The sequence below is a fragment of the Streptomyces sp. NPDC102437 genome, from assembly GCF_044765565.1.
GTDB lineage: Bacteria > Actinomycetota > Actinomycetes > Streptomycetales > Streptomycetaceae > Streptomyces.
On the sequence record NZ_JBIWKI010000027.1, the window covers coordinates 1 to 56321 of the forward strand.

Genomic DNA, 56321 nt, shown 5'->3' on the forward strand with positions numbered 1-56321 from the left:
TTTCCCTTTCCGGCGAGTCCGACTCTATCAGATCCTTTCGGGCCTGATTCCCAGTCAGCGGGGTTTGTCTTCCCGGCCGTTGGGCCGTTCCGACGAGTGAGACTTTAGCGGAATCCTGGGCCCCGACGCTAATCGGGGCTCACGCTCCTTCGAACGTGGATTCCTCATTCCGCAAATGCGCACAGAAAGTCCGGCGACAGATGTCGCTGGTCAGATGTGGTTACTGCGGGATGGCTGTCCGGGGACCGACCGGAGTCGGCGCTCACGTCGGACAACTCGGAGCACACTACGGATGCGGGCAAGGCGTGTCAACCCCGGGCCGGGTCCGGTTGCCGGTGGAAGGCCAGGCGGTAGTCGCGGGGGCTGGTGGATACGTGGGTGGCGAAGTGCTGGCGCATGGTGATCTCGCTGCCGAAGCCGGTGCGGCGGGCCACCTCGGGGAGGGGGAGGTCGGTGCGTTCCAGGAGCTTCTGGGCTGCGGCGATGCGTTGGGTGATCAGCCAGCGCAGGGGGGTGGTGCCGGTGGTGGCCTGGAAGTGGCGGGCGAAGGAGCGGGGGGACATTCCGGCGCGGGCGGCGAGGGAGGCGACCGTGTGCGGTTCGGCCAGATGGGCCAGGGCGAAGGCGCGTACCGCGGCAAGGGTGTCGGCGTCGCGGTCGGCGTGGGGGGTGGGGTGCTCGATGAACTGGGCTTGGGTGCCGGTTCGGAACGGGGCCGTGACCATCGAACGGGCGACCGTGGCCGCTGTCTCGGCCCCGTGCATCGTGCGTACGAGGTGGAGGCAGAGGTCGATGCCGGCCGCGGTGCCCGCTGACGTCCAGATGTTGTCGTCGTGGAGGAAGAGGGCGTCCTGGGTCACCTTCACATGGGGGTAGGTGGCGCGGAGGTCGTCGGTGAGGCGCCAGTGGGTGACCGCTCGGCGGCCGTCCAGGAGGCCGGCCTGGGCGAGCGGGAAGGCTCCGCCGCACAGGGACGCGATCGGGGTGGCTCGGGCGTGGGCGCGGCGGAGGGCCTCCAGGACCGCGGCGGGGGCCGGGATCAGGTGGTCGTCGAGGCCGGGGACGACGATCAGGTCGGCGCGGGCGAGCCAGGCGAGGGTGCGGTCCGGGGTGAGGGAGAGTCCGCCGCGCAGGGCGATGGGGGCCGGTTCGGCGGCGGTGCGGCGCAGCTCGAAGGGCGGGACGCCGCGGTCGGTGCGGTCGACGCCCCAGACCTCCGTGATGACCGAGACGTCGAAGGCGCGGACGCCGGGGAAGGAGACGAGCGCGATGCGGGTGGGCTCGGAAGGGGTCGCCATCGTGGCAGTAAACCATCGGTCGATGGCTTTTTGACCTCTGGGGCATGGCGATGCCGGGCGGCAGGATCGTTCGCATGGAAATCGCAGAGAACGCGGCACTGATCGTGATCGACGTACAGAACGGCTTCGAGGAGGAGTCGTACTGGGGGCCTCGGAACAACCCGGAGGCGGACCGGAACATCGCGGGGCTGATCGATGCCTGGCAGTCGAGCGGGCGGCCGGTGGTGTTCGTACGGCATGACTCGCTCAAGCCGGATTCGCCGTTGCGGGTGGGGCAGTCGGGGAACGAGTTCAAGGGGTACGTGCAGGAGCGGCGCGGGAAGGGCGGTGGGCCCGAGCTGTTGCTGACGAAGAGCGTGAACTCCGCCTTCTACGGGACGCCCGATCTCGCCGAGTGGCTGGAGCGGAGCGGGATCCGGCAGCTCGTGGTGGTCGGGATCCAGACCAACATGTGCGTCGAGACCACGGCGCGGATGGGCGGGAACCTGGGGTACGAGGTGTTCGTACCGCTGGACGCGACGCACACCTTCGATCTGACCGGGCCGTGGGGGTGGACGCAGAGCGCGGACCAGCTGGCGCGGGCCACCGCCGTGTCGTTGCACGGCGGTGGCTTCGCGAAGGTGGTGCGCAGCGCGGAGCTGATCGCTGCCGCGGTCTAGGTCAGCCGTTGCCGGAGGCCAGTTCGCGGCTGCGGTCGCGGGCGGCTTCGAGGGCGGCGATGAGGGCGGCTCGTACGCCGTGGTTCTCCAGTTCACGGATGGCGCTGATGGTGGTGCCGGCCGGGCTGGTGACGGCTTCGCGCAGCTTGACGGGGTGTTCGCCGCTGTCGCGGAGCATCACGGCGGCGCCGATCGCGGCCTGGACGATCAGGTCGTGGGCCTGGGCGCGGGGCAGGCCGAGCAGGATGCCGGCGTCGGTCATCGCCTCGACGAGGAAGTAGAAGTACGCGGGGCCCGATCCGGACAGGGCGGTTGCCGCGTCCTGCTGGGACTCGGGGACGCGGAGGGTCTTGCCGACGCCGCCGAAGATCGCCTCGGCGGCGGCGAGGTGGTCGGTGGTGGCGTGGCTGCCGGCCGAGATGACGGACATGCCCTCGTCGACGAGGACGGGGGTGTTCGGCATGACGCGCACGACCGGGGTGCCCGCGGCGAGGCGGTCCTCGATGAAGGCGGTCGTGATGCCCGCTGCGGCGCTGATGACCAGGCGGTCGGGGGTGATGTGCCCGGAGAGCTCGTCGAGGAGCCGGCCCATGTCCTGGGGCTTGACCGCGAGGATGAGGATGTCGGCGCGCTTGGCGGCCTCGGCGTTGCTGACGGAGTCGACGCCGTAGCGGTTGTGGAGTTCCTCGGCGCGCTCGGAGCGGCGCGTGGTGACCAGCAGGTTCGCCGGGCGCCAGCCCGCCCGGATCATGCCGCTGAGCAGGGCCTCGCCGATCTTGCCGGTGCCGAGTACTGCGACTGTCTGGGTCATGTGGTTCACCCTCCGGGCTGTGCTGACGGATCTCGGTGCTCGTGTCCGTCATCCTCGCACCGGCCCGTCAGGCGGTGCGGCGGCGGAGGGTGGCGGCGCCGAGGGCGAGTACGAGAAGGGCGCAGCCCGCCACGACCAGTACGTCGCGGACGAAGTCACCGGTGACGTCGGTGTGGCCGAGGACCTGGTTCATGCCGTCGACCGCGTACGACATGGGCAGCACGTTCGAGATCGCTTCGAGGAATGGGGCCATCCGGTCGCGGGCGATGAACAGTCCGCAGAGCAGGAGCTGCGGGAAGATCACGGCGGGCATGAACTGGACGGCCTGGAACTCGGAAGCGGCGAAGGCGGAGACGAACAGGCCCAGTGCCGTGCCGAGCAGCGCGTCGAGCAGGGCGACCAGGAGCAGCAGCCACGGGGATCCGATGACGTCCAGGCCCAGCGCCCAGACCGAGACGGCGGTGGCCAGGAGCGACTGGACGATCGCCACGGCGCCGAACGCGAGGGCGTAGCCGGCGATCAGGTCGCCCTTGCCGAGCGGCATCGCGAGGAGGCGTTCGAGGGTGCCCGAGGTGCGTTCGCGCAGGGTGGCGATCGAGGTCACCAGGAACATCGTGATCAGCGGGAAGATGCCGAGGAGCGAAGCGCCGATGGCGTCGAAGGTGCGGGGGCTGCCGTCGAACACGTAGCGGAGCAGGGTGATCAGCACTACCGGGACCAGGAGCAGCAGAGCGACGGTGCGGGCGTCGTGGCTGAGCTGGCGCAGGACCCGGGCGGCGGTGGCGAGGGCACGGGCCGGGCTCAGGAGCGGGGTGCCGGTCGCCGGGGTGGGTGCCGGGGTCGGTGTCGTACTCATCGGGCGGGCTCCTGACGGGTGGCGGCCTGGTCGACCAGGTGGAGGAACGCCGCTTCGACGGTGTCCGCGCGGGCGGCGGTGCGCAGCGCCTCGGGGGTGCCGTCGGCGAGGATCTCGCCCTCGCGCATGAGGAGCAGGCGATGGCAGCGTTCGGCCTCGTCCATGACGTGCGAGGAGACGAGGAGCGTGGTGCCGCGGTCGGCGGCGAGGCGGTGGAAGAGGTTCCACAGGTCGCGGCGGAGTACGGGGTCCAGGCCCACGGTGGGTTCGTCGAGGACCAGGAGTTCCGGGGTGCCGAGCAGGGCAACGGCGAGGGAGGCGCGGGCGAGCTGGCCGCCGGAGAGTGTGCCGGCGAGGGCGTCGGCGTGGCTGGTCAGGTCGACCTCGGTGATGGCACGGGTGACGGCGGCGCGGCGGGCGTCGCGGTGTCGGCGGCCCGGCCGGAGGATCGCCGCGAAGTAGTCCAGGTTCTGCCGGACGGTCAGGTCGGCGTAGACGGACGGGTCCTGGGTGACGTATCCGATGCGTGGGCGGAGCGTGGGGTGGCCGGCGGGGCTGCCGAGCACGTCGAGGGTGCCGGTGACCTTGGCCTGGGTGCCCACGACGGACCGCATCAGGGTCGATTTCCCGCAGCCGGAGGGGCCGAGGAGGCCGGTGACCCTGCCGGGTTCGACGGTGAAGTCGATGGAGTGCAGGACCGTGCGGTCGCCTCGTACGACCGTGAGGCCGTGGGCCTCGATGGCGGCCCCCCGGTTATTCATCATGTGATGAATATGGTCCCGGGGTGCCTGCCCGTCAAGAGGTGGTGCCGGGGCCGAAAGGGGGTGAAGCGGGGACGACGGCCACGCTCAGGTCGGCCGCGTAGCTCTCCTCGACCATGCCGTCCGGGAAGAGTTCCGCCAGCCGGGCGCCCTCCTCGGCGAGGAAGCGTCGCGTGGGTTCCGCGCCGAGGGCGAGGAAGGCGGAGTGGCTGCCGAGGTTGGCGAGGTGGGTGTCGAGGGGCACCCACCGCGTCCGGGGCACCCGGCGGTGCGCGAAGTCGAGCCCGGACGGCAGGTCGCGGGGGCGGACGGCCGAACCGTGGGCGGAGTCGCCGGCGCCGAAGAAGCGGCGCAGCCGGGCGTCCTGCTCGGCGATCCACGGGACGGAGTGGTCGGAGACGTTCCACCAGAGGGCGAGGGCGCCGCCGGGCGAAGGACGCGCAGCGCCTCGGAAGCGGCGAGGGCCGGGTCCGTCCAGTGCCAGGACTGGGCGTACGTGATCAGGTCGGCCGATGCGGTGGCGAGGGCCTGGCCGGCGGATCAGGGTCGGACAGGGCGCGGCGTCTGGTGCGGTGCATCGCAAGGCGCCGGAGCGTCCTGATAGCGGAGCTGTCCGGACGTTTCGGCAACGCCGCGAGGTGCCGTGCCAGACGCCGCGACCCCGGCCATGATCCGCCGGCCGGGCCCTGGGGGAGGTGGTTGCCGTCGCCGCGTACGACGGGCAGGTGCGGGAGCGAGCGGTGGAGTTCCGCCGCCATGCCGGCGCCCGGTTCGACGGCGGTGACCCGGGCGCCGCGTTCGTGGAGGAGCCGGGTGGAGATGCCCGTGCCGGCGCCGATGTCGGCGGTGCGGGCGCCGCGCAGGGGGCGGTGGGCCAGTTCCTCGACCGCGTCGAAGAGCGCGGGCGGGTAGCCGGGGCGGGCCGCGGCGTACTGGGCGGCGGCGCGGTCGAAGGAGAGCGCGCGGGGCGGGGCCGGGGTGCCGGCGGTGAGGAGGTGGGGGCGGATTCGGGTGCGGGGCGGTGGGAATCGGCGGGAACCATGGGTTCATCGTGGCTCGCGCCGGGGGCGTGCGCCGGTGCTTCTACCGGGTCGGCGAGCGGGCGCGGGCTCACGCGCCGTCGGGGCGGAGCCGGGGAGCCTACTTGCGCTTGGGGCGCTTGCCCTTGGTGTTCTTGCGGGCCGCCGGGTTCCCGGTGCGCGCCGTGCGGCGCTTCTCGTAGCGGGCCAGGGCCGTCTCGTACTCCGTGCGGTGCAGCTGCTCGCCCGGCGCCTCGCGGAAGGTACGGAGGAAGTACGCGATCAGCGAGCCGACGAAGCCGATCGTCTTGAGACCGCGCAGATTGGCCTCGCGCGCCGGGTCGGCGGGGCGGCGGCTGAACCCTTCCCAGGTCTTGCGGAAGGCGATGGCGCTGCAGATGGCGAACATCAGCACGACCAGGATGCCGACGAAGCTGCCGACGTCGGCGATCTCGAGCCCCTGGTAGGCGAACCGGAGCACGAAGCAGGCGGCGACCGCGGCGGCCAGCGAGCCGACCGCCGCCCCGACGCGTCGCAGCCCGTAGCCCCCGCTGTGGTCGACCCAGGTCGTACCGAAGAAGCGCAGGGGCTCGGGCTGCGGGCCGGGCGTGCTGGAGCCGGGGGCTTCACTGTTCTCGCTCACGAAGCCGATTATCCCCGGGCGGTCGCGGGCCCGGACCCGCCGGGCACCGCCCCGGTCAGTCGCAGCGCGGTGCGATGTAGCCGTCGCTGCCCGTGTGGACGTAGGCGTCCGCCACGAACTGGCCGTTGGCGATGTTGTCCCAGAGGTTCGAGGTGCCGTACGGGCCGGTGACCCGCTCCCCCGGCTTCTGGCAGTAGACCGGGACCTTCATCCCGTACGGGAGGGTCCTGACGATCCCGTACTTGGTGCCCGGTCCGGTGCGGACGTTGACGCGGTAGCCGGGCGCGATCGGGTACCTGGTGACGTCGTCGGAACCGGCGAGCGCCGCCACGTCCTCGGTGGCTTCGGCGGTGGCGTCGGTCGTGATGTCGGTGTGCTCGTCCATGGCCATGAGGCCCTCCCCCGTCGAGAGTCGATGCGTACGACGCGCAGGCTACTAAGCCCCGACCTGATCGCACGCACCATCGACTAGGCTCCGTGCGTCGCGCTTGCGGACGAACACACGGGGGTGGGCGATGCCGCCGCTGCGAGGTACCGGAGCCAATCCGGAAGCGGAGCATCCGGAGTACGCCGGGCAGTACCGTCTTGAGGCGCGTCTCGGCGCCGGCGGCATGGGGGTCGTGCACCTGGCCCGCTCCGCCTCCGGACTGCAGCTCGCCGTCAAGGTGGTGCACGAGCAGTACGCGGCGAACCCGGAGTTCAGGGCGCGTTTCCGGCAGGAGGTCGGGGCGGCCCGGCGGGTCAGCGGCGCCTTCACCGCGCCGGTCGTCGATGCCGATCCGGACGCCGAACGGCCCTGGATGGCCACTCTGTACGTGCCCGGCCCCACGCTCGCCGACCAGGTGAAGCGGAACGGGCCGATGGCCCCGGCCGCGCTGCGCAGGCTGACGGCCGGGCTCGCCGAGGCGCTGCGGGACATCCACCGGGCCGGTGTCATCCACCGTGATCTCAAGCCGAGCAACGTACTGCTCTCCGACTCCGGGCCCAAGGTCATCGACTTCGGGATCTCCCGCCCGTACGACAGCGATCTGCGCACCGAGACGGGCAAGCTGATCGGCTCGCCGCCCTACATGGCGCCCGAGCAGTTCCAGCGGCCGCGTGAGGTCGGGCCCGCCGCCGATGTGTTCGCTCTGGGGGCCGTGCTCGTCCACGCGGCGACCGGCCGGGGGCCCTTCGACTCGGACAGCCCGTACATCGTGGCCTACCAGGTGGTGCACGACGAGGCAGATCTGGCGGGGGTGCCGGCGGACCTGGCTCCGCTGATCGGGCAGTGCCTGACGAAGGACCCCGCCGGGCGGCCCACCCCGGACGAGATCATGACGACGCTGCGTCCGCCCTCGTACGAGGCCGCCGCGTTCATACCGTCGCAGCGGCGGCCGGCCACCGGTCCGGCGCCCGTACCGCAGACCGGGTCCGACGCCTCTTCCGGCGCGGAAGCGGACACGCACGGGGGCGAGGGCGCGGCGGAGCGGGCCGGGAAGCCTGCGGCCAAAAGCGGCAAGCGGCGGTGGCTGGCGGCCACCGCGGCGCTGCTGGTCATGGGGGCCGGCGGGGTGTGGGCCGTCGGCACGGGCGCCGATTCCGGCCGGGCCGGTGAGTCGGCCGGCGCGGGCGGGACGAAGGACTCGGCGCAGGAGTTCGCCCCGTGGCGGGCGGCCCTGCGGACCACCGGCAAGGCGACCCCGGCCTGTTCCCCGGCGGACGGCGCCGGGGCGGAGGCGTCCGGTCCGCCCGCACTGTACTGCGCGGCGGACGGCATCGGTGTCTCCCGGCTGGATCCCTCGGACGGCCGGGTGCTGTGGTCGCGCGGCCCCGAGACCGACGCACCGGCGGTCGGCGTGGTGTCGGTCTCCGGCGGTCTGGTGCACACGGCGGTGCCGGGCGGGAAGCTCCGGGCGTACGACCCCGCCGAGGGCGAACAGGTCTGGGCCGCCGACCTCTCCCCGTACCCGGGCACCCCCTTCGACGCGGGTGACGCGCTGCTGCTGGTCGCCGAGGACGGCACCACCGAGGCACTCGACTCCGCGACCGGGGTGTCCCTCTGGCGGCATCGGCTCGGCGGGCACCAGCGCCCGGACTACGCGCTGTACGACGCCCGCACCGGGCTGGCCTACGCGTTCGAGCACTCGGCCTACGGATCGACCACGCTGGTCTCCGCCGTCCACGCCACGACGGGGCGCACGGAATGGCAGCGGCGGCTGGACGGGATGCTGACACCGGTGGGGACCTCTGACGGTGCGCTCGTCATGACGGCCATGAACGGGGACGCCCAGACCGTCGGGCTCGTCCGCTACGAACCGGGGGCGCGCAGCGCCGTACGGATGGCGCTGCCGTTCCGGATGAACGAACCGGAGGTCGTACTGGGCGGGGACACCGCCTATCTGCTGGCGCACGGCGGGACGCTGGTCGCCGTCGACACCCGCCCGGCCGAGGGCGGAAGAACGGTGCGCTGGCAGCTGGAGACCGGTGCCGGGCGGACCTCCGCTCCCGTCCTCGCCGCCGGGGACCGTCTGTACTTCTCGGCGGCGGACGGACGGCTGCTGGCCGTGGACACCGAGCACGGGAAGCTGCTGGGCCAGACGGGCCCACGGCTGCGGAACGGGAGGCTCACGTACTCCTCGGCGCTGCCCGCCCCGGTCGCCGCCGGGCGGACCGTCTTCGGGACCGCGCCCGACGGGTCCGTGTTCGCCGTGGACGGGCAGGACCCCGCCCGCTGGTGAGAGCGGGCGGGGTCCTGATCGATCGGTGTGCCGGTCAGCCCAGCTTGGACACGTCGCGCACCGCGCCCCGGTCCGCGCTCGTCGCCATCGCCGCGTAGGCACGCAGCGCGGCCGAGACCTTGCGCTCGCGGTTCTTCGGCGCGTACACGCCGTTCAGCGCCTCGCGGCGGGTGGCCAGCTCGGTCTCGGGGACGAGGAGCTCGATCGAACGGTTCGGGATGTCGATCCTGATCCGGTCGCCGTCCTCGACCAGCGCGATCGTGCCGCCCGACGCGGCCTCCGGCGACGCGTGGCCGATGGACAGACCCGACGTACCGCCGGAGAAGCGGCCGTCGGTAACCAGGGCGCAGCTCTTGCCCAGGCCGCGGCCCTTGAGGAAGGAGGTCGGGTAGAGCATCTCCTGCATGCCGGGGCCGCCGCGCGGACCCTCGTAACGGATGACGACGACGTCGCCCTCCTTGATCTCCTTGCGGAGGATCTTTTCGACGGCCTCGTCCTGCGACTCGCAGACGACCGCCGGGCCCTCGAAGGTCCAGATCGACTCGTCGACGCCCGCCGTCTTCACGACACAGCCGTCCTCGGCGAGGTTCCCCTTGAGGACCGCGAGGCCGCCGTCCTTGGAGTAGGCGTGGGCCAGGTCGCGGATGCAGCCGCCGGCCGCGTCCAGGTCGAGGGTCTCCCAGCGCTCCGACTGCGAGAAGGCGGTCGCGGAACGGACGCATCCGGGTGCCGCGTGCCAGAGCTCGACGGCCTCCGGGGACGGGGAGCCGCCGCGGATGTCCCAGTCCTTCAGCCACTGGGCGAGGGAGTCGGAGTGGACCGAGTGCACGTCCTCGTCGAGCAGGCCGGCGCGGTGCAGCTCGCCGAGGAGGGCGGGGATGCCGCCGGCCCGGTGGACGTCCTCCATGTAGTACGTGCCGCCGGGGGCCACGTTGGGGGCGACCTTCGACAGGCAGGGGACGCGGCGCGAGACCGCGTCGATGTCGGCGAGGTCGTAGGACAGCTCGGCCTCCTGCGCCGCGGCGAGCAGGTGCAGGATCGTGTTGGTGGAGCCGCCCATCGCGATGTCCAGCGCCATCGCGTTGTCGAACGCGGCGCGGGTGCCGATGGAGCGGGGCAGGACCGTCGCGTCGTCCTGCTCGTAGTAGCGCCTGGTGATCTCGACGACCGTGCGGCCAGCCTCCTCGTACAGCGCCTTGCGGGCGGTGTGCGTGGCGAGGACGGAGCCGTTGCCGGGGAGGGAGAGGCCGAGGGCCTCGGTCAGGCAGTTCATCGAGTTGGCGGTGAACATGCCGGAACAGCTGCCGCAGGTGGGACAGGCGTTCTCCTCGATACGGAGGATGTCCTCGTCCGAGATGCTCTCGTCGACGGCGTCACTGATCGCGTTGACCAGGTCGAGCTTGCGGACCGTGCCGTCGACCAGGGTGGCCTTGCCGGCCTCCATCGGGCCGCCGGAGACGAAGACCGTCGGGATGTTGAGGCGCATCGCGGCCATCAGCATGCCGGGGGTGATCTTGTCGCAGTTGGAGATGCAGATCAGCGCGTCCGCGCAGTGCGCCTCGACCATGTACTCGACGGAGTCGGCGATCAGGTCGCGGGAGGGCAGGCTGTAGAGCATCCCGCCATGGCCCATCGCGATGCCGTCGTCGACGGCGATGGTGTTGAACTCGCGCGGCACGGCGCCCGCGGCCTTGATGGCGTCGGAGACGATCCGGCCGACCGGGGCCAGGTGGGTGTGGCCGGGGACGAACTCGGTGAAGGAGTTGGCGACCGCGATGATCGGCTTGCCGATGTCCTCGCTCGCTACGCCCGAGGCCCGCATAAGGGCGCGGGCGCCCGCCATGTTGCGGCCGTGGGTGACAGTGCGGGACCTCAGCTGGGGCATCGTCTCTCGCTCCTTCGACGTTTAAGACTGCCTCCGAGCGTACGCCTCCGGCTCCAAGATCTGGACACAGTGTCCGAAATGCGGGACGAAGTGCTCGGTGGGTGGGCGGGGTGCCCGTGCGGGTTCAGGACTCCGTCAGATAGCGCTGGAGCGTGGGGGCGACCATCTCGATGATCTCCTCGGGGTCGGCCGAAGCCAGCGGTTCCGCCCGGATCACATAGCGGAGCATCACGATGCCGAGCATCTGCGAGGCCGCCAGCTCCGCGCGGAACGTGGCGTCCGGTACGTCCAGTGCCTCCGCGACCCGTTCCAGGAGCCGGCGCAGCACGAAGCCCCGCAGGACCTTCGCCGCCGCCTCATGGGTCAGGGCGGATCGCATGACGGCCAGCAGCGGGGCCCTGGACGCCGGGTTCTCCCACACCGCGATGAAGTAGCGGGCCAGCCGCTCCCCCAGCCCGTCCGCGCCTTCGCCGAGGACGGCCGGAATCTCCAGGGCCGGCTCGAAGGACAGCTCGATGGCGGCCGCGAAGACCTCGTCCTTCGTGCCGAAGTAGTGGTGGACCAGGGCGGAGTCGACGCCCGCCGCCTTGGCGATGCCCCGGATTGACGTCTTGTCGTAGCCGCGCTCCGCGAATTCGTTGCGGGCCGCCTCCAGGATGCGGGTGCGCGCGTCGGGTCCGGTGGTCTCGTCGGTACGGGAGGGGCGGCCGCGGCGCTTGGGGGGTGTGGGGTCCGCGGGGCCGTCGTCGGCGCCGCCCGTGGAGTCGGCGCCGCCCGTGGAGTCGGCGCCGCCCGTGGGACCGCCCGTCACGGGCGCGGGGCCCGGGTCGGGGACGACGCCAGGTGGAGCCGGGTGAAGGCCAGCGCCTCCGCCAGATCGGCCTCGCGTTCGGCGGTGGACATGGCACGGCGGGTATTGACCTCGATGACGACATGGCCGTCGAAGCCGGTGCGGGCCAGGTGCTCCAGGAGTTCGGCACAGGGCTGGTCGCCGCGGCCGGGCACCAGGTGCTCGTCCTTGTTGGAGCCCTTGCCGTCGGCGAGGTGGATGTGGGCGAGCCGGTCGCCCATCCGGTCGACCATCGCCATGCCGTCCGTGCGGGCCGTCGCCGTGTGCGAGAGGTCCACGGTGAAGTGGCGGTAGTCGTCGTTGGTGACGTCCCAGTCGGGGGCGTACGCGAGCATCTCTCGGTCCCGGTACCGCCAGGGGTACATGTTCTCCACGGCGAACCGCACATCGGTCTCGTCCGCCATGCGCCAGATCCCGGTGACGAAGTCACGCGCGTAATTGCGCTGCCAACGGAACGGCGGATGGACGACCACGGTCGTCGCCCCGAGTTTCTCCGCCGCGGCGCGGGCCCGCTGGAGCTTCACCCACGGATCGGTGGACCAGACGCGCTGGGTGACCAGCAGACAGGGCGCGTGGACGGCGAGGATCGGCACCTGGTGGTAGTCGGAGAGCCGCCGCAGGGCCTCGATGTCCTGGCTGACAGGGTCGGTCCACACCATGACCTCGACACCGTCGTAACCGAGGCGCGCGGCGATCTCGAAGGCCGTCGCCGTCGACTCCGGGTAGACGGAAGCCGTCGACAGGGCGACCTTCGCATCCGGGATGCGCACCACTGGTTCTGCCACTGGGACAGCGTACGGGCAGTGGTACGCCCCGCCGAGAGGTCCCGGCGGAAAGTGAGCAGGGCCATGACGGGTTTCCGGCCGCCCGGCGACACCCCGCGACGCCCGGCCGGGCGTCGCTCAGCCGCCCAGCACGTCCGGCTCCCCCGTCGGCAGGTGGTCCAGGCGGCGCAGGATGACGCCCTCGCGCAGCGCCCAGGGGCAGATCTCCAGCTCCTCGACCCCGAACAGGTCCATGGCGCCCTCCGCGACCAGCGCCCCGGCGAGCAGCTGCGCGGCCCGGCCCTCGGAGACGCCGGGCAGGCCGCCGCGCTGCTCGGCCGTCATCGCCGCCAGCTTCGGCACCCACTCCTCCAGCGATTTGCGGGTGAGGGCGCGCTGCACGTACAGGCCCTCGGTGGAGCGTGCGGCGCCGGCGATCCTGGCGAGCTGCTTGAAGGTCTTGGACGTGGCCACGACATGGTCCGGGCGGCCGAGGCGGGTGAACTCCCCGACGCTCCGGGCGATCCTGGCCCGGACATGGCGGCGCAGCGCCTTCACCTCAGCCGGGTCCGGCGGATCGCCCGGCAGCCACCCGGCGGTGAGCCGGCCGGCCCCGAGCGGCAGCGAGACCGCGGCGTCCGGCTCCTCGTCGATGCCGTACGCGATCTCCAGCGAACCGCCCCCGATGTCCAGGACCAGCAGCCGCCCGGCCGACCAGCCGTACCAGCGGCGCGCGGCGAGAAAGGTGAGCCGGGCCTCCTCCGCACCGCTGAGGACGGCGAGGTCGACGCCGGTCTCCTCGCGCACCCGGGCCAGCACCTGATCGGCGTTGCTCGCCTCCCGCACCGCGGACGTGGCGAACGGCAGGACGTCCTCGCACCCCTTGTCCTCGGCGGCCTGGAGCGCGTCGGAGACCGTCGCCACGAGCCGGTCCACACCTTCGGGGCCGATCGCCCCGTCCTCGTCGAGCAGTTCGGCCAGGCGCAGCTCCGCCTTGTGCGAGTGCGCGGGCAGCGGGCGTGCGCCGGGGTGCGCGTCCACCACCAGCAGATGCACCGTGTTCGAACCCACGTCGAGGACTCCGAGTCTCATGGCAGGAACGCTACCGGGACGACAGACTTACTCTTGGCGCGTGCCAAAGACGAAAAAGGCGAAGCCGGGCAAAAACACGAAGAAGCAGAGAACCAAGCAGGAGGCGCAGCAGCAGGAAGTGAACGGACCGGTCCGGTCCGAGGACGAGACGGGGATCGACTTCGCGCGCGCCTGGGTCGAGTTCCCGGACCCGGGGGACGACGAACAGATCTTCCGCTGCGACCTGACCTGGCTGACCTCCAGGTGGACGTGCATCTTCGGCAGCGGCTGCCAGGGCATCCAGGCGGGCCGTGCGGACGACGGGTGCTGCACGCTGGGCGCGCACTTCTCGGACGAGGACGACGAGAAGCGGGTGGCGGGCCACGTGGAGCGGCTGACCCCCGAGCTGTGGGAGTTCCACGACGTCGGTACAGAGACGGGCTGGGTCCAGCTCGACGACGACGGGGAACGCCAGACCCGGCGCTGGAAGGGTTCGTGCATCTTCCAGAACCGGCCCGGATTCGCGGCGGGTGCGGGCTGCGCCCTGCACATCCTGGCGCTGCGGGAGGGCAAGGAGCCGCTGGAGACCAAGCCGGACGTCTGCTGGCAGCTGCCCATCCGGCGCACGTACGACTGGATCGACCGGCCCGACGACACCCGGGTGCTCCAGGTGTCGATCGGCGAGTACGACCGCAGGGGCTGGGGTCCCGGAGGCCACGATCTGCACTGGTGGTGCACCTCGGCGACCTCGGCGCACGGGGCCGGGGAGCCGGTGTACGTCTCGTACCGGCCCGAGCTCACCGAGATGATGGGCGAGAAGGCGTACGAGCGGCTCGTCGAACTGTGCGAGGAGCGGCTGTCCGCGCTGCTGCCGATGGCACCGCACCCCGCGGATCCGGTCCCTCCGGCCGATCCGGCGTGACCGTACGGGGGTGGGCCCCGGCCGGTCCACCCCTCGGCCCGTCGGGTCGGCCTGCCGAGTCGGCCCGTCGGATCGGGCCGTCGAGTCGGCCCGTCGGATCAGCCCGTCGGATCAGCCCATCGGAACAGCCCGTCGAGTCGGCCCATCGGATCGGCCCGTCGAGTCGGCCTGCCCCTCAGCCCGTCGGGGCCGTGCTCGGTCCCGGCCCGTCGGTGGGCGTCGGGTCCCTACTGGCCGACGGGTCCGGTGACGGGTCGGTCGGGCCCGGGTCCGTCGGGGTGGGCGTGGGATCGCTCGGGCGGGGCGTCGGGTCGGTCGACGGCGTGGGATCCGGCGAGGCCGTGGGCGGAGCCGACGGTCCGGTGGTGGCGGAGGGATCGGCGGGAACCGGGCGCCCCGGGCCCCCGGGCGTGAGCGGCGGTGTCCCACGCCCCCGGACCACCACCGCCGAACCCGACGGGGCGAGGGCGATGCGCGCGCTCCACGGGCCGGCCGGTTCCCGCCGTTGGTCCACCAGGACGTGGAGCGTGATGCTCTCGCCCGCGGCGAGGGTGCCCGAGTAGCGGCTCAGCCGCACCCAGGACGCGTCCGGGCGGGCCGACCAGGCGACCGGCGCGCCGCCCGACGCGGTCAGCCGGATCAGGGTCGAGCCGCCGGACGAGCGGGCCTCGACGGTGAGCCCGCCGGCGCCGCCCCGGCCCGGACCCGTACTGATCACCTCTGCCGAGACGTCCGGGGCGCGGCCGTCGGCGAAGCGGGCGCCGGGCTGGGGGCGGGCGTTGCCCGCGTTCTCGTAGTGGCCGTCCGCGGTGCCGTCGAGTTCGTGCCGGGCATCGCTGTCGGTGGCGGTGACCGAGGAGCCCTCGTGGCCCTCGCCGGTCTGCGGCGCGCCACGGTAAGCGGTCCAGAGCGCGATCACGGGGGCGGCGACGACCGTCGCCACCACCGTCGTCGTCACGACCCTGGCCCGTAGCCGGTCGCGGCGCGCGGCGTGGTCCTTCGGGTCCATGGGGTAACCCGTCCGGTCGAAGCGCGGGCCGCCGGAGCGGTTGCGCTGGGCGTGGACCATCGCGACGTACGCCGATGGCCAGGGCGCCTCGACGACCGGCAGCGCGGCGGCCGAGGTGACCGCGGCGCCGGGCCAGGGGCCCTTCGCACCGGCCCGTTCGGCGGCCCTGCGGCAGCGGGGACAGTCGTCGACATGGCGGACGAGTTCGCGGCGCAGGGCGGCGGAGAGCAGGACGCGGTGTTCGCCGGTGAGCCGGGCGACGGTGGGGCAGTTGCCGGTCTCGACGACGGCGAGGGCGGCGCGGGTGCGCTCCACCTCACAGGCTGCGGCGGCCAGCAGCTCACGGGCGGTCGCCGGTTGGAGACCCAGGACGGAGGCGACGGCGCGAGGGGGAAGGTGGTGGCGCACCGCCAGTTCGAGCGCCTCGCGCTGCTCGGGGGTGGTGCCCGCGGCCTCGGGCCAGGCCAGTTGGGCGAGTTCGCGGCGGTGCGCCTCGGCGGCGGCCTCGGTCTCGGTCTCGGGAGCGCGGGCGGGGCCTGCGGGGGCGCCGCCCGGCGTGAACGCGGCGGTGGCCGGAGCATTCGCGGCGACGACCGGGGGCGTGCGGCGTCCGGCGCGCGCCCCCTGGGGCACCGATCCGCCCGACGGCTGCTTGCCCGGAGGGCCGCCCGCCCGCTTCGTCTCCTGCTTCGAGGAGAGCCTGCGCGGCTGCTTCCCCGCCTTGTGGCTGTGCGCCTGGCGGCCCTGTTTCTGCTCGGCGAGCTTGCGCAGACATATCCATCTGGCCAGCGCGTACAGCCAGGATTTACGTTCCTCCTCGCCCGCCGGGCACCGGCCGTCCTGCCGTTCCGCGATCGCGAGCACACCGCCGAGTGCCTCGGTGGCGGCATCGTGGTCGCAGAGCACGGAGAGGCAGTAGGTGAACAGGCCGTCGAGATGCGGTTCGTACCGGGCGGGCGGCCGGCGCGGCGAAGTGTGCGCCGGGAGGCGGGGCGCACCGCGTCGCGCCCGGTGTGCGCCGGTGGTGTGCGTGGGGGGCTCCAGACCGCTGCTCGTCACCTTGCGACCGTAGGCAGCACAGCGCACACCTTTCGCTCCCCTTCAGCACTTTTAATCCTTACGGGTGAACGTACCCCTCAAAAGGGGACAGGAATTACCTATTCCGCCGGAAGCCCCACGGCATTCCGCCGGAGCCACCGCGCCCCGGGAGCGGGCGCGCACCGGCCTCCGGACCGTGCCGGGCGGCATTGTCGTACCCCACCTATACGGTTGCGCCATGGCTGCCCGTACGAAAACCGCGAAGGACCGGCCGTCCTACCGCTGCTCCGAATGCGGCTGGACGACCGCCAAGTGGCTCGGCCGCTGCCCCGAATGCCAGGCGTGGGGGACGGTCGAGGAGTTCGGCGGCGCCCCCGCCGTGCGGACCACCGCGGCCGGCCGGGTCAGCACCGCCGCGCTCCCCATCGGCCAGGTCGACAGCCGGCAGGCCACCGCCCGGTCCACCGGCGTCGGCGAGCTGGACCGGGTGCTCGGCGGCGGTCTCGTGCCGGGTGCCGTGGTGCTCGTCGCGGGCGAGCCGGGCGTCGGCAAGTCGACACTGCTGCTGGACGTCGCCGCCAAGGCCGCGAGCGACGAGCACCGCACGCTCTACGTCACCGCGGAGGAGTCCGCGAGCCAGGTGCGGCTGCGCGCCGACCGCATCCGGGCGATCAACGACCATCTGTACCTGGCCGCCGAGACCGACCTGTCCGCGGTCCTCGGCCATCTCGACGCCGTCAAGCCCTCGCTCCTCATCCTCGACTCCGTGCAGACCGTCGCCTCGCCGGAGATCGACGGGGCGCCGGGCGGCATGGCGCAGGTCCGGGAGGTCGCCGGGGCCCTCATCCGGGCCTCCAAGGAGCGCGGAATGTCGACGCTCCTGGTCGGCCATGTCACCAAGGAGGGGGCGATCGCGGGTCCCCGGCTGCTGGAGCACCTCGTCGACGTGGTGCTGTCCTTCGAGGGCGACCGCCACGCCCGCCTGCGGCTCGTACGGGGCGTCAAGAACAGGTACGGCGCGACCGACGAGGTGGGCTGCTTCGAGCTGCACGACGAGGGCATCACCGGCCTCGCCGACCCCTCCGGCCTGTTCCTCACCCGGCGCGACGAGCCCGTGCCCGGCACCTGTCTGACCGTCACCCTGGAGGGCAAGCGGCCGCTCGTCGCCGAAGTGCAGGCGCTGACGGTCGATTCGCAGATCCCTTCGCCCCGGCGCACCACCTCCGGCCTGGAGACGTCCCGGGTGTCGATGATGCTCGCGGTCCTGGAGCAGCGCGGCCGGATCAGCTCGCTGGGCAAGCGGGACATCTACAGCGCGACGGTCGGCGGTGTGAAGCTCTCCGAGCCCGCTGCGGACCTCGCGGTCGCGCTGGCGCTGGCCAGTGCCGCGAGCGACACCCCGCTGCCGAAGAACCTGGTGGCGATCGGTGAAGTGGGCCTCGCGGGCGAGGTCAGAAGGGTCACCGGGGTCCAGCGCAGGCTGGCCGAGGCGTACCGGCTGGGCTTCACGCACGCGCTGGTCCCGACCGACCCGGGCAAGGTCCCGGCCGGTATGAAGGTCACAGAAGTCGCCAACATGGGCGACGCGCTGAGAGTCCTCCCGCGCCGGTCTCGCGCACAGGCCCCCCAGGAGGAGAGCGCACGCCGGTAGACTTTGCCCTGGTCTCGCCCGTCCGCACGAACGGTACGAGGGACGTAAGGGCACCGCAAACCTGTGACCGGAGGAGTGCAGTGGCAGCCAACGACCGGGCAGCATCGCCCGGAAAGTCCGGCCAAGGCACCGGTAACGAGGCGCTCATGCGCGCCTCGCTGAGCGCCGTGGCGCCCGGAATGGCGCTGCGGGACGGACTGGAGCGCATCCTCCGCGGCAACACCGGCGGACTGATCGTGCTCGGCATGGACAAGACCGTCGAGTCGATGTGCACCGGCGGATTCGTGCTGGACGTGGAGTTCACCGCGACGCGCCTGCGCGAGCTGGCCAAGCTCGACGGTGCGCTGATCCTCGACAAGGACATGACCAAGATCCTGCGCGCCGGCGTGCAGCTGGTGCCGGACGCCTCCATCCCCACCGAGGAGACCGGCACCCGCCACCGCACGGCGGACCGGGTCTCCAAGCAGTGCAATTTCCCGGTCGTCTCGGTCTCGCAGTCGATGCGCCTGATCGCGCTCTACGTGGACGGGGAGCGCCGGGTCCTGGAGGAGTCCGCCGCGATCCTCTCCCGCGCCAATCAGGCCCTCGCCACCCTGGAGCGGTACAAGCTCCGGCTCGACGAGGTCGCGGGCACGCTCTCCGCGCTGGAGATCGAGGACCTGGTGACGGTCCGGGACGTGACGGCCGTAGGGCAGCGGCTGGAGATGGTCCGCCGGATCGCCACCGAGATCGCGGAGTACGTGGTCGAGCTCGGCACCGACGGCCGGCTTCTCTCGCTCCAGCTCGACGAGTTGATCGCGGGCGTCGAACCGGAGCGCGAGCTGGTCGTGCGCGACTATGTGCCGGAGCCGACCGCGAAGCGGTCCCGCACGGTCGCCGAGGCACTGACGGAGCTCGACGCGCTCTCCCACACCGAGCTGCTCGAACTCGCGGTCGTGGCACGGGCCCTGGGCTACAGCGGCTCTCCCGAGACGCTGGATTCGGCGGTCTCGCCGCGCGGCTTCCGGCTGCTGGCGAAGGTTCCCCGGCTGCCCGGGGCGATCATCGACCGGCTGGTGGAGCACTTCGGCGGTCTGCAGAAGCTGCTCGCCGCCAGCGTGGACGATCTCCAGACGGTGGACGGCGTCGGTGAGGCGCGGGCGCGCAGCGTACGTGAGGGCCTGTCCCGGCTGGCCGAGTCGTCGATCCTCGAACGGTACGTGTAGAGCCGGTACGAGCGGATCCCGCACAGCAGCAGGCGCAGGACGATCGGGGCCCGGGAGACCGGGCCCCGCCGCGTGCTCCGGGGCGGTGCGCCCCGGTCGGCCTCAGTCCTTCGCGAGGACGAACGAGGCGCGCTGCACCGGCTCACCCGGCGACTTCGCCTCGACCAGATACGTACCGGGCCCGGCCGTCCCCGCGGGCGGCGTCGCGCACTGCGGGGAGCTCTTCCTGCGGTCCCACTCCACGGTGTGGACGACGGTCTCGCCCGCCGGGACCTTCAGCAGCAGCACGGCCGCGTCGCGCGGGCAGTCCTTGGACGACCACACCTGGTTGTCGTCGCCGCCCGCCTCGGTGATGGTGAGCACCGCGCTCTTCGGTCCGAGGTCGGCCTTGCAGGTGGTGGCCGAGTTGTTCGTGACGACCAGTTTGAACTTCGGCTTCTCGCCGGGGCTGTAGCTGAGTTCGGTGCTCAGGTTCAACCGGAGTGCCGCGGGGGTGCAGTCGGGGAGCGAGGAGGAGGCCGGGACCCGCTGACCCGTCGTACCGCTGCCGCTCGCACCCCCGGTCCCGGCGCCCGAGCCGCCGCCCGTCTCCGTACCGGCGTCGCCCGAACCGCCGCCGGAGCCCGTGTCCGTACCGCCGCCGTCCGAGCCGGATCCGCCCGAGCCGTCCGACTCGTCGCGCCCGCCGGGCTGTTGGCTGATGGCCGGGCCCGAGCCGTCGGGTCCCGGCGTGATCTCCTGCGCGGGACCAGAACCGGCGGGCCGGGAGTCGTCCTTGGTCTTCTCGTCCCCGCCCGAGGTGACGACCCACACGATCAGCAGCGCGAGCAGCGCAACGAGCGTCGCCGCTACGGCCCTCCGTCGCCAGTAGATGGTGGAGGGAAGCGGACCGATCGGATTACGCAAAGATCCCACGGCGCAAACTGTACGAGAGATCGGCGCCGACTCCCGCCCCACCCGCCGCCCCGGTCCGCAAGTTTTACGGATCATCATCACGGGCGGCCCGTTCAGGCCCCGTGGCGCCGCCGAGTTGGCCGCCGAGTCGACTGCCGGGGAACGCCCGGATGAACACCCGGCTTCATTGACTACCCTCTGTCACATGGATAGTTCAGTCACCGCGCCGCTCTACCGGGACATCACCGACTTCGCACATGACATGCCGTCATGGGTGCAACATCTGGCCGAGATATGGACGGAGCTCGGGCTCCTGCTCTTCGGTGTCCTGTTCATCACCGGGTGGTGGCGTGCCCGGCGCCAGGACGACGGCGCCCTGGCACTGGCGGTGCTCGCGCCGGTCGCGACCGCCTTCGGCTATGTGGTCAGCGAGGTACTCAAGTCGGTGGTGGACGAGGAACGCCCGTGCAGGGCGGTCGCCGGCGCGGCGGCCTCGCTGGTGAGCTGCCCGCCGCCGGGCGACTGGTCCTTTCCCAGCAACCACTCCGCGATCGCCGGCGCGGCGGCGATCGCCCTGGCGATCGCCCGCCCCCGGCTGGCCTGGCTCACCGTGCCGATGGCCCTGCTGATGGCCTTCTCCCGGGTCTTCGTCGGCGTGCACTACCCGCATGACGTGGCGGTCGGGCTGCTGCTGGGCGCCGCTGTCTCGACCCTGGTGGTCGCCGTGCTGCGCCGCCCGGTGCGGTCGCTCGCCGGGACGGTACGGAGCAGCGGGGCGCCGGTGGCGGCCTGGGCCTCGGGGCCCGGCGCGGTGCCGGCCGGCCGCTCCCGGCACCGGGCCAAGCGGCACTGACCGACCCGGCGGGGCCCGGCCGGGCCCCCTTGGGCCGGTTGCCGGACCCCCGGGGCGCGGACGGGTGGCATTATCACCCCAAGGGCCCTCACGAGGCGCGACACCACCGTGCGCTGAACCGTCGTCCGTCCTTCCGTGCCAGGATCGACGGTGCGATGACTGCCATGACTGCGACACAGACGCCCCCCGCCTCCCTCCACTCTCCCGTCATCGGGTGGTTCGACCAGCACGCCCGCGATCTGCCCTGGCGCCGCCCCGAAGCGGGCGCCTGGGGTGTGATGGTGAGCGAGTTCATGCTGCAGCAGACCCCCGTGAGCCGGGTCCTCCCGGTCTACGAGCAGTGGCTGGCCCGCTGGCCCCGCCCCGCCGACCTCGCCGCCGAACCGCCCGGCGAGGCGGTCCGCGCCTGGGGCCGGCTCGGGTACCCCCGCCGCGCGCTCCGCCTGCACGGCGCCGCGCAGGCCATAACGGAACGGCACGGCGGCGACGTACCGAGCGAGCACGGTCAGCTGCTCGCCCTGCCCGGCATCGGCGAGTACACCGCGGCGGCCGTGGCCTCGTTCGCGTACGGGCAGCGTCACGCCGTGCTCGACACCAACGTCCGCCGGGTGTTCGCCCGCGCCGCGACCGGGATCCAGTACCCGCCGAACGCGACCACCGCCGCCGAGCGCAGGCTCGCCCGCGCGCTCCTGCCCGACGAGGACGAGCGGGCGGCCCGCTGGGCCGCCGCGACGATGGAGCTCGGCGCCCTCGTCTGCACCGCCAAGAACGAGGACTGCAACCGGTGCCCGATCTCCGGGCAATGCGCCTGGCTGCTGGCCGGGAAGCCCGCCCACCAGGGGCCCCCGCGCCGCGGCCAGACCTATGCCGGCACCGACCGGCAGGTGCGCGGACGGCTGCTCGCCGTGTTGCGCGACGCCATGACACCGGTGCCGCAGTCGGCGCTGGACGCGGTGTGGGACGAACCGGTGCAGCGCGCCCGCGCACTGGACGGCCTGGTCGCCGACGGCCTGGTCGAACCGCTGGCCGGCGGGCAGTACCGGCTGCCGCTGAGCTGAGTTGCGTACCCGCCCCGCTCCCCCGCTGTTACACAACCGATGGACAGCCGTGCGTCGGTGTATGGCTGCTCCGCACAACCCCGTGACAACCGCTCCGTAGCGTCTTCTCCGTCAGCCCGACCGAACGATGGCTGACGGCGGAACCACGGGGACCCACGGGGACGGAGGCGGTTGGAATGGCGCACGGCGAGGTGCTCGAATTCGAGGACTACGTACGCACTCGGCACGACGCGCTGCTGCGCAGCGCGCGACGGCTGGTACCCGACCCTGTGGATGCGCAGGACCTGCTCCAGACCGCCCTGGCCCGTACGTACGGCCGCTGGGACGGCATCGCCGACAAGTCGCTGGCCGACGCCTATCTGCGCCGGGTCATGATCAACACCCGCACCGAGTGGTGGCGGGCGCGCAAGCTGGACGAGGTTCCCACCGAGCAGCTGCCCGACGCGAGCGTCGAGGACGGCACCGAGCAGCGCGCCGACCGCGCCCTGCTGATGGACGTGCTGGGCGTGCTGGCTCCCAAGCAGCGCAGCGTCGTCGTGCTGCGACACTGGGAGCAGATGAGTACGGAGGAGACGGCCGCCGCGCTCGGTATGTCGGCCGGTACGGTGAAGAGCACGCTGCACCGTGCGCTGGCACGGCTGCGCCAGGAGCTGGAGAGCCGTGAGGCGGCGGGCCGGGAGACCGTGCCCGCCGAGCACCGGCGCCCGGCGGCCGGCCGTGCTCCGGCGCGTGCGCGGACGCGGGCGGGCAGGCATATGGACGAACGGGGGCGGGAGCGTTGCGCGGCCTGACAGCCAGCGGCGACGGCGACGACCGTGACGGTGGAAGAGACGACGGTGGCCGCGAGGCCGCCGTCCGGCGTGGCCGGATCGTGACCGGCTGGGCGGCGAGCGCCACGACCCTGGTCGGCCTCGCCGCCTTCGGGCTGCTCACGGTCAGCTGCTCGACCGGCGGTACCGGCACCCGGGACGAGGGCCCGGCCGGCTCCCAGCCCGTCGCCCAGGTCACGCCCAGCGACGAGCCGTCCTCCTCCGCGAGGCCCGCCACGCGGATCGACCCGGTGTCGCTGCTCAAGCACGACCCCAAGGTCAGCGAGCGGGTCCGGACGGACCTGAAGCCCTGCACCGGCTCCGAGTACCCGGTGGACACCTCGTACGGCACCATGACCGGCGGCCAGGCCGCCGATGTCGTGGTGAACGTGATGACCTGCGCCGATTCGGTGGGCGTCGGCACCTATGTGTACCGCCGGCAGGGCAACGGCTCGTACGAGAACGTGTTCGCCATCGAGCAGCCCGCCGTCTACGGCACGATCGACCGCGGGGACCTGGTGGTCACGACCCAGGTGTACGAGAAGAAGGACTCGGTCGCCTACCCCTCCGGCGAGGAAGTGATCACCTACCGCTGGGCGGGCACCCGGTTCAGCGAGCACGACCGGGTGCACAACGACTTCAACCGAGCCGTCGGCAGCGGCGGGGCGGTCCTTCCGGCTCCGGACGCCGAGCCGCCGGGGAACTGAGAGCATTCCGATGGCCGAGACCCACGTCCTGTTCGTCGAGGACGACGACGTCATCCGCGAAGCCACCCAGCTGGCGCTGGAGCGCGACGGCTTCGCGGTCACCGCCATGCCCGACGGCCTGTCGGGCCTGGAGGCGTTCCGGGCCGACCGCCCCGACATCGCGCTGCTCGACGTGATGGTGCCCGGGCTCGACGGGGTCAGCCTCTGCCGCCGGATCCGCGACGAGTCGACCGTGCCCGTGATCATGCTGTCGGCCCGTGCGGACTCGATCGACGTGGTGCTCGGCCTGGAGGCCGGCGCGGACGACTACGTGACCAAGCCCTTCGACGGGGCGGTCCTGGTCGCCCGGATCCGTGCCGTGCTGCGCCGCTTCGGACATGCCACGGGCGGGCGCGCGACGATCGGGGAGCCGGAGCCGCAGCAGGTCGGCGGGGTGCTGGTCTTCGGCGACCTGGAGGTCGACACGGAGGGCATGGCGGTCCACCGCGCCGGCGAGCAGGTGGCGCTGACCCCGACCGAGATGCGGCTGCTGCTGGAGTTCTCCGCGGCGCCCGGCACGGTGCTCTCCCGCGACAAGCTCCTGGAGCGGGTCTGGGACTACGGATGGGGCGGTGACACCCGGGTCGTGGATGTCCATGTGCAGCGGCTGCGCACCAAGATCGGCCAGGACCGGATCGAGACGGTCCGCGGCTTCGGCTACAAACTCAGGCCATGAAGCGGCCCGCCCTGCGGACGGGAGTCCGCTGGAAGATCAGCATCGCGATCGCGGCGGTCGGCGCGCTGACCGCGGTCGCGCTCAGCTTCGTCGTCCACAACGCCGCCCAGGTCTCGATGCTGGAGAACGCCCGCGAGGTCCAGCTGGAGCGGCTGACGTACGCGCAGCTGCTGTACGAGGCCACGAAGACGAAGAAGGCCGACCCCCGGTTCGGCGCCAAGCTCAACGACCCGACGATGCCGCACAGCCTGCGCGCGGAGACCGGCCGGAACCGGCGCGCCACCCATGTCGAGGTGTCAGCCAAGGGGGTACCCGATGTGTGGGCGGCCGTGCCGGTCGGCAAGGGCGACGTGCTCTCGCTGCACACCCGGTTCGCGGGCCGCAATTCCACGATCATGCGCGATCTCGACCGGGCGCTGATCATCGGCTCGGTCTCGGTGGTGTTCGGCGGCTGCGCGCTGGGCGTGCTGATCGGCGGCCAGCTGTCGCGTCGGCTGCGCAAGGCGGCGGCCGCGGCGGGCCGGGTCGCGCAGGGCAATACGGAGGTGCGGGTCCGGGAGGCCGTGGGCGGTGTCGTCCGGGACGAGACCGATGAGCTGGCCGGTGCGGTGGACGCGCTGACGGACGCGTTGAACGCGCGGATCGAGGCGGAGCGCCGGGTCACCGCGGACATCGCGCACGAGCTGCGTACGCCGGTGACCGGTCTGCTGACGGCGGCCGAGCTGCTGCCGCCTGGCCGCCCCACCGAGCTGGTACGGGACCGGGCGCAGGCGATGCGCACGCTCGTCGAGGACGTGCTGGAGGTGGCCCGGCTGGACAGTGCCTCGGAGCGGGCCGAGCTCCAGGAGATCGCGCTGGGCGAGTTCGTCGGTCGGCGGATCGCGCTGCTGGACCCGGATGTGCGGGTGCGGGTCGTCCACGAGTCCCGGGTCAACACCGATCCGCGCCGGCTGGAGCGCATCCTCGGCAATCTGCTGGGCAACGCCGCCAAGCACGGCTCCACTCCGGTGGAGGTCACGGTCGAGGGCCGGGTGGTGCGGATCCGCGACCACGGTTCCGGGTTCCCGGCGGCGCTGCTGCGGGAGGGGCCGAGCCGGTTCCGTACCGGAAGCAGTGACCGGGCCGGACGCGGGCACGGGCTCGGGCTGACCATCGCCGCCGGTCAGGCGCGGGTCCTCGGGGCCCGGCTGACCTTCCGCAACGCGGCGCCGGAAGGGGCGGCGCACGGCACGGGCGGGGCGATCGCGGTGCTGTGGCTGCCCGAGCACGCGCCGACCGACACCGGCAGCTTCCCGCTCCTCCCGGTGTCCGAGCAGCGCGGACCGGACGACGAGGCGGCGCGGACCGGCAGCTGAGCCTTTAATACGGCGGGAGGCTCCCGGGGCGCGCCCCGGGAGCCTCCTTCGTACACCGCTCCGGATCAGACGACGGCCTCGGCCTGCTTGGTGGCCGGTCCCGCCCCGCGCAGCGGCACCTCCTTGACGAAGACCGAGGCGAGCAGGGCGGCCAGCGCGACCACGGCGCCCACCAGGAACGCGATGTGCGTGCCGGACGACACCGCGAACTGGTACGCCTCACGCGCCGCCTCCGGCAGCTTCGCCAGGCTCGCCGCGTCCAGCTGCGCGGACTTCTCGGTGGCCGCCCCGCCGCCGCGGGCGGCCATCTCGTCCTGTACCCGGCCGGTGAACAGCGCGCCCATGATCGCGACGCCGAAGGAGCTGCCGAGCGTACGGAAGAGGGTCGTCGCGGAGGAGGCGACGCCCATGTCCTTCATCTCGACGCTGTTCTGCGCGACGAGCATCGTGATCTGCATCAGGAAGCCCATGCCCACGCCGAGCACCGCCATGTAGAGGCCGGAGGTGAACCGCGTGGTGTCGACGTCCATCCGCGAGAGCAGGAACAGACCGGTCACCATCAGTACGGAGCCCACCACGGGGAAGACCTTGTACTTGCCGGTGCTGGTGGTGACCCGGCCCGCGACCAGCGAGACGACCATCATCGACAGCAGCATCGGCAGGAGCAGCAGACCCGAGTTGGTCGCCGAGGCGCCCTGGACGGACTGCTGGTACAGGGGCAGGAAGAGCACCGCGCCGAACATCACGAAGCCCGACATGAAGCCGACCACGGACATCAGGGTGAAGTTGCGGTTGCGGAAGATGTGCAGCGGAATGATCGGTTCTGCTGCCCTCGTCTCGACGAAGAGGAAGCCGACGAGCGAGGCGACACCGATCGCGGAGAGCTCCATGATCACGGCGGAGTCCCAGTCGTACTCCGTACCGCCCCAGGTGGTCACCAGCACGATCGCGGTGATGCCGAGGGTCAGCAGCCCCGCACCGAGGTAGTCGACCCTGGCCCGTGCGCCCTCCCGCTTCGGCAGGTGCAGCACGACGGTGACCATGGCGAGGGCGACCGCGCCCAGCGGCAGGTTGATGTAGAAGCTCCAGCGCCAGCCGAGGTGGTCGGTGATGGTGCCGCCGACCAGCGGTCCGCCGATCATGGCGATGGCCATGACACCGGCCATCATCCCCTGGTACTTGCCGCGCTCGCGGGGCGGGACCAGGTCGCCGATGATCGCCATGACGCCGACCATCAGACCGCCCGCGCCGAGCCCCTGGACCGCCCGGAAGCCGATCAGCTGGCCCATGTCCTGGGCCATTCCGCTCAGCACCGAGCCGATCAGGAAGATCACGATGGACGTGAGGAAGATGCCCTTGCGCCCGTACATGTCGCCGAGCTTGCCCCAGATGGGGGTGGAGGCCGCGGTGGCCAGGGTGTACGCGGTGACGACCCAGGACAGGTGCTCAAGACCGCCGAGGTCACCGACGATGGTCGGCATGGCCGTACCGACGATCAGGTTGTCCAGCATGGCCAGCAGCATCGTGATCATCAGGGCGAGCATCACCACCCGGACGCTGCGCTGCCGCGTCTGCGGTAGCCCGGCCGGACGGTCGGCGACGGCCGCCTTCCCGTCGGCCGCCTTCTTCAGATCGGACATTGGTCCCCACTCCCCTGATCCCCTGTTGGTCCCCTGTGCGAGGCAGGCACTTACTTGCCGCCCGGCTAGTAACTACACTGGGGAAAGTAGACCCCCAACTAGCCGGGCGTCAAGTAAGTTTCCAGCAAAGGAGAGCTTCATGGGGAGCACGCCGCAGCAGCGCCGTGGCAACACGCGCCAGCGCATTCAGGACGTCGCTCTGGAGCTCTTCGCCGAACAGGGCTACGAGAAGACCTCGCTCCGCGAGATCTCCGAGCGCCTGGACGTCACCAAGGCCGCGCTGTACTACCACTTCAAGACCAAGGAAGACATCCTGGCCAGCATCTTCGAGGACCTCAACCGCCCGGTCGAGGAGCTGCTCGCCTGGGGCAAGGAGCAGCCGCGCACGCTGGAGACGAAGAAGGAGCTCCTGCGCCGCTACAGCGAGGCTCTGACCGCCGCCGCCCCGCTGTTCCGCTTCATGCAGGAGAACCAGGCGGCCGTACGGGACCTGAGCATCGGGGTGACCATCAAGGAGCGCGTCGTCGCCCTGGTCGATCTGCTCCAGGAACCCGGCGCCCCGCTGACCGACCAGGTGCGCTGCTTCACCGCGCTCTTCGCGACGCACGCGGGCATGTTCGCCCTCAAGGACCTCGAAGGCGACCCCGAGGAGAAGCGCAAGGCCGTCCTCGAAGTCGCCTTCGAACTGATCACCAGGGCACACGGCCAGGGGAAGACCGCGGAGTAGTGGAGCCGTCGCGGCCTTCGCGGTCGGGTCAGACCGTGACGCCCTGCTTGTGCAGGAAGCCGACCGGGTTGACCGCGGAGCCGTAGTCGGCGGTGTGCCGGATCTCGAAGTGCAGGTGCGGGCCGCTGGAGTTGCCGGTGTTGCCGGAGAGCGCGATGGCCTCGCCCGTCTTCACGGCCTCGCCGATCCGCACCTGGATCTGCGACAGGTGGGCGTATTGCGAGTACGTACCGTTGGCGTGCTTGATCACGACGGCGTTGCCGTACGCGGGGCCGTCGCCGCCGCCGTTGGGGCCCGCCTTCACTACGGTGCCGCTGTGCGCGGCCTCGACCTTGGTGCCGATCGGCACGGCGAAGTCCTGGCCGGAGTGCTTGTGGGCCCAGCGGCTGCCGTCGTTGCCGAAGCTCGCGCTCAGCTCGTAGCGGCTGACCGGGGTCTCCCAGCCGTGAGCCTTCTTCAGCGCGGCCTTCTTCGCCGCGGCGGCCTTCGTGACCGCCGCCGCCTTCTTGGCCGCGACCTTCTCGGCGACCTTGCCCTGTACGGCGGCCTGCTCGGCGACCGATTCGGCCGTGCCGCGGTCGATCAGCTTCACGGAGTCCGGGGCACCCGCCGAGCCGGCCGCGAACGCAGCGCCCACACCGAGAACCATCGACGTCCCCAGGCCGGCTGCCACCACGGCGCCACGGACACGGGACACGGACGGGCGGCGGGAGTGCTGGAACGAAACGCGCTTCGACATAAGCGGAGAACCTCCGGAGATGACTGGACCCGGCGCTCCGGCCGGGCTGGCCATACCTTGGTAACCCGCACCCCGACCATTGCTCAAACCCCCCGTCTACGAACAAAAGCCGTAGCCGACGCCCCGGGAATTCACCGCCACAGGTTTGAAACGAGACACGCCCGAACCCGTCAAATCTCCGATTCCGGACAGGTTTAAAGCCAGTTCCAAACCGCTCGAAACGGACAGATCGCAGCGATTCACGCCCCTGCTCGCCCGGCCCCGAAAGCCCCCTCCACCACAGGGCCGAACGTCCCCGCAACAATTGCGGCACCCCCTCCTACTCCCCCTAGTAGGCCCGAAACGGGCTGTGCGCCTTGTCACCGCCGGCGGGCCGAAGCCCGTCCGTTTCGGGACCTTCGGCCTGTGCGCTGACTAGGCTGATACGACGACCACGAGGCCGACTCCGGGGGACGCACCATGGCCAGTGACGCCGCAGACACCAGCGACATGGACGGCATCGAACTCGCCGATGCCGTCGAGTCGATCCGCAACCAGCTCATCGACGCCGCGGGCCGCGCCACCGGCCGCCCCGTGGCCTTCGAGGTCGGCGACATCCAGATGGAGTTCACCCTCGAACTCCGCAAGGAGATCAAGGGCGGGAGCAAGGTCAAGGCCTGGGTGGTCGAGGCGGGCGCCGACGCCTCCCGCGCGACCGGCCGCACCCACAAGGTCGCGTTCACCCTGAAACCGCGCGACGTCACGACCGGCGGGCCCTGGCAGATCGGCAACGACGACCGGGGCAGCACGGCACACTTCGGCGGCGGAACGGCACGGCCGTGAGCACCGCGCCGCCCACCGCAACCGCGGCCCGCACGGTCGTCGTCCTCGGCGCCGGATCCGTCCAGGGCAGCGGCGCCCTGCTCACCCACCGGCTCGTGCTGACCTGCGCCCACGTGGTCAAGGGCGGCAGCCAGGCCACCATCGCCCACCCGGAGCGGGCGGACCACGCCACCGCCACGATCGCCTGGATCGACCACGACCTCGACGCCGCCCTCCTGCTGGCCCACACCCCGATCGTCCCCGTCGCTCCCGTACGGCTCGGCATCCTCCACTCCGAGCAAGCGGTCCCCGGATGCGAGATCACCGGCTTCCCCGACATCCAGCGGTACGGCCCCGAGGGTCATCTGGAGACCGACCAGTACACGGCCACCGCCCTGCCGATGGCCGGACAGCTGCGCGGACTGCTGGTCTGCGAGCTGGACGGCCCGCCGCCTCCCGGCGACGACTCGGAGCCCCCGTCACTGCGCGGGATGTCCGGCGGCCCGGTTTTCGCCGGGAACGTCCTCATCGGCATCGCCCGGCAGATCCCCCGGCAGCGCGGCGGCCGGCGCGTGGAGTGCGTACCGATCGCCCCGCTCATCCGCTCGCACCCGTTCGAACTGGTCTACCGGCAGACCGCCACGGCGCTGCGCCACGAGCGGGTCCATGGCCGCTTCCCCAGGGACGCGCGGTACGAGGAGGAGTACGCGGTGGCGCTCGGGGCCGCGTACCGCCGGACGAAGATCTTCGGCCTCGACGAGCTGGGCCGGCGCGACTCCGAATGGGACCTGGACACCGCGTACCTGAGCCTGGAGGCCCAGCAGAACGCCGGGGAAGCGGGTCCGCCGCCGCAGCGGATCGACGCGCTGCTCCCCGACCGTCCCCGGGTCCTGCTGCGCGGCGACGCGGGCGCCGGCAAGACCACGCTGCTGTGGTGGCTGGCCGCCCACGCCTCGGCCGGCACGCTGGGCGCGCAGCTGGCCCCGCTCAACGGCCTGGTCCCGTTCGTCGTGCCGCTGCGCACCCTGCGCGCCCAGGGCGGTACGTTCCCCGCCCCCGCCCAGCTGCCGGACGCGGCCCGGCTGGTGATCGACGCGGCCCCCGAGGGCTGGGTCGGCCGGGTGCTGGAATCCGGCCGGGCGCTGCTGCTGGTCGACGGCCTGGACGAGGTCCCGCGCGACGACCGCGAGCAGGCCCACGAGTGGCTGTCCCGCCTCCTGGAGCGCTACCCGGACATCCGCTGCGTGGCAACGGTGCGCCCGCTGGCCGTCGAGCCGGGCTGGCTGAGGTCCCAGGACTTCGAGGAGCTGTGGCTGCTGCCGATGCGGGACGGGGACATCGAGGCCTTCGTCGCCGCCTGGCACCGGGCCGCCCGGCTGGACGACGACGACCACGAGACGCTCGGCATGCTGGAAAGGGACCTGATCCAGCAGTTCGCCCAGAACCGGACCCTGCGAAACCTGGCCCGTACGCCGCTGCTCTGCGCGGTGATCTGCGCCCTGCACCGCCGCCGCCAGGGCATCCTGCCGGAGACCCGCTGGAGCCTGTACGACTCGGCCCTCACCATGCTGCTCGGCGACCGCGACAAGCAGCGCAGGATCGAGGCCCCCGAGGGCATCACGATGAGCGTGGAGGAGCAGGCCCAGCTGCTCCAGCGCATCGCGATCTGGCTGGTGCGGGGCGGCCAGTCGGAGCTCCACCGCTCAGCGGCACTGCACCAGCTGGAACGCGCCCTGCCGGGCATGGAACGGCTGCGCGCCCAGGGCTCGGCCGAGGAGATCCTGACCCATCTGCTGAACCGCAGCGGCGTACTCCAGGAACGTACCGACGACGTCTACCAGTTCGCCCACCGCACCTTCCAGGACTTCCTCGCAGCAAAGGAGTTCGTCGAGGGCGACCAGCTGAACGAACTGCTCGGCCGGGCGGGCACACAGAACTGGTACGACGTCATCCGGCTGTCGGCCGGCCACTGCGGGCGCCGCGAACACCCCGTACTGGTCAATGGACTGCTGGACGCGCAGCCCGGCCCCGGCGACACCGTGACCAGGAACGAGATCGTCGTCCTGGCCGCGCTCTGCGCACAGCACGCGACCTGGCTGGACGAGACGACACGGGACAGGGTCCGCTCGGCCGTCGGGGCGCTGTTCCCGCCGAGGAACGACAAGGACGTACGGCTGCTCGCCCACCTCGGTCCGGCCGCTCTGGAGTTCCTGCCCGACCCGGCCCACGCGCCCGCCAAGGAGCAGGCCCGCCCCTGCGTCGACCTGATCAACGAGATCGGCGGGGCGGAGGCCGTACCGCACGCCCGCCGCTGGGCACTCGCACACCCTGAGCTCAGCTACCTGTTCAGGGTGGACTGGGACAGGTACCCGGTGGAGAAGTACGCCCGCCAGGTCCTCGCGCAGCTGGATCACCACACCCTGAACATCGACTCCCCGGAGAAGCTGGCAGCGCTGCGCCACCTGCCGGCCGCCGCGGACCTGCAGATCATCGGGTGCTTCGGCTCGGCCGAACTCCACGCCGCTCTGCGCGACAGGCCCTGGAACGATCTGATCTTCCGGCAGAACCCCTGCATGACGGACCTGTCTTTCCTGGCGGACTGCGCCGAGCGACTCAAGACCCTGTCCCTGACCATCTGTCCGGCCGTACGGGACCTCGGCCCGCTCACCGGACTCCCTGCGCTGAAGATGGTCGCGCTGGACATGAGCCACATCCCCGACGACGCGCTGGTCGCCACGGCTTCGAGGGAACTGAGCCGCCTGCGGCTCAGCCACGTGACGGCCGAGCGGCTGACCCTGTTGCCCACCCACCCCGAACTGCGCTCACTGGCCATCGACGGGACGGGCTCGCTGGGGATCGACTCGCTCGACGGCTGGACGCGCCTGCAGCAGCTCGAACTGGAAACCCTCACGCCGGTCCGGCCACTGCTCGCCGCTCTCCGGAGGGCGCCACAGGTGACCCACGTCGCCCTGATCCTGGCGTCCCTGACGGAGTTCGGCGACGAGCAGCCCGTTCCTTCCGTCAGGGATCTGCTGCTCCGTCCCGGCGCCGACGCGCTCGGGCTCGAAACGATCCCCCGGGTCTTCCCCGCGCTGGAGTGGCTGGTGCTCACTCCGCCCCTGCATGTCAGGCACGTCGACCTGTCCCCGTTGCAGGCGATGCCCGAGTGCCGGGTGACCGTCACGGGTCACGCGGCGATCAGGGGCGGCCAAGGCCTCGACGTAAGCCGCTGACCACACCCGAAAGGGGCTGCCCCGGACCGTTTCGCACGGTTCCGGGGCAGCCCCTTCTACTTCTGCTCAGGCGCTCGGGGGCGTCCTCACACGTCCTTCGACATGTTCGGGCCCGCGCCGCCTGCCGCCTGCTCGATCGGGGGGACGTCGGGCAGGGCCGACTTCTCCTCGCCGCGGAAGGTGAAGGTCTTCTCCTCACCCTCGCCCTCGGTGCCGACGACCACGATGTGACCGGGGCGCAGCTCACCGAAGAGGATCTTCTCGGAGAGGATGTCCTCGATCTCGCGCTGGATCGTCCGGCGCAGCGGCCGGGCGCCCATCACGGGGTCGTAGCCCTTCTTGGCGAGGAGCGTCTTGGCCTCACCGCTGAGCTCGATGCCCATGTCGCGGTCCTTCAGACGCTCGTCCACCTTGGCGATCATCAGGTCGACGATCTGGATGATGTCTTCCTGGCTGAGCTGGTGGAAGACGACCGTGTCGTCGACACGGTTGAGGAACTCGGGCCGGAAGTGCTGCTTGAGCTCCTCGTTGACCTTGTTCTTCATCCGCTCGTAGCCGGTCTTGACGTCGCCCTGGGCGGCGAAGCCCAGGTTGAAGCCCTTCGAGATGTCCCGCGTCCCGAGGTTGGTCGTCATGATGATGACCGTGTTCTTGAAGTCCACGACCCGGCCCTGGGAGTCGGTCAGGCGACCGTCTTCCAGAATCTGGAGCAGGGAATTGAAGATATCGGGGTGCGCCTTCTCGACCTCGTCGAAGAGGACGACGGAGAACGGCTTGCGGCGCACCTTCTCGGTGAGCTGACCGCCCTCTTCGTAACCCACGTAACCGGGGGGAGAACCGAAGAGACGGGAAACCGTGTGCTTCTCGCTGAACTCCGACATGTCGAGGGAAATCAGCGCGTCCTCGTCGCCGAAGAGGAATTCGGCGAGCGTCTTGGAGAGCTCCGTCTTACCGACACCGGACGGGCCGGCGAAGATGAACGAGCCACCGGGGCGCTTCGGGTCCTTCAGGCCGGCTCGCGTACGGCGGATCGCCTGCGAGAGGGCCTTGATGGCGTCCTTCTGCCCGATGACGCGCTTGTGGAGCTCGTCCTCCATGCGCAGCAGGCGGGAGGACTCCTCCTCAGTCAGCTTGAAGACCGGGATGCCGGTCGCGGTGGCCAGGACCTCGGCGATGAGCTCGCCGTCGACCTCGGCCACGACGTCCATGTCGCCGGCCTTCCACTCCTTCTCGCGCTTGGTCTTCGCGGCGAGGAGCTGCTTCTCCTTGTCGCGCAGGGACGCGGCCTTCTCGAAGTCCTGCGAGTCGATCGCGGACTCCTTGTCGCGGCGGACGCCCGCGATCTTCTCGTCGAACTCGCGGAGGTCCGGCGGCGCGGTCATCCGGCGGATGCGCATCCGGGATCCGGCCTCGTCGATCAGGTCGATCGCCTTGTCCGGCAGGAAGCGGTCCGAGATGTACCGGTCGGCCAGCGTCGCGGCCTGGACCAGCGCCTCGTCCGTGATGGAGACGCGGTGGTGGGCCTCGTAGCGGTCGCGCAGACCCTTGAGGATCTCGATGGTGTGCGGCAGCGACGGCTCCGCGACCTGGATGGGCTGGAAGCGGCGCTCCAGCGCGGCGTCCTTCTCCAGGTGCTTGCGGTACTCGTCGAGCGTCGTGGCACCGATGGTCTGGAGCTCACCGCGGGCCAGCATCGGCTTGAGGATGCTGGCGGCGTCGATCGCGCCCTCGGCGGCACCCGCACCCACGAGGGTGTGGAGCTCGTCGATGAACAGGATGATGTCGCCGCGGGTGCGGATCTCCTTGAGGACCTTCTTCAGGCGCTCCTCGAAGTCACCGCGGTAGCGGGAGCCGGCGACCAGCGCGCCGAGATCCAGGGTGTAGAGGTGCTTGTCCTTGAGGGTCTCGGGCACCTCGCCCTTGACGATGGCCTGAGCCAGTCCCTCGACGACCGCCGTCTTGCCGACGCCGGGCTCGCCGATGAGAACCGGGTTGTTCTTGGTACGGCGGGAAAGCACCTGCATGACCCGCTCGATCTCCTTCTCGCGCCCGATGACCGGGTCGAGCTTGGATTCGCGAGCGGCCTGGGTGAGATTCCGGCCGAACTGGTCGAGCACCAGCGACGTGGAGGGCGTGCCTTCCGCGGGGCCGCCCGCCGTCGCCGCCTCCTTGCTGCCCGAGTAGCCGGAGAGCAGCTGGATGACCTGCTGCCGCACCCGGTTCAGGTCGGCGCCGAGCTTCACGAGGACCTGGGCGGCGACGCCCTCGCCCTCGCGGATCAGGCCGAGCAGGATGTGCTCGGTGCCGATGTAGTTGTGGCCGAGCTGAAGGGCCTCGCGGAGCGACAGCTCCAGGACCTTCTTGGCCCGGGGCGTGAAGGGGATGTGCCCGGACGGGGCCTGCTGGCCCTGGCCGATGATCTCCTCCACCTGCTGGCGGACCGCCTCGAGCGAAATCCCGAGGCTCTCCAGGGCCTTAGCGGCGACACCCTCACCCTCGTGGATAAGGCCCAGGAGGATGTGCTCGGTGCCGATGTAGTTGTGGTTGAGCATCCGGGCTTCTTCCTGAGCCAGGACGACAACCCGCCGCGCGCGGTCGGTGAACCTCTCGAACATCGTTAATCGCTCCTCAGAGCGGTCAGGCAGTAAGGGGTCGGTCCCCTCCCTGTCCTTCCGCAGCTTAGTCCCGCAAGCGGGGACCGCTCATTCCAACTGCCGACACCGTCCTTGGCCTCCTGCCCCGAACGCTGACAACTTCTCCAACCCGATGGTGCGAGACGATGTTCCCGCAGGCCAGGCAGATACCCCTTTCGCCAGTACGCCGACGGCGAACGTGAGACGCCCGAACCTGCGTGCCGCCCCTTCCCACTAGGGATGTCTTACCCGCAATTACAGACAGTCCATGCGGCGCGCGCCGGTTCCCTCCGCTACGGGCGAACATATTGGCGCTCGCCAATACGCCCCTACGCCCCCATCCCGGACACATTGCGCATCCACTCGTGAACTCTGCGTAACCCCCGGGGTGCCCAGGCCGTTCTTCCGGGCATGGCCATCACCGTCCCGTCCCCCGCGTCATCGGTCACCGGCGAGCGGAAGAGCGGCGACTGCGCCCGCTGGGCGCAGTGGTACGAACGCGAGCTCGGCTGGGCGACGGCGGGCACTGCGCCTGTGCGGCTGCTGACCGGGCTGCGGTTCGACGTGCTCCAGGTCCCTGCGGCCGCCGGTCACGCGGCGCTGCGGCGGCTGGACCGCATCGGGCCCGTGGCGCTGTCGGGCGCGCGGATGAGCCTGCTGGTCGCCGTGGGGAGCGCGGACGAGCTGCCCGGACTGCTCGACTGGCTGGAGTGGGGAGGCGTCGCCCTCTCACTGACCGCCATCGGCGCGGGCGGCCGGATCACCGCGCCGGTACCGCCGGGGCGGATGGCGGGCCGGCCGGGGACCGCTGCATGGCTGCGGCCCCCCGGGCTACGGCACGAGGAAGGGTCGGAGCTCCCGGCCCTCACCGGCCTCGGGAGCAGGGGTGGGGGTGCTCCCGATCTCGTACGGCTGGTGGACGCGGTGGCGACGGAATGCCACCGGGCCCGGTTGATGCGTGCCCGAACGGGACCGTCGACGGATGGGTCGACAGCTCAGCCGTTGGCCTTCTCGTAAGCTTCGCGGATCTCCGCGGGCACACGGCCACGGTCATTCACATTGTGGCCGTTCTCGCGGGCCCACTTACGGATCTCGGCGGTGTCCTTGTTGCCACCCGTAACGGCGCGGCCCTTGCCACGGCCGGACGCCGCGCGGCCACCCGTACGCCGGCCACCCTTGGTGTACGGCTCAAGAAGACCACGGAGCTTGTCCGCGTTGCTCGTCGTGAGGTCAATCTCGTACGTCTTGCCATCGAGAGCGAACGTGACCGTCTCGTCCGCCTCGCCGCCGTCGAGGTCATCGACAAGAAGGACCTGAACCTTCTGTGCCACTGGATTCCCTTTCATCGAAAATGCAGTACGCGGAAAGGAAACCGCTTTTCCCTGAAAAACACAAACCCCCGGGAGAGGTTCAGGATCGCGGGAAGACGGGAAACGTGCGCGATTCGGACATAGGGTTCCGCTTCTTGTGGCGGTCGCAGATGGCGCTCACAGATGCAGAAGCATCCGGCTGTTGCCCAAGGTGTTCGGCTTCACTCGTTCGAGACCCAGGAACTCTGCCACGCCCTCGTCATAGGAACGCAGCAGCTCGCTGTAGACATCTCCGTCGACCGGTGTCTCTCCGATCTCCACGAAGCCGTGCTTCGCGAAGAAGTCGACTTCGAAGGTGAGACAGAAAACCCGTCGCACACCCAGCCATCGGGCGGTCTGCAGCAACTTGTCCAGCACTTGATGGCCGACTCCGGCGCCCCTGATGCTGTGGTCGACGGCGAGAGTACGCACTTCGGCGAGGTCTTCCCACATCACGTGCAGTGCGCCGCAGCCGATGACCCGGGCATCCTCGTCGCGTTCCGCGATCCAGAACTCCTGGATGTCCTCGTAAAGCGTGACGGTCGCTTTGTCGAGCAGGATGCCTTCACGTACGTACCCGTCGAGGAGACGGCGGACCGATGCCACATCGTTGGTCCTGGCACGCCGGACTGTGATGGCCGTGTTTATGGCCGGCGGTTCGGTACGGGAATCGGCTCGCGGAAGCTCTGAGGACATACCCCGACGCTATCGCCCGGCCTCCGGGCCCGCCCCATCGGCCGGATCTCCCGCCGCTTCACCGGCCTCTTCACCGGCCGCCGCTTCGGCCCGTTCGCCGGCGGGTTCGCCGGACTGCGGCTCGGGGGTTCCGGAGATGGTGGGCTGAACGATCCGCATGGCGTCCTTGAGCGCTTCGCGCTGCTCGGCGGACATCATGCCGAAGAACGCGACAAGAGCGGCCGCGGGGTTGTCGCTGCGCGACCATGCTTCGTTCATCAGTGCGGCCGAGTAGGCGGCGCGGGTGGAGACCGCCGTATATCTATATGCGCGGCCGTCGACTTCCCTGCGCACCCAGCCCTTCTGATGGAGATTGTCCATTACCGTCATGACGGTGGTGTAGGCGATGGAGCGTTCCCGCTGAAGGTCCTCAAGGACTTCCCGCACGGTTACCGGACGGTTCCATTGCCAGACCCGTGTCATCACGGCGTCTTCCAGATCTCCCAATTGGCGGGGCACAATGTCACTTTAGTGCCAGATGCCTGGAATGGCCGATCTATTTGGTGCGACAAAAGGGCGCACGGCTCCGGCGGAGTCGTGCGCCCTTCGTGTGCTGCGGGGTGGCGGGGTCAGGCGCCGTCGGTCCGCGGAGCCTGCTGGACGGACTCGGCGCGGCCGATCGCCAGGTCCACGGCCGCGTCCTCCTTGGCCTTGTTGGGACCGCCCTGGCTCTTGACGATCGTCACGACGAGGCCGATGAAGAAGGCGGCCATCACCACGGGGGGCAGGAGCGCGGATACGTAGTCCATGCCGTCCAGAGTAACGAGGCCGGTACCGGCTTTTGCGCCGCCCCTCCCGAGAGGCCCTATCCCGCGGCGCGTTGCTGCGGCGACGGGACGGGACGGCGGCGGGGCGGGAAGACCTCCGAGGGCTTCGGCGCGGGGCGCCCGGCCGGCCGGGTGGGCCGGGCGGGTTCCGCCGGGGCCTTGGGCCGTTCGGGTTCAGCTTCGGCGGCGGCCCGGCCGCCGGGCAGGGCGAGGAGCCGGCTGCGCGGCGCGGGGGCCTTCGCCGACACGGCGTGTCCGGCGAGGCGGGCCCGTACCGACCGCTCCGCGAGCACCTGGCAGCGCGCCAGGAGCGCCGCGGCCACCGGCCTGTGGCGCAGGGCGCGCAGCGCCGCGAGGTCGTCGGGGCCGGGGTCGTATCCGCCCGCCAGTGCGTCCTGGAGCAGCTCCAGGTAGCCACTGACGGAGCCGGGGAGGGCGTTGCGGTAGCGGACGAGGTCGGCGAGGAGGAACGTGCGCAGCCGTCCCGCCTCGCCGACCGCCTCGTCCACGGCACCGGCCAGCCGCAGACAGTCCTGGACGTCCTCGTCCGGCAGAGGCATGGGGTGGAGGGCGATGGCGAGGGCACGTCGGAGCACCCGCAGCTCGTCCGCGCTGAACGCCATGCCGCCGCGTGATCCGTATGGCGTGGGCATAGCGCGACAATACGTGCTAAATGGACAATATCGGCTTAGCTGGCCGTCGGCGGCGCGGCGGCGCCGCACCGCCACCGCGAGCCGTTCCCGCAGGTACGGCCGGTATCCGCTACATCCGGGACACGTTCCGCTCGTACACCAGGCGCAGGCCGATGAGGGTGAGCCAGGGCTCGTGCTCGTCGATGACGGAGGACTCGCCCAACACCATCGGCGCAAGGCCGCCCGTCGCGATGACGGTGACGTCCTCCGGGTCGGCCGCCAGCTCCTTCTTCATCCGCGCCACGACGCCGTCCACCTGGCCGGCGAAGCCGTAGATGATGCCCGACTGCATCGCCTCGACCGTGTTCTTGCCGATCACGCTGCGCGGCCTGGCCAGCTCGATCTTGCGGAGCTGGGCGCCCTTGACGCCGAGCGCCTCGACGGAGATCTCGATGCCGGGGGCGATGACACCGCCGGTGTACTCCCCCCGGGCGGAGACCGCGTCGAAGGTGGTGGCCGTGCCGAAGTCGACGACGATCGCCGGACCGCCGTACAGGTCGACGGCGGCGACCGCGTTGATGATGCGGTCCGCGCCGACCTCCTTCGGGTTGTCCATCAGGATCGGCACCCCGGTCTTGATGCCCGGCTCGACGAGGACGGCGGGGACGTCGCCGTAGTAGCGGCGGGTAACCTCGCGCAGCTCGTGCAGGACGGCCGGGACCGTGGAGCAGATCGCGATGCCCTCGATGCCGTCGCCCAGCTCCATGCCGAGCAGCGGGTGCATGCCCATCAGGCCCTGGAGCAGCACGGCGAGCTCGTCGGCGGTGCGGCGGGCGTCGGTGGAGATCCGCCAGTGCTCGACGATCTCCTCGCCGTCGAACAGGCCGAGGACGGTGTGGGTGTTGCCGACGTCGATGGTGAGCAGCATCAGACGCCGGCCCCGTCGGTGTCGCGGAAGTCCAGACCGATGTCGAGGATCGGCGAGGAGTGGGTGAGCGCGCCGACGGCCAGGTAGTCGACGCCCGCCTCGGCGTAGGCGCGGGCGATGTCCAGGGTGAGCCGGCCGGAGGACTCCAGGACCGCGCGGCCGCCGGTCAGGGCGACCGCCTCGGCCGTCTGGAGCGGGGTGAAGTTGTCCAGCAGGATCAGGTCGGCGCCCGCGTCGAGCACCTCGCGGACCTGCTGGAGGGTGTCGACCTCGACCTCGATCGGTACGTCCGGGAACTCGTCCCGCACCCGTTTGAATGCCTCGGCCACGCCGCCCGCCGCGATGACGTGGTTGTCCTTGACCAGCGCCGCGTCCGACAGCGACATCCGGTGGTTGACGCCGCCGCCGCAGCGCACCGCGTACTTCTCCATGGCGCGCAGGCCAGGGGTGGTCTTGCGGGTGTCGCGGACCTTGGCCTTGGTGCCTTCGAGGACATCGGCCCAGGCGCGGGTGGCTGTCGCGATGCCGGAGAGCCGGCACAGCAGGTTGAGCGCGCTGCGCTCGCCGGTGAGCAGGTCGCGGGTGCGGGTGGTGACGGTCAGCAGCTTCTGGCCGGGGGCGACCCGGTCGCCGTCCTCGACGTGGCGCTCGACCGCGAACTCTTCCGTGCAGACGATGGACAGGACGGCCTCGGCGATGCGCAGACCGGCCACTACGCCCGCCTCACGGGCCGTGAAGTCACCGGTGGCCACGGCGTCCTCGGCGACGGTCGCGACGGTGGTGACGTCCACCCCGCCGTCCAGGTCCTCCTCGATGGCGACGTGCGCGACGTCCTCGACCTGGACCGGGTCCAGGCCCGCGTCGGCGAGGAGCTGGGCGAGGGCGGGGTCGAGGCCGCACTCCAGCGCGTCGAACTCGTCACCTCCGCAGCCGCAGCCATCCCCGCAGCCGCCCGCGGACGGTGCGGGCGCCCCGATCCGGACCAGCGGTACGTCCACGGGTGTGGGGCGCGGATTCTCTTCGGGCGTGCTCACGGTTACGGCTCCTCGGTGACATCGGCGGGGTGGGTGGGGGGTGCTGCTGCGCAGTCTGGTCCCTGCGCGGGGCGTACGGGCCCGAATGCCTCGGTCTCCGTCCGACGGAGGACCGGGACGCGCTCCGGCGTGAGCCGGACGACGAGGTGGCGGCGCCAGTTCTCGTCGTCGCGCTCCGGCCGGTCCTCGCGCCAGTGGCAGCCGCGGGTCTCCTCGCGCTGCCGGGCGGCGGCGACCAGGACGCGCGAGACGAGCAGCAGGTTGGTGACCTCCCACGCCTCGACGCCGGGCACCGCGACCTTGGGCTCGTCCGCCTCCACGGCCAGGGCGGCGCTGTCGTGGAGGGCCTCCAGCTCGTCGGCGGCGGCGGCCAGGCTCTCGGCGGAGCGCAGCACTCCGGCGCCCCGGGTCATGATGCGCTGGATCGTGGACCGGGCCTCCGGGGCGATCAGCGGGGAAGGCGCGTGGCCGTCTCCGGTCTCCGCGGGGCCCGCGGCGGGCCGGTCCTCGACGATGTCCGCCGCGATGCGCTCGGCGAAGACGAGGCCCTCCAGGAGGGAGTTGGACGCCAGCCGGTTCGCGCCGTGCACACCGGTGCAGGCGACCTCGCCGCAGGCGTACAGGCCGGGCACCGTGGTACGTCCCCGCAGGTCGGTGCGGATGCCGCCGGAGGCGTAGTGCGCGGCGGGGGCGACCGGGATCGGTTCGGTGACCGGGTCGATGCCGTGGGCGCGGCAGGCCGCCAGGATCGTCGGGAAGCGCTGCTCCCACATCCCGGCGCCGAAGTGGCGGGCGTCGAGATACATGTGCTCGGCGCCGAGCAGCTCCATCCGGCGGGTGATGGCCTTGGCGACGATGTCGCGCGGGGCCAGCTCCGCCAGATCGTGCTGTCCGAGCATGAAGCGGGTGCCGGACGCGTCGACGAGATGGGCGCCCTCGCCCCGTACCGCCTCCGAGACCAGCGGCTGCTGGCCCTCGGAGCCGGCGCCGAGGAAGAGGACCGTCGGGTGGAACTGGACGAACTCCAGGTCGGAGACCTCGGCGCCGGCCCGCAGCGCCAGCGCCACGCCGTCGCCGGTGGAGACCGCTGGGTTGGTGGTGGCCGAGAAGACCTGGCCCATGCCGCCGGTGGCGAGGACCACCGCGGGGGCCCGGACCGCGCCGACGCCGTCGTGCTGGCCCTCGCCCATGACGTGCAGCGTGACGCCCGCGGTACGGCCTTCGGCGTCGGTTTGGAGGTCCAGTACGAGCGCGTTCTCCACGGTGTGCAGGGCGGCCTCGCGGACCGCCTCGACCAGGGTGCGGGAGATCTCGGCGCCCGTGGCGTCGCCACCCGCGTGGGCGATGCGGCGGCGGTGGTGGCCGCCCTCCCGGGTCAGCGCGATGTCGCCGCTCTCCGTGGTGTCGAAGTGGGCGCCGGTCCCGATCAGCCGGCGTACCGCGTCCGGGCCCTCGGTGACCAGAATCCGAACCGCCGCCTCGTCGCACAGACCGACGCCCGCGACCAGAGTGTCGTCCAGGTGCTGCTCGGGGGTGTCGCCCTCGCCGAGGGCGGCCGCGATACCGCCCTGCGCCCAGCGGGTGGAGCCGTCGTCGAGGCGGGCCTTGGTGACGACGACGGTGGCGAGGCCCGCGGCGGCGCAGCGCAGTGCGGTGGTGAGACCGGCCACGCCGGAACCGACCACCACGACGTCGGCGTCGATGGACCAGCCGGGGGCGGGGGCGGTCAGCCGTATTCCGGTCACGTGGTGGCTCCGAAGGTCAGCGGGATGTTGTCGATGAGGCGGGTCTTGCCGACCCTCGCGGCGACGGCGAGGACCGCCTCGCCGGTGGTGCGGTCGTCGGGGATCTCGGTGAAGTCGGCCGGGTCCACCAGCGCCAGGTAGTCCAGGGCGAGCGGGGGTTGCGCGGCCGCCGCGTCCTCGAGGATCAGGAGTGCGGCCGCCCGTACCGCGGAGGGGCCGTCGACCGGGCGGGCCAGGGCCACCGCCTGGGTGTCGGCTGCGGCGCGGGCCTCGCCGAGCGCGGTGAGCGCGGCGGCCCGGCCGGTGGTGGCCGAGGTGGTCCGGGCGCGGGCGTGCAGCGCCTGCTGGGCGGCGAGCCGGTCGCGGGCGGCGAACAGGGCCCGGGACAGGGCGAGGGCGGTGTGCCGTTCCTCCGCGTCCAGGAAGCGGTTGCGGCTGGAGAGCGCGAGGCCGTCCGGCTCGCGGACCGTCTCCACGCCTGCGATCTCCACGGGGAAGTTCAGATCGCGCACCATGCGGCGGATCAGCGCCAGCTGCTGGGCGTCCTTCTGCCCGAAGAACGCGACGTCGGGGCGGGTGAGGTGGAGGAGCTTGGCGACGACGGTGAGCATGCCGTCGAAGTGTCCGGGGCGCGAGGCCCCTTCGAGCCGCTCGCCCATGGGCCCCGCGGAGATCCGGACCTGCGGCTCGCCACCGGGGTAGACCTCGTCGACGGACGGCGCGAAGACCGCGTCCGCCCCGGCGGCGCCCGCCACGGCGAGGTCGGCGTCGAGGGTGCGGGGATAGCGGTCCAGGTCGGCGGCCTCGCCGAACTGGAGCGGGTTGACGAAGACGGTGACGACCACCTGGCCGTCGGGGCCCGCCGCCGCGCGTGCGGCGCGGACCAGGGTGGCGTGGCCCTCGTGCAGGGCGCCCATGGTCATGACGACGGCCCGCACGCCCTTGAGCGGGGCGAAGGCGCCGAGCTCGGCCGCGGTACGGAGCAGGGTGGCCGCGGGCTCGTGGGCTGCGGCGGGCGTCCTCGGCGCGGTGGGGCGGGGGGTGCCGGGCGTGCCGGTCGTGTCGGTCATCGGGGCTCCTGTGATCCGGTGCCGTCCGTGGTGCCGGGGCCGGTTCCGTCGGCCAGGACCCCGAGGAGGTCCTCGGCCAGCTCCGGCTTGAGCATGCCGTGGGCGAGCGCGCGGTCGGCGGTGGCGCGGGCCATCGCCACGTATCCGGCCACGGCCTGCGGGGAGTGCCTGCGCAGCTCGCCGATGTGCGCGGCGACCGTACCGGCGTCGCCGCGCGCCACCGGGCCGGTCAGCGCGGCGTCGCCGGAGCGCAGGGCGTTGTCGAGCGCGGCGCCGAGGAGGGGGCCGAGCATCCGGTCGGGAGCGGTGACCCCGGCCGTGCGCAGCAGCTCCATCGACTGGGCGACCAGGGTGACCAGGTGGTTCGCGCCGAGGGCGAGCGCCGCGTGGTAGAGCGGGCGCGACTCCTCCGCGATCCATTCGGGCTCGCCGCCCATCTCGATGACCAGTGCCTCGGCCGCGAGCCGCAGCTCCTCGGGGGCGGTCACTCCGAAGGAGCAGCCGGCCAGCCGCTGGACGTCGACGGTGGTGCCGGTGAAAGTCATCGCCGGGTGCAGCGCGAGCGGCAGGGCGCCGGCCCGCAGCGCCGGGTCCAGGACGCCGGTCCCGTACCGACCAGAGGTGTGGACGATCAGCTGTCCCGGCCGCACCGCGCCGGTCTCGGCGAGGCCCTCGACCAGGCCGGGCAGGGCGTCGTCGGGGACGGTCAGCAGCACCAGCTCGGCGCGCGCGAGGACCTCGGCGGGCGGCACCAGCGGTACGTCGGGCAGCAGTGCGGCCGCCCTGCGCACGGAGGCGTCGGAGACGCCGGACACGGCGACCGGCCGGTGCCCGGCGAGCTGGAGCGACGCGGCCAGAGCGGGGCCGACACGGCCCGCGCCCACGACGCCGACGGTGAGGCGGGCGGGGCGGTCCCTGGCTTCGAGGGGGTCATTGGGGGCTGTTGCATTCACGCGGCGATGGCCTTCCGTTCCAGTCCGCGGGGGGTACCGGACGACTTCTCTGCATGCTACGCCAGCGTTTCGTCCGGGCTCCGGGCTGTCCACAGCCTGTGGGAAAAGTCCGGGCGGGGTGCGCGGCCCCCGGCCGGGGGCGCCCATAAATCGTGCGAGTCCGGGCCGCGCGCTGCGTGATGATCGTCCCATGACAGACACAGCGGACACGGACGAGCTGCGCATGGCGGACACGGATGAGCAGGGCATGGCGGACACGGGCACGCAGTCGCGGCCGGAGGCGCGGGAGGACCCGCGAGAGGAATCCCGGGAGGACGCGCAGCGGCTGCGCCGGATCAACGCCTGGGCCGCGGCCGAACGGGTCCTTGTCCGGCCGCATATGAATCTCTCGCTCGGGGAGCGGCTGGCCGCGCTGGCGTCCGGGGCCGGGTCCGTCACCGATCTCGACCGCCCCGCCGACATCTACGGCGACGGCGTCGTCGCCGAGCTGGAGGAACGGATCGCGGACCTGCTGGGCACAAAGGCCGCGGCGTTCTTCCCGACCGGGACGATGGCGCAGCAGGTCGCGCTGCGGTGCTGGGCCGGGCGGACCGGCAACCCCACGGTGGCGCTGCACCCGCTCTCCCACCCCGAGCTGCACGAGCGCGGCGCGCTGGAGGCGGTGAGCGGGCTGCGTACCGTCCACCCGACGACCGCGCCCCGGCTGCCCACGGCTCAGGAGATCCGCGACTTCGACGAGCCGTTCGGCACGTTGATGCTGGAGCTGCCGTTGCGCGACGCCGGTTTCGTCCTGCCGACGTGGGAGGAGCTGGAGGACGTGGTGGCGGCCGCGCGGGAGCGCGATGCGGTGGTGCACATCGACGGCGCGCGGCTCTGGGAGTGCGCCCCCCACTTCGGGCGGGAGCTGCCGGAGATCGCGGCGCTCGCGGACAGCGTGTACGTCTCGTTCTACAAGACCCTGGGCGGAATCTCCGGAGCCGCGCTGGCCGGTCCCGCCTCGCTGATCGAGGAGGCCCGCACCTGGCGCCACCGGTACGGCGGGCAGGTCTTCCAGCAGTTCCCGGCGGCGCTCGCGGCCCTGATCGGCCTCGGTCAGGAGCTGCCGGAGCTGGCTTCGTACGTGGCGCAGGCGAAGGTGGTGGCGGGGGCGCTGGCCGAGGGGTTCTCAGCGGCCGGCACCCCGTGGTTCCGGGTGCATCCGGAACCGCCGCACACGCACCAGTTCCAGGTGTGGCTGCCGTACGGGGCCGACGCCCTGACCGAGGCGGCGGTGCGGCAGGCGGAGGAGACGGGCGTGTCCCTCTTCCGCAAGTGGTACCCGGCGGCCGCCGGGCCGCCCGGACTGTCGTTCACCGAGGTGACGGTGGGCCGCGAGGGGCTGGAGTGGACCGCCGACGACGTACGTGAGGCGGTACGGGAGTTCGTTCAGCGCCTGGTCTAGCGGGATCCCGCGGGGCCGGCGGAGGAACGGCCGGGAGCGCCGCAACCGCCGGTTCCGCGGCTCCGGGCGAGCAGCGCCCGCAGCGCTGCCCATCGGCGGCCGCGCGCCGGGCGGCCCGCGATCACCGCTTCGAAGCGCCGCCGGTCGCGGGCCTCGCGCACCGCTCCCCAGTCGTGCCGGCCCGGCAGCGGCGGCGGCACTTCTCCCCGCTGGGTCGCGCGATAGCTGTCGATCATGTGCTGCTGAATGGCGTCCATGGCCTCAGCGTGGGCCGGTCCCGGCGCCGCCCGCCCGCCGATTGACGACCACCGTCAAATGGCGCGATGCCTCCCACCGGCACCCCGCACTATGGAGGGGTGAGCGTGCACATCGACATCGCCGGGCTGGCGCCCGACCGCATCGTCTTCGAGACCTCCCCCCTCGCCGAGCTGGGGCTGGCCCTGCACGCCCTCTCCGAGCCGGGGCACCACCCCGGCCTGCACGGCTGGGCGACGGCGACCGCCAGCGCGCTGGAGCCGGACCTCGCCGACCGGCTGCACGAGGCCGACTTCCTGTGGCGCCACACGTTCTCGGACGTTTTCATGGCCTTCGCCGGAGTCCGCGGCGGCAACGGCAGGACGGGCGCGAACCTCGCCGAGGACCTCGACCTCCTCGACCGGCTCGACGACGAGCGGTTCGTCGCCGCCGCCCTGGAATTCACCTGCACCAGCCTGTACGGGCTCGGCGCGCCCTCCCCGCTCACCGATCCGGTGATGCGCGCCCGCACCCTGGACATGGCGGCGGCGCGCGGCCCCCGGCAGGTGGAGTTCGCCCAGCGGCTGCTGGCCGATCCGGCCCCGGTGCGGGCCTGGGTGCGGCGCCTGTTCGAGGACTGCGACCGGGCGTTCTTCGCGGACACCTGGCGCCGGGTCCAGGTCCAGCTGGCCGCCGACGCCCGGCACAAGAACGACCTGCTGCGGCGCAAGGGGCTCGGCGAGGCGATGGCCGCGGTGTCCACGGCGCTGAGCGTCGACGAGGCCGGGACCAGGATCAGCGCCGACAAGCTCAGCGAGGGCCGCACCAGCGCCGTAGGCCCCGGGCTCACGCTCATCCCGTCCACCTTCGGCTGGCCCCACCTCAACCTGCTGCACGCGCCGGGCTGGCGCCCGGTGATCCACTACCCGGTGCACCAGCCCGAGCTGCCCTCCCCCGCCTCCGTTGAACTGCTCCAGCTGCGCATGGAGGCGCTGGCCCACCCGATGCGGATGCGGCTCTGCCGCCATCTCGCCCGCTCCCCGCACACCACCGGGCAGCTCGCCGAGACGCACGGCATCACCGCGCCCGAGGTCTCCCGGCATCTCGCGGTGCTGAAGAAGGCGGGCCTGGTCACCACCCGGCGGCGCGGCCGGTACGTGCTGCACCAGCTGGACCTGACCTCGGTGGCACGGCTCGGCAGTGACTTCCTGGAAGGCATCCTGCGCTGACCGCCGCCGGGCCACCCCGGACACGGCCCGAGTCCGACCGACCCGCCGGGCCACCCCGGACACGGCCCGAGTCCGACCGACCCGCCGGGCCACCCCGGACACGGCCCGGGTCAGACCGACCTGCCGCCGGCCCGGACCAGCCCCGTCTCGTACGCGAGGACCACGACCTGCACCCGGTCGCGCAGGCTCAGCTTGGTGAGGATGCGGCCCACGTGCGTCTTCACGGTCGCCTCGGAGAGCACCAGGCGCGCCGCGATCTCACCGTTCGACAGACCCTGGGCGACCAGCAGCATCACCTCGCGTTCGCGTTCGGTGAGCCTGGCGATGTCCTTGTGCTGCGGTTCGCCGGTGCCGCTCGGCAGCATCGGGGAGAAGCGGTCGAGCAGCCGGCGGGTGGTGGACGGGGCGACGACCGCGTCACCGCTGTGCACGGAGCGGATGGCGGCGAGCAGCTCGCCGGGCGGCACGTCCTTGAGCATGAAGCCGCTGGCCCCGGCCTTCAGCCCGGAGAAGGCGTACTCGTCGAGGTCGAACGTCGTCAGGATCAGCACCTTGGGCGCGTCCGGCTGCGCGCAGATGCGCCGGGTGGCCTCGACCCCGTCCAGCCTCGGCATCCGTACGTCCATCAGCACCACGTCGACGGCGGTGGAGCGGAGGTTCTCGATCGCCTCCGCGCCGTCGCCCGCCTCGGCCACGACCTCCATGTCCGGCTGCGCGGCGAGCACCATCCGGAAGCCGGTGCGCAGCAGCATCTGGTCGTCGACGAGCATCACGCGGATGGCCATGAGGTGTCCTGTCTCCTGTCTGGTACGACGTCTGCCCGATACGGCGTCCGTCCGATACGGCGTCGGTTCGGACGCCCGGGCTTCTAGTGGGCCGGCTTGAGCGGCAGCAGCGCGCTGATCCGGAAGCCGCCGCCGGGCCGCGGCCCGGCGTCCAGCGTGCCGCCGACCATGCCGACCCGCTCGCGCATCCCGATCATTCCGTGGCCCGCGCCGTCGGCGCCGCCGTCCTCGTACAGTTCGTGCGCCGCGCCCCGCCCGTCGTCCTCGATCAGCAGTCCGAGCCCGTCGTCGAAGTAGACCAGACGCACGCTGGCCCCCGCGTCCGGGCCTCCGTGCTTGCGGGTGTTGGTCAGGGCCTCCTGCACGATGCGGTACGCGGTCAGCTCGACCCCGCTGGGCAGCGGGCGCGGGGTGCCCTCGATCTTGAAGTCGACGGCCAGGCCGGCCTGCCTGACCTGGTCGATCAGGTCCTCGATCTGGTCCACGTCCGGCTGCGGGACGTACTCCCCGCTCTCCTGCGCGTCGCCCGTCCGCAGCACCCCGAGCAGCCGCCGCATCTCGGCGAGCGCCTGCCTGCCGGTGCTGGAGATGGTCTCCAGGGCCTGCTTGGCCTGGTCGGGGGCGGCGTCCATGACGTACGCCGCACCGTCGGCCTGCACCACCATCACCGACACGTTGTGCGCGACGACATCGTGGAGTTCACGTGCGATCCGGGCCCGCTCGGCCGCCACCGCCACCTTCGACTGCGCCTCGCGCTCCCGCTCCAGCCGGGCGGCGCGCTCCTCCAGCTGACTGAAGTAGGCGCGCCTGGTCCGCATCGAGTCGCCGAGCACCCAGGCCAGCACGAACGGCACGGTCAGCACGATGACGACGAAGGTCTGCTCGGCCCAGCCGCCCTGCGGTGCTTCCTGCGGCCAGCGCAGCGTGGACACACCCGCCGCGCCCAGGCTGCAGACCAGCGCGAGCCGGGACGCCCAGCGCTCCCCGACGGTGGCCACGGTGAAGACGATCACCAGCATGGCGAAGTTCGCGACACCGGGGCCGACCCCGGTGACCAGTTGCGCCACGCCCATCGCGATGGCGAGCAGCAGCATCTTCTCCGGTACGCGCCGGCGCAGCGCGACGACGACGCAGAGGCCGAGGGCGATCGGAACAGCGGCGGGGCGCCCCGCCCCGACGCTCGGGGCACTCACCATGGACATGCCGGAGAGCCCGAGGAGGACGACGGCCCAGAAGCAGTCGACGCCCGTCGGGTGTCTGCGGATGAAGTCGTAGAGGCGCTGCACGTAACCCAGCGTAGGGACAGGCGAGGGGCGCCCGGGTCAGCCGAAGGGCCGATCCGGCTCCAGGGACCGTACTCCCCAAGGTGGAGACTTGGACAGGTGACGGATGAGTGGCGTGGGTGGCAAGTGGCGGCAGCGACCGCTTTGTACGGGGACGGGGGGTTCTACCGGAGCCCCGAAGGGCCGGCGGGCCACTTCCGTACCTCTGTCCACGCGTCCCCGCTCTTCGCCGCCGCCGTCGCCCGGCTGCTGGTCGAAACGGCCCGGGAGCTGGGCACCGGCTCGGTCGACCTGGTGGACGTGGGGGCCGGCCGGGGCGAGCTGCTGACGGGGGTACTGGCGGCGCTGCCGGCCGCGGGCGGCGACGGTCTGGCCGTACGGGCGTACGCCGTGGAGCTCGCCGCCCGTCCGCGCGGTCTGGATGCCCGGATCGAGTGGTGCGCCGAACCGCCGCCGCGCACGTACGGCCTGCTGTTCGCCAACGAGTGGCTGGACAACGTCCCGACCGATATCGCCGAGACCGACGCGGACGGCGTCGACCGGTACGTCCTGGTCCGGGACCGGGACGGTACGGAGCGGCTGGGCGAGCCGGTGACCGGGGCGGACGCCGAGTGGCTGCGCCGCTGGTGGCCGTCGGCCGGTCCGGGCAGCCGCGCGGAGATCGGCCGCCCCCGCGACGAGGCCTGGGCGCGGGCGGTGGCCTCGCTGGCCGGGGGGCTCGCCGTGGCGGTGGACTACGCCCATGTGCGCGACGCGCGACCCCCGTTCGGCACCCTGACCGGCTTCCGGGGAGGCCGCGAGGTCCGGCCGGTGCCGGACGGCAGCTGCGACCTCACCTCGCACGTGGCGCTGGACTCCTGCGCGGCGGCCGGGTCCTTCGCCGGTGCGCCGCCCGAGCTGCTGAGCCAGCGCGAGGCGCTGCACCGCCTCGGCGTCGGCGGCGAACGCCCGCCCCTGGCCCTGGCGTCGACCGACCCGGCCGGCTACGTACGGGCGCTCGCCTCGGCGGGCGAGGCGGCGGAGCTGACGGCCCGCGGCGGCCTCGGCGACTTCGGCTGGCTGATGCAGCGAAGGGGCTGAGACCGGCCGCCGGGCAGCCGGGGAGGGGGTCCGGGCACGGCCATCGGGCGGCCGGGGCGGGGTCCGGGGCGGGGCCCTGGTGCGTTCGCGCGATACTGGCCGCATGACGGAGACGACGGTCGGCATCGGCGGAGCGGCGGAGAGCACCGACATGGTGCTCAACATCGGCCCGCAGCACCCCTCCACCCACGGCGTGCTCCGACTGCGCATCGTCCTGGACGGCGAACGCATCCAGCACGCCGAGCCGGTCATCGGCTACATGCACCGGGGCGCCGAGAAGCTGTTCGAGGCCCGCGACTACCGGCAGATCGTGATGCTCGCCAACCGCCATGACTGGCTCTCGGCGTTCTCCAACGAGTTGGGCGTCGTGATGGCCGTGGAGCGCATGCTCGGCATGGAGGTCCCGGAGCGCGCGGTCTGGACCCGCACCCTGCTCGCCGAGCTGAACCGGGTCCTGAACCATCTGATGTTCCTCGGTTCGTACCCGCTCGAACTCGGCGGGATCACCCCGGTGTTCTACGCCTTCCGCGAGCGCGAGGAGCTCCAGGCCGTGATGGAGGAGGTCTCCGGCGGCCGGATGCACTACATGTTCAACCGCGTCGGTGGCCTCAAGGAGGACCTCCCGGCCGGATGGCTCGGACGGGCCCGGGACGCCGTCGCCTCGGTCCGGTCCCGGATGGACGTCTACGACGACCTGGTGCTCGGCAACGAGATCTTCCGAGGCCGCACCCGCGACGTGGGCGTGCTGTCCGCCGGGACCGTGCACGCGTACGGGGTGTCCGGGCCGATCGCCCGCGCCTCGGGCGTCGACTTCGATCTCCGGCGCGACGAGCCGTATCTCGCGTACGGGGAACTCCAGGACACCCTGAAGGTGGTCACCCGCACCGAGGGCGACTGTCTGGCCCGCTTCGAGTGCCTGCTGGAGCAGACGCACAACGCCCTGGACCTCGCGGACGCCTGCCTGGACCGGATGGCCGGCCTGGCCCCCGGCCCGATCAACCAGCGGCTGCCCAAGGTGCTGAAGGCCCCCGAGGGCCATACCTACGCCTGGACCGAGAACCCGCTCGGCATCAACGGCTACTACCTGGTGTCAAGGGGCGAGAAGACCCCGTACCGGCTGAAGCTCCGCTCCGCCTCGTACAACAACATCCAGGCGCTCACCGAGCTGCTGCCAGGCACGCTGGTCGCCGACATGGTCGCGATCCTGGGCTCGCTCTTCTTCGTCGTCGGCGACATCGACAAGTAGTCGCCGGCGGCCCCCGGGGCTGCCGGGGGCCGCCTGCCTACGAGATCGCGCTGCGCAGCTCCACCACGTCCAGCTGCTCGGTCTCGTCGTGCGCGGTCAGGTCGATGACCTCGCCGACGGCCTGCTTCTCGGCCTTGCCCGTGCGGTGCGCGGCCAGCGCCTCCTCGCCCACCACGTCGGCGAGGTCCTCGTTCTGCACGGACTCGATCGCGGCGCGCGCCGCCTTCTGCGTCCCGAAGAAGTCGAAGCTGCCCTGCGGCACCGGATGGCGGCGGGAGGCCGTGTACGGGGCGACGGCGGTGGCGGCCGGTGCGGTGCGTGCCGGAGGCAGCGCGACGGACGGGCGGGGCGCGGGCAGCGGGGTCGGCGGGCGCAGGTGCTGCGCGCCGGTCTTGTCCTCGGCTGCGGCGTGCTTGCCCCGCTGGTCCTCCGCCTCCCGCGACCGTTCGGCGAGATCACGCTCCCTGGCCTGCTCGGCGGTGCGGCGCGCCTCCTGGAGCGCCCCGTTGCGGGAGAGGTCCTCCAGTGCCTGGGCGGCCCGCAGATAGGCGGCGGGCGTAGGGGTGCTGCGGGCGGCGGGCAGCTCCCGGGGCGTGGCGGCGGCTTCGAGCGCGAGCTGCCTGCGGCCCTCCAGCGCGCTGGCCCGCTCGGTCTCGGCGGTGGCGTACCGGCGCAGCAGCGCGGCGTGCTCGCCGCGCAGGTTGGCGAGCTCCACGCGCTTGCGGCGCAGCTTCGTCTCCAGCCGGGTGCGCAGCTCCCGCGACTCCTCCAGGTCGGACTCCAGCTCGGCGATCCGCTCCTCGGCCCGCCACTCGTCCCCGGCGCGGGCCCGCGTCAGCTCCGCGACCCGGCGGCCGGCCTCCCGGTCCCAGCTGCGCATCAGATACGCACCGGTCACGGCGGCGGCTGCCGCGGCGGCCGCGAGACCGCGAAGGACCAGGGGTTCGGCGAGCAGCCAGGTGCTCCCGGCACAGAGGACCGAGACTCCGACGACTGCCGACGGCGGAAGGATTCTGTGCAGAGGTGGCGAATGGCGATGGCGTCCACGTGGCATGGCCTGAAATTTACCGTGTGTACGGGGCACTTGGGGGGCCGCCCGGCAATCTGTTCCCTCCCGGTTACCTGACGGCCCCCATTCCCCCCGATTCCTACTTCTCGATGATGCCCTTCGAGCGCAGATACTCCTTGGCCACATCCGCGGGCTTTGCACGCTCCGCGTCGACCTTGCGGTTCAGTTCCGCGAGATCTTCGGTGGTGAGCGCCTTGGTGAGCTTGCCGAGCGCGTCGGCAATGTCCTGCGAACCGGCGTCCTCGGCATTGAGGACCGGCAGCACGTTGTCGGCGTTCTGGAGCTTCTTGTCGTCCTCCAGGAACACCAGGCCGTAGCTGTCCAGCACCGCGTCCGTGGTGGTGGTGAGGACCAGCTGGTCCTTGCCGTCCTTGACCGCCTGCTTGGACTGCGGCGTACCGACTCCCTTGGGGTCGATTCCGGTGACGTCGATGCCGTACGTCTTCTTCAGACCGGGTGCGCAGAACGGCCGCACCTCGCACTCGTCACCCGCCGCGATCTTCACCGCGACCTTCGACCTGCCGAGGTCCGAAAGGGTCTTGAGCTTGTTCTTCGCGGCGAATTCCTTCGTCACCGCGAAGGCGTTCTGGTCGACGGCCGCACCGGCCGGGAGCACCTTCAGTCCGCGCGGGGTGGCAAGCTTCTCCAGCGCGGCGACGGTGGCCGCCGTGTCACCGGAGGCGACCGGCGTCTTCTCGGCCTTCTTCGCGCCGTTCACCTTGGCATTGAGGAATTCGGCGATCGTCGCGGCGTATTCGGGGACGACATCGATCTCGCCCTTCTCCAGGGACGGCTCGTACAGTTCCCGGTTCGCCACCGTGGTGATCGAGGTGCTGTATCCGGCGTCGCCCAGGATCTGCGCGTACAGCTCCGCGAGCACCTTGGACTCGGTGAAGGAGGCCGCGCCGACGACGAGCGAACCCTTCTTGCCGGAGCCCGAGCCGCCGGCGGATGCCGAGCCCGCCTTGTCCTTGTCCTTCTCCAGGCTGTCGCCGCCGCAGGCGGCGAGCGAGCCGGCCAGCGCCACCATGCCGATGACCGCGCCGGCCATGCGCGAGGTCTTGCTCATTGTTGTTCTCCGTCCACAGCAACAGGTCTGAAATCTGAATGGGATGAGATCCGGGAATCGGGGACCGGAGGCTCCGCCCGGCCGTCACACGCCCGTCAGGCCGTCCGGCGGCGGCGCAGCGGTGACAGCAACCGGTCCAGGCCCACCAGTACCGCCTCCACCAGCAGGGCGAGCACGGCGACCAGCACCGCTCCCGCGACCACCTGCGGTGTGTTGTACGTGTTGAACCCGGCGGTGATGATCCGGCCGAGGCCGCCCTGACCGACCATCGCGGCGATCGTCGCCGTGGCGACCACCTGGACCGCGGCGGAGCGCAGCCCGGTCATGATCATCGGGTAGGCCAGCGGCAGCTCGACCCGCACGAAGAGCTGCCACCCGGACATCCCCATGCCGCGCGCCGCCTCCGTCACCGACCGGTCGACCTCCGTCATCCCTACGTAGGCGTTGGTCAGCAGCGGCGGCACGGCAAACAGCACCAGCGCGATGACGGTCGGCACATATCCGGCGTTGCGCAGCGGCGAGACCATGAAGAGGGCCAGCACCGCGAAGACCGGGACCGCCCGCCCCACATTGGAGAGGTTGACCGCCAGCGCACCGCCCTTCCCGATGTGGCCTAGACACAGCGCGACCGGCAGTGCGATCGCGCACGCCAGGGCGAGCGCGACGCCGCTGACGTAGAGATGCTCACCGAGCCGGTGGGCCGCCCCGCTCTCCCCCGACCAGTTCGCGCCGGTGGTGAGCCAGGTCCAGGCCTCGCCGAGAACTCCCATGGTCAGACCGCCTTTGCCACGGTGTCCGAGCCCGTGTGCGCGGCGCGTATTCGGGTCCAGGGGGTCAACAGCCGCTGCACACCGAGCAGCAGCAGATCCGCGACGACCGCGAGCAGCACGCACAGGACCGAGGCCGTGAGCACCTGGGCCTTGAAGAAGCTGGGGAGCGCGTCGCCTATGAGGTTGCCGAGGCCGCCCCTGCCGATGATCGAGCCGACCGTCGTCAGCGCGATCGTCGACACCGTGGCGATGCGCACGCCCGCCATCAACGCGGGCATCGCCAGCGGCAGTTCGACCTCCCACAGCAGCCGGACCGGCCCGTACCCCATCCCTTTCGCGGCTTCCTTCGCCTCCTGGGGTACGGCTTCGAGGCCCGCCAGGATGTTCCGCACGAGGATGGTCAGCGAATACAGCACCAGGCCGGTGACCACCAGTGCTGCGGAGAGCCCGAACAGCGGCAGCAGCAGCGAGAACATGGCGAGCGAGGGCACGGTGTAGAGCACTGTGGTCAGCCCGAGCACCGGTCCGGCGAACCGGCGGCCGCGGCGCGCGAGCAGCGCCAGCGGAAAGGCCACCAGGAGTCCGATCAACACCGATACCGCGGTGATCCCGATGTGCTGGACCGTCGCATCGGTCAACTCCTGGCTGCGGGAACGCAGATACTCCCCGCAGATCCAGTCGTTCGTCACCAGGCAGTTCTGTCCCGCGGCCATCCGTCCCCACCTCCCGCTCACCGTCTCGTACGTATGTATGGGCGACCCTATCCTCGACCACTGACAATCGCGGGGGCCGTTGTATTTCAGCAACACGTCCTTCACAGAACACGCGTCACAATGGGGAACCATGATCCGTTTCGAGCACGTCACCAAGCGGTACGCGGACGGCACCACCGCCGTCGACGACCTTTCCTTCGAGGTCGCCGAGGGTGAACTGGTCACGCTCGTCGGACCGTCGGGGTGTGGCAAGACGACCACCATGAAGATGGTGAACCGGCTGATCGAACCGACCGAGGGGCGGATATTCCTCGACGGGGACGACATATCCGCCATCGACCCCGTCCGACTGCGCCGCCGTATCGGATATGTGATCCAGCAGGTGGGGCTCTTCCCGCACCGTACGGTCCTGGAGAACACCGCGACCGTTCCTCATCTCCTGGGCTGGAAACGGGGAAAGGGACGTGAACGCGCGGCGGAACTCCTCGACCTTGTCGGACTCGACCCTTCCGTTTATGGCGACCGCTATCCGGAACAGCTCTCCGGCGGTCAGCGCCAACGCGTCGGGGTGGCAAGGGCACTTGCCGCGGACCCGCCGGTCCTGCTGATGGACGAGCCTTTCGGCGCGGTCGACCCGGTCGTCCGTGAACGGTTGCAGAACGAATTCCTGAAACTTCAGGAACAGGTCCGTAAAACCGTCCTGTTCGTCACGCACGACATCGAGGAAGCGGTCCGGCTCGGTGACCGGATCGCCGTCTACGGGCAGGGTTCCATCGAGCAGTTCGACTCCCCGGCCACCGTGCTCGGCGCGCCCGCCACCCCCTATGTCGCGGACTTCGTCGGCGCCGACCGCGGCCTCAAGC

At 71.7% G+C, this 56321-nt stretch carries 52 protein-coding genes and 2 pseudogenes (1 of these 54 running past the window's edge); 20 read left to right on the forward strand and 34 right to left on the reverse strand.

Annotation, left to right across the window (positions count from 1 at the left end; genetic code table 11):
- Positions 1 to 308 precede the first annotated feature (308 nt).
- On the reverse strand, positions 309 to 1298 hold the full coding sequence (locus ACIRJP_RS28910; protein ID WP_404180159.1) for a GlxA family transcriptional regulator: 990 nt from the start codon (positions 1296 to 1298) through the stop codon (positions 309 to 311).
- Positions 1299 to 1372: 74 nt separating this feature from the next.
- On the opposite strand from ACIRJP_RS28910, the gene ACIRJP_RS28915 reads away from it, so the two are divergent.
- On the forward strand, positions 1373 to 1957 hold the full coding sequence (locus ACIRJP_RS28915; RefSeq protein ID WP_404180161.1) for a cysteine hydrolase family protein: 585 nt from the start codon (positions 1373 to 1375) through the stop codon (positions 1955 to 1957).
- A 1-nt stretch (position 1958) separates the two neighbouring features.
- Here ACIRJP_RS28915 and proC read toward each other — a convergent pair whose 3' ends face one another.
- The 7 genes and pseudogenes from proC to ACIRJP_RS28950 form a co-directional block, all read right to left on the reverse strand.
- Positions 1959 to 2768 (reverse strand): pyrroline-5-carboxylate reductase, encoded by an 810-nt coding sequence (gene proC / locus ACIRJP_RS28920; RefSeq protein WP_383712194.1) that lies wholly within the window; start codon positions 2766 to 2768, stop codon positions 1959 to 1961.
- Positions 2769 to 2835: 67 nt separating this feature from the next.
- A complete protein-coding gene (locus ACIRJP_RS28925; protein WP_404180165.1) occupies positions 2836 to 3624 on the reverse strand; it encodes an ABC transporter permease in 789 nt (262 codons plus the stop codon).
- Complete coding sequence (locus tag ACIRJP_RS28930; protein WP_404180168.1) at positions 3621 to 4388, reverse strand: ABC transporter ATP-binding protein; 768 nt, start codon at positions 4386 to 4388, stop codon at positions 3621 to 3623. Before ACIRJP_RS28930 ends, ACIRJP_RS28925 begins: the two co-directional genes overlap by 4 nt.
- Before the next feature lie 31 nt (positions 4389 to 4419).
- A pseudogene (locus tag ACIRJP_RS28935) lies at positions 4420 to 4910 on the reverse strand (methyltransferase domain-containing protein); the annotation flags it as partial.
- 164 nt (positions 4911 to 5074) lie between these two features.
- Positions 5075 to 5392: pseudogene (locus tag ACIRJP_RS28940) on the reverse strand (class I SAM-dependent methyltransferase); the annotation flags it as partial.
- A 133-nt stretch (positions 5393 to 5525) separates the two neighbouring features.
- Positions 5526 to 6047 (reverse strand): hypothetical protein, encoded by a 522-nt coding sequence (locus ACIRJP_RS28945; RefSeq protein ID WP_266731954.1) that lies wholly within the window; start codon positions 6045 to 6047, stop codon positions 5526 to 5528.
- Positions 6048 to 6102: 55 nt separating this feature from the next.
- On the reverse strand, positions 6103 to 6438 hold the full coding sequence (locus ACIRJP_RS28950; RefSeq protein ID WP_404180171.1) for an SH3 domain-containing protein: 336 nt from the start codon (positions 6436 to 6438) through the stop codon (positions 6103 to 6105).
- 124 nt (positions 6439 to 6562) lie between these two features.
- On the opposite strand from ACIRJP_RS28950, the gene ACIRJP_RS28955 reads away from it, so the two are divergent.
- Positions 6563 to 8767, forward strand: coding sequence for a PQQ-binding-like beta-propeller repeat protein (locus tag ACIRJP_RS28955; RefSeq protein ID WP_404180402.1), 2205 nt, complete (start codon positions 6563 to 6565; stop codon positions 8765 to 8767).
- A 34-nt stretch (positions 8768 to 8801) separates the two neighbouring features.
- On the opposite strand, the gene ilvD is transcribed toward ACIRJP_RS28955, so the two are convergent.
- From ilvD to ACIRJP_RS28975, 4 genes are all read right to left on the reverse strand, one after another.
- On the reverse strand, positions 8802 to 10652 hold the full coding sequence (ilvD, locus tag ACIRJP_RS28960) for a dihydroxy-acid dehydratase (protein ID WP_404180174.1): 1851 nt from the start codon (positions 10650 to 10652) through the stop codon (positions 8802 to 8804).
- A gap of 124 nt (positions 10653 to 10776) precedes the next feature.
- On the reverse strand, positions 10777 to 11463 hold the full coding sequence (locus ACIRJP_RS28965) for a TetR family transcriptional regulator (protein WP_404180177.1): 687 nt from the start codon (positions 11461 to 11463) through the stop codon (positions 10777 to 10779).
- The gene (locus tag ACIRJP_RS28970; RefSeq protein ID WP_404180180.1) at positions 11460 to 12287 is read right to left on the reverse strand and encodes a sugar phosphate isomerase/epimerase family protein; all 828 of its coding nucleotides are present in this window, start codon (positions 12285 to 12287) and stop codon (positions 11460 to 11462) included. The genes ACIRJP_RS28965 and ACIRJP_RS28970 overlap by 4 nt, the downstream gene beginning before the upstream one ends.
- Positions 12288 to 12404: 117 nt before the next feature.
- The gene (locus ACIRJP_RS28975) at positions 12405 to 13358 is read right to left on the reverse strand and encodes a Ppx/GppA family phosphatase (protein WP_404180183.1); all 954 of its coding nucleotides are present in this window, start codon (positions 13356 to 13358) and stop codon (positions 12405 to 12407) included.
- Positions 13359 to 13398: 40 nt separating this feature from the next.
- On the opposite strand from ACIRJP_RS28975, the gene ACIRJP_RS28980 reads away from it, so the two are divergent.
- Complete coding sequence (locus ACIRJP_RS28980) at positions 13399 to 14259, forward strand: hypothetical protein (protein ID WP_404180186.1); 861 nt, start codon at positions 13399 to 13401, stop codon at positions 14257 to 14259.
- Between the two features lie 175 nt (positions 14260 to 14434).
- Here ACIRJP_RS28980 and ACIRJP_RS28985 read toward each other — a convergent pair whose 3' ends face one another.
- Positions 14435 to 16327: a hypothetical protein gene (locus ACIRJP_RS28985; protein WP_404180189.1), complete on the reverse strand. Its 1893-nt coding sequence runs from the start codon at positions 16325 to 16327 to the stop codon at positions 14435 to 14437.
- A 217-nt stretch (positions 16328 to 16544) separates the two neighbouring features.
- Here ACIRJP_RS28985 and radA point away from each other — a divergent pair, with 217 nt between their 5' ends.
- On the forward strand, positions 16545 to 17957 hold the full coding sequence (gene radA / locus ACIRJP_RS28990; protein WP_388666590.1) for a DNA repair protein RadA: 1413 nt from the start codon (positions 16545 to 16547) through the stop codon (positions 17955 to 17957).
- A gap of 80 nt (positions 17958 to 18037) precedes the next feature.
- A complete protein-coding gene (disA, locus tag ACIRJP_RS28995) occupies positions 18038 to 19162 on the forward strand; it encodes a DNA integrity scanning diadenylate cyclase DisA (protein ID WP_404180192.1) in 1125 nt (374 codons plus the stop codon).
- Positions 19163 to 19264: 102 nt separating this feature from the next.
- On the opposite strand, the gene ACIRJP_RS29000 is transcribed toward disA, so the two are convergent.
- A complete protein-coding gene (locus tag ACIRJP_RS29000; RefSeq protein ID WP_404180195.1) occupies positions 19265 to 20077 on the reverse strand; it encodes a hypothetical protein in 813 nt (270 codons plus the stop codon).
- A gap of 184 nt (positions 20078 to 20261) precedes the next feature.
- On the opposite strand from ACIRJP_RS29000, the gene ACIRJP_RS29005 reads away from it, so the two are divergent.
- From ACIRJP_RS29005 to cseC, 6 genes are all read left to right on the forward strand, one after another.
- Positions 20262 to 20909, forward strand: coding sequence for a phosphatase PAP2 family protein (locus tag ACIRJP_RS29005; protein WP_404180198.1), 648 nt, complete (start codon positions 20262 to 20264; stop codon positions 20907 to 20909).
- A 155-nt stretch (positions 20910 to 21064) separates the two neighbouring features.
- Positions 21065 to 21967: an A/G-specific adenine glycosylase gene (locus ACIRJP_RS29010; RefSeq protein WP_404180201.1), complete on the forward strand. Its 903-nt coding sequence runs from the start codon at positions 21065 to 21067 to the stop codon at positions 21965 to 21967.
- 176 nt (positions 21968 to 22143) lie between these two features.
- Positions 22144 to 22758: a SigE family RNA polymerase sigma factor gene (locus tag ACIRJP_RS29015; RefSeq protein ID WP_404180204.1), complete on the forward strand. Its 615-nt coding sequence runs from the start codon at positions 22144 to 22146 to the stop codon at positions 22756 to 22758.
- Positions 22746 to 23483: a hypothetical protein gene (locus ACIRJP_RS29020; protein WP_404180207.1), complete on the forward strand. Its 738-nt coding sequence runs from the start codon at positions 22746 to 22748 to the stop codon at positions 23481 to 23483. Before ACIRJP_RS29015 ends, ACIRJP_RS29020 begins: the two co-directional genes overlap by 13 nt.
- Positions 23484 to 23493: 10 nt before the next feature.
- On the forward strand, positions 23494 to 24198 hold the full coding sequence (gene cseB / locus ACIRJP_RS29025) for a two-component system response regulator CseB (RefSeq protein WP_404180210.1): 705 nt from the start codon (positions 23494 to 23496) through the stop codon (positions 24196 to 24198).
- On the forward strand, positions 24195 to 25553 hold the full coding sequence (cseC, locus tag ACIRJP_RS29030; RefSeq protein WP_404180213.1) for a two-component system sensor histidine kinase CseC: 1359 nt from the start codon (positions 24195 to 24197) through the stop codon (positions 25551 to 25553). The genes cseB and cseC overlap by 4 nt, the downstream gene beginning before the upstream one ends.
- A gap of 65 nt (positions 25554 to 25618) precedes the next feature.
- On the opposite strand, the gene ACIRJP_RS29035 is transcribed toward cseC, so the two are convergent.
- Positions 25619 to 27193 (reverse strand): MDR family MFS transporter, encoded by a 1575-nt coding sequence (locus ACIRJP_RS29035; RefSeq protein WP_404180216.1) that lies wholly within the window; start codon positions 27191 to 27193, stop codon positions 25619 to 25621.
- A gap of 139 nt (positions 27194 to 27332) precedes the next feature.
- Here ACIRJP_RS29035 and ACIRJP_RS29040 point away from each other — a divergent pair, with 139 nt between their 5' ends.
- A complete protein-coding gene (locus ACIRJP_RS29040) occupies positions 27333 to 27920 on the forward strand; it encodes a TetR/AcrR family transcriptional regulator (RefSeq protein ID WP_404180219.1) in 588 nt (195 codons plus the stop codon).
- 28 nt (positions 27921 to 27948) lie between these two features.
- Here the strand turns inward: ACIRJP_RS29040 and ACIRJP_RS29045 are convergent, their stop codons facing one another.
- Positions 27949 to 28659, reverse strand: coding sequence for a M23 family metallopeptidase (locus tag ACIRJP_RS29045; RefSeq protein ID WP_404180222.1), 711 nt, complete (start codon positions 28657 to 28659; stop codon positions 27949 to 27951).
- Positions 28660 to 29118: 459 nt separating this feature from the next.
- On the opposite strand from ACIRJP_RS29045, the gene ACIRJP_RS29050 reads away from it, so the two are divergent.
- Both ACIRJP_RS29050 and ACIRJP_RS29055 read left to right on the forward strand, forming a co-directional pair.
- On the forward strand, positions 29119 to 29481 hold the full coding sequence (locus ACIRJP_RS29050; protein ID WP_404180225.1) for a trypco2 family protein: 363 nt from the start codon (positions 29119 to 29121) through the stop codon (positions 29479 to 29481).
- Positions 29478 to 32693, forward strand: coding sequence for an NACHT domain-containing protein (locus ACIRJP_RS29055; RefSeq protein ID WP_404180228.1), 3216 nt, complete (start codon positions 29478 to 29480; stop codon positions 32691 to 32693). Before ACIRJP_RS29050 ends, ACIRJP_RS29055 begins: the two co-directional genes overlap by 4 nt.
- Before the next feature lie 86 nt (positions 32694 to 32779).
- Here the strand turns inward: ACIRJP_RS29055 and ACIRJP_RS29060 are convergent, their stop codons facing one another.
- A complete protein-coding gene (locus ACIRJP_RS29060) occupies positions 32780 to 35308 on the reverse strand; it encodes an ATP-dependent Clp protease ATP-binding subunit (RefSeq protein ID WP_342284700.1) in 2529 nt (842 codons plus the stop codon).
- Positions 35309 to 35737: 429 nt separating this feature from the next.
- Between ACIRJP_RS29060 and ACIRJP_RS29065 the strand changes: the two genes are divergently transcribed.
- On the forward strand, positions 35738 to 36343 hold the full coding sequence (locus ACIRJP_RS29065; RefSeq protein ID WP_404180231.1) for an SCO3374 family protein: 606 nt from the start codon (positions 35738 to 35740) through the stop codon (positions 36341 to 36343).
- Here the strand turns inward: ACIRJP_RS29065 and ACIRJP_RS29070 are convergent.
- From ACIRJP_RS29070 to ACIRJP_RS29115, 10 genes are all read right to left on the reverse strand, one after another.
- Complete coding sequence (locus ACIRJP_RS29070; RefSeq protein WP_072487060.1) at positions 36322 to 36657, reverse strand: Lsr2 family protein; 336 nt, start codon at positions 36655 to 36657, stop codon at positions 36322 to 36324. The two genes, ACIRJP_RS29065 and ACIRJP_RS29070, sit on opposite strands and share 22 nt — an antisense overlap.
- 156 nt (positions 36658 to 36813) lie before the next feature.
- Positions 36814 to 37371, reverse strand: a complete 558-nt coding sequence (locus ACIRJP_RS29075) for an amino-acid N-acetyltransferase (RefSeq protein WP_404180234.1) — start codon at positions 37369 to 37371, stop codon at positions 36814 to 36816.
- A 9-nt stretch (positions 37372 to 37380) separates the two neighbouring features.
- The gene (locus ACIRJP_RS29080) at positions 37381 to 37869 is read right to left on the reverse strand and encodes a BlaI/MecI/CopY family transcriptional regulator (RefSeq protein ID WP_404180237.1); all 489 of its coding nucleotides are present in this window, start codon (positions 37867 to 37869) and stop codon (positions 37381 to 37383) included.
- Positions 37870 to 37979: 110 nt separating this feature from the next.
- Positions 37980 to 38159, reverse strand: coding sequence for a hypothetical protein (locus ACIRJP_RS29085; protein WP_358948768.1), 180 nt, complete (start codon positions 38157 to 38159; stop codon positions 37980 to 37982).
- A gap of 56 nt (positions 38160 to 38215) precedes the next feature.
- Positions 38216 to 38800, reverse strand: a complete 585-nt coding sequence (locus tag ACIRJP_RS29090; RefSeq protein WP_404180405.1) for a hypothetical protein — start codon at positions 38798 to 38800, stop codon at positions 38216 to 38218.
- 139 nt (positions 38801 to 38939) lie between these two features.
- A complete protein-coding gene (locus ACIRJP_RS29095) occupies positions 38940 to 39737 on the reverse strand; it encodes a type III pantothenate kinase (protein ID WP_266731910.1) in 798 nt (265 codons plus the stop codon).
- Complete coding sequence (gene nadC, locus ACIRJP_RS29100; protein ID WP_404180241.1) at positions 39737 to 40771, reverse strand: carboxylating nicotinate-nucleotide diphosphorylase; 1035 nt, start codon at positions 40769 to 40771, stop codon at positions 39737 to 39739. The genes ACIRJP_RS29095 and nadC overlap by 1 nt, the downstream gene beginning before the upstream one ends.
- Positions 40772 to 40773: 2 nt before the next feature.
- On the reverse strand, positions 40774 to 42516 hold the full coding sequence (locus ACIRJP_RS29105; RefSeq protein ID WP_404180244.1) for an L-aspartate oxidase: 1743 nt from the start codon (positions 42514 to 42516) through the stop codon (positions 40774 to 40776).
- Positions 42513 to 43586 (reverse strand): pantoate--beta-alanine ligase, encoded by a 1074-nt coding sequence (panC, locus tag ACIRJP_RS29110; protein WP_404180247.1) that lies wholly within the window; start codon positions 43584 to 43586, stop codon positions 42513 to 42515. The genes ACIRJP_RS29105 and panC overlap by 4 nt, the downstream gene beginning before the upstream one ends.
- Entirely contained in the window at positions 43583 to 44539 is a 957-nt protein-coding gene (locus ACIRJP_RS29115; protein ID WP_404180250.1) for a Rossmann-like and DUF2520 domain-containing protein, read from the reverse strand. The genes panC and ACIRJP_RS29115 overlap by 4 nt, the downstream gene beginning before the upstream one ends.
- 247 nt (positions 44540 to 44786) lie before the next feature.
- Between ACIRJP_RS29115 and ACIRJP_RS29120 the strand changes: the two genes are divergently transcribed.
- Positions 44787 to 45980 (forward strand): threonine aldolase family protein, encoded by a 1194-nt coding sequence (locus ACIRJP_RS29120; RefSeq protein WP_404180407.1) that lies wholly within the window; start codon positions 44787 to 44789, stop codon positions 45978 to 45980.
- Here the strand turns inward: ACIRJP_RS29120 and ACIRJP_RS29125 are convergent.
- Positions 45977 to 46237, reverse strand: coding sequence for a hypothetical protein (locus tag ACIRJP_RS29125; protein ID WP_404180253.1), 261 nt, complete (start codon positions 46235 to 46237; stop codon positions 45977 to 45979). The two genes, ACIRJP_RS29120 and ACIRJP_RS29125, sit on opposite strands and share 4 nt — an antisense overlap.
- A 105-nt stretch (positions 46238 to 46342) precedes the next feature.
- Here ACIRJP_RS29125 and ACIRJP_RS29130 point away from each other — a divergent pair, with 105 nt between their 5' ends.
- Positions 46343 to 47443, forward strand: coding sequence for a DUF5937 family protein (locus ACIRJP_RS29130; RefSeq protein ID WP_404180410.1), 1101 nt, complete (start codon positions 46343 to 46345; stop codon positions 47441 to 47443).
- 110 nt (positions 47444 to 47553) lie between these two features.
- Here ACIRJP_RS29130 and ACIRJP_RS29135 read toward each other — a convergent pair whose 3' ends face one another.
- Complete coding sequence (locus ACIRJP_RS29135) at positions 47554 to 48228, reverse strand: response regulator (protein ID WP_404180256.1); 675 nt, start codon at positions 48226 to 48228, stop codon at positions 47554 to 47556.
- 83 nt (positions 48229 to 48311) lie between these two features.
- Positions 48312 to 49514 (reverse strand): sensor histidine kinase, encoded by a 1203-nt coding sequence (locus ACIRJP_RS29140; RefSeq protein WP_404180259.1) that lies wholly within the window; start codon positions 49512 to 49514, stop codon positions 48312 to 48314.
- A gap of 96 nt (positions 49515 to 49610) precedes the next feature.
- Here ACIRJP_RS29140 and ACIRJP_RS29145 point away from each other — a divergent pair, with 96 nt between their 5' ends.
- The gene (locus tag ACIRJP_RS29145; RefSeq protein ID WP_404180262.1) at positions 49611 to 50591 is read left to right on the forward strand and encodes an SAM-dependent methyltransferase; all 981 of its coding nucleotides are present in this window, start codon (positions 49611 to 49613) and stop codon (positions 50589 to 50591) included.
- Between the two features lie 103 nt (positions 50592 to 50694).
- Complete coding sequence (locus ACIRJP_RS29150) at positions 50695 to 51837, forward strand: NADH-quinone oxidoreductase subunit D (protein WP_404180264.1); 1143 nt, start codon at positions 50695 to 50697, stop codon at positions 51835 to 51837.
- A 37-nt stretch (positions 51838 to 51874) separates the two neighbouring features.
- Here the strand turns inward: ACIRJP_RS29150 and ACIRJP_RS29155 are convergent, their stop codons facing one another.
- The 4 genes from ACIRJP_RS29155 to ACIRJP_RS29170 form a co-directional block, all read right to left on the reverse strand.
- Positions 51875 to 52891, reverse strand: coding sequence for a hypothetical protein (locus ACIRJP_RS29155; RefSeq protein WP_404180267.1), 1017 nt, complete (start codon positions 52889 to 52891; stop codon positions 51875 to 51877).
- Positions 52892 to 52985: 94 nt separating this feature from the next.
- Positions 52986 to 53975, reverse strand: a complete 990-nt coding sequence (locus ACIRJP_RS29160; RefSeq protein WP_404180270.1) for an ABC transporter substrate-binding protein — start codon at positions 53973 to 53975, stop codon at positions 52986 to 52988.
- Between the two features lie 95 nt (positions 53976 to 54070).
- A complete protein-coding gene (locus ACIRJP_RS29165; protein WP_404180273.1) occupies positions 54071 to 54745 on the reverse strand; it encodes an ABC transporter permease in 675 nt (224 codons plus the stop codon).
- Between the two features lie 2 nt (positions 54746 to 54747).
- Complete coding sequence (locus tag ACIRJP_RS29170) at positions 54748 to 55458, reverse strand: ABC transporter permease (RefSeq protein WP_404180276.1); 711 nt, start codon at positions 55456 to 55458, stop codon at positions 54748 to 54750.
- Between the two features lie 130 nt (positions 55459 to 55588).
- Between ACIRJP_RS29170 and ACIRJP_RS29175 the strand changes: the two genes are divergently transcribed.
- On the forward strand, positions 55589 to 56321 hold the 5' portion of the coding sequence (locus ACIRJP_RS29175) for an ABC transporter ATP-binding protein (RefSeq protein ID WP_404180279.1). It continues 476 nt past the right edge of the window; the window shows 733 of its 1209 coding nt (coding positions 1–733); it begins with the start codon at positions 55589 to 55591; its stop codon lies beyond the right edge, outside the window.

Bases quoted from the DNA above. Each gene is read 5' to 3' on its own strand.
- ACIRJP_RS28925 (WP_404180165.1), bottom strand. From the start codon at position 3,624: ATGAGTACGACACCGACCCCGGCACCCACCCCGGCGACCGGCACCCCG.
- ACIRJP_RS29165 (WP_404180273.1), bottom strand. From the start codon at position 54,745: ATGGGAGTTCTCGGCGAGGCCTGGACCTGGCTCACCACCGGCGCGAAC.
- ACIRJP_RS28915 (WP_404180161.1), top strand. From the start codon at position 1,373: ATGGAAATCGCAGAGAACGCGGCACTGATCGTGATCGACGTACAGAAC.
- cseB (WP_404180210.1), top strand. From the start codon at position 23,494: ATGGCCGAGACCCACGTCCTGTTCGTCGAGGACGACGACGTCATCCGC.
- ACIRJP_RS28930 (WP_404180168.1), bottom strand. From the start codon at position 4,388: ATGATGAATAACCGGGGGGCCGCCATCGAGGCCCACGGCCTCACGGTC.
- ACIRJP_RS29075 (WP_404180234.1), bottom strand. From the start codon at position 37,371: ATGTCCTCAGAGCTTCCGCGAGCCGATTCCCGTACCGAACCGCCGGCC.
- ACIRJP_RS29040 (WP_404180219.1), top strand. From the start codon at position 27,333: ATGGGGAGCACGCCGCAGCAGCGCCGTGGCAACACGCGCCAGCGCATT.
- ACIRJP_RS28910 (WP_404180159.1), bottom strand. From the start codon at position 1,298: ATGGCGACCCCTTCCGAGCCCACCCGCATCGCGCTCGTCTCCTTCCCC.
- ACIRJP_RS29155 (WP_404180267.1), bottom strand. From the start codon at position 52,891: ATGCCACGTGGACGCCATCGCCATTCGCCACCTCTGCACAGAATCCTT.
- ACIRJP_RS29035 (WP_404180216.1), bottom strand. From the start codon at position 27,193: ATGTCCGATCTGAAGAAGGCGGCCGACGGGAAGGCGGCCGTCGCCGAC.
- proC (WP_383712194.1), bottom strand. From the start codon at position 2,768: ATGACCCAGACAGTCGCAGTACTCGGCACCGGCAAGATCGGCGAGGCC.
- ACIRJP_RS29085 (WP_358948768.1), bottom strand. From the start codon at position 38,159: ATGGACTACGTATCCGCGCTCCTGCCCCCCGTGGTGATGGCCGCCTTC.
- ilvD (WP_404180174.1), bottom strand. From the start codon at position 10,652: ATGCCCCAGCTGAGGTCCCGCACTGTCACCCACGGCCGCAACATGGCG.
- cseC (WP_404180213.1), top strand. From the start codon at position 24,195: ATGAAGCGGCCCGCCCTGCGGACGGGAGTCCGCTGGAAGATCAGCATC.
- ACIRJP_RS29060 (WP_342284700.1), bottom strand. From the start codon at position 35,308: ATGTTCGAGAGGTTCACCGACCGCGCGCGGCGGGTTGTCGTCCTGGCT.
- radA (WP_388666590.1), top strand. From the start codon at position 16,545: ATGGCTGCCCGTACGAAAACCGCGAAGGACCGGCCGTCCTACCGCTGC.
- ACIRJP_RS29005 (WP_404180198.1), top strand. From the start codon at position 20,262: ATGGATAGTTCAGTCACCGCGCCGCTCTACCGGGACATCACCGACTTC.
- ACIRJP_RS29170 (WP_404180276.1), bottom strand. From the start codon at position 55,458: ATGGCCGCGGGACAGAACTGCCTGGTGACGAACGACTGGATCTGCGGG.
- ACIRJP_RS29015 (WP_404180204.1), top strand. From the start codon at position 22,144: ATGGCGCACGGCGAGGTGCTCGAATTCGAGGACTACGTACGCACTCGG.
- ACIRJP_RS29010 (WP_404180201.1), top strand. From the start codon at position 21,065: ATGACTGCCATGACTGCGACACAGACGCCCCCCGCCTCCCTCCACTCT.
- ACIRJP_RS29050 (WP_404180225.1), top strand. From the start codon at position 29,119: ATGGCCAGTGACGCCGCAGACACCAGCGACATGGACGGCATCGAACTC.
- ACIRJP_RS29150 (WP_404180264.1), top strand. From the start codon at position 50,695: ATGACGGAGACGACGGTCGGCATCGGCGGAGCGGCGGAGAGCACCGAC.
- ACIRJP_RS29095 (WP_266731910.1), bottom strand. From the start codon at position 39,737: ATGCTGCTCACCATCGACGTCGGCAACACCCACACCGTCCTCGGCCTG.
- ACIRJP_RS29125 (WP_404180253.1), bottom strand. From the start codon at position 46,237: ATGGACGCCATTCAGCAGCACATGATCGACAGCTATCGCGCGACCCAG.
- ACIRJP_RS29135 (WP_404180256.1), bottom strand. From the start codon at position 48,228: ATGGCCATCCGCGTGATGCTCGTCGACGACCAGATGCTGCTGCGCACC.
- ACIRJP_RS28950 (WP_404180171.1), bottom strand. From the start codon at position 6,438: ATGGCCATGGACGAGCACACCGACATCACGACCGACGCCACCGCCGAA.
- ACIRJP_RS29120 (WP_404180407.1), top strand. From the start codon at position 44,787: ATGGCGGACACGGGCACGCAGTCGCGGCCGGAGGCGCGGGAGGACCCG.
- ACIRJP_RS28955 (WP_404180402.1), top strand. From the start codon at position 6,563: ATGCCGCCGCTGCGAGGTACCGGAGCCAATCCGGAAGCGGAGCATCCG.
- ACIRJP_RS29065 (WP_404180231.1), top strand. From the start codon at position 35,738: ATGGCCATCACCGTCCCGTCCCCCGCGTCATCGGTCACCGGCGAGCGG.
- ACIRJP_RS28975 (WP_404180183.1), bottom strand. From the start codon at position 13,358: ATGAGACTCGGAGTCCTCGACGTGGGTTCGAACACGGTGCATCTGCTG.
- ACIRJP_RS29090 (WP_404180405.1), bottom strand. From the start codon at position 38,800: ATGGCGTTCAGCGCGGACGAGCTGCGGGTGCTCCGACGTGCCCTCGCC.
- ACIRJP_RS29160 (WP_404180270.1), bottom strand. From the start codon at position 53,975: ATGAGCAAGACCTCGCGCATGGCCGGCGCGGTCATCGGCATGGTGGCG.
- panC (WP_404180247.1), bottom strand. From the start codon at position 43,586: ATGACCGACACGACCGGCACGCCCGGCACCCCCCGCCCCACCGCGCCG.
- ACIRJP_RS29045 (WP_404180222.1), bottom strand. From the start codon at position 28,659: ATGTCGAAGCGCGTTTCGTTCCAGCACTCCCGCCGCCCGTCCGTGTCC.